The 56,021-nt window shown below is 62.1% G+C and carries 57 protein-coding genes and 2 pseudogenes (1 of these 59 only partly in view); 19 read left to right on the forward strand and 40 right to left on the reverse strand.

The window, feature by feature from the left end:
• Positions 1–146: 146 nt before the first annotated feature.
• Together xdhC and guaD are read left to right on the forward strand one after the other, a co-directional pair.
• The gene (gene xdhC, locus ACIPOO_RS21445) at positions 147–998 is read left to right on the forward strand and encodes a xanthine dehydrogenase accessory protein XdhC (protein ID WP_400609673.1); all 852 of its coding nucleotides are present in this window, start codon (positions 147–149) and stop codon (positions 996–998) included.
• 24 nt (positions 999–1,022) lie between these two features.
• Entirely contained in the window at positions 1,023–2,327 is a 1,305-nt protein-coding gene (guaD, locus tag ACIPOO_RS21450; protein WP_400609675.1) for a guanine deaminase, read from the forward strand.
• A 153-nt stretch (positions 2,328–2,480) separates the two neighbouring features.
• Here the strand turns inward: guaD and ACIPOO_RS21455 are convergent, their stop codons facing one another.
• Positions 2,481–3,245, reverse strand: coding sequence for a GntR family transcriptional regulator (locus ACIPOO_RS21455; RefSeq protein WP_274132441.1), 765 nt, complete (start codon positions 3,243–3,245; stop codon positions 2,481–2,483).
• A 356-nt stretch (positions 3,246–3,601) separates the two neighbouring features.
• Here ACIPOO_RS21455 and ACIPOO_RS21460 point away from each other — a divergent pair, with 356 nt between their 5' ends.
• Positions 3,602–4,963: an NCS2 family permease gene (locus ACIPOO_RS21460; protein WP_400609678.1), complete on the forward strand. Its 1,362-nt coding sequence runs from the start codon at positions 3,602–3,604 to the stop codon at positions 4,961–4,963.
• A gap of 169 nt (positions 4,964–5,132) precedes the next feature.
• Positions 5,133–5,759 carry a LysE family translocator gene (locus ACIPOO_RS21465; protein WP_400609680.1) on the forward strand — a complete coding sequence of 209 codons (627 nt, stop codon included), beginning with the start codon at positions 5,133–5,135 and terminating at the stop codon, positions 5,757–5,759.
• A gap of 223 nt (positions 5,760–5,982) precedes the next feature.
• On the opposite strand, the gene uraH is transcribed toward ACIPOO_RS21465, so the two are convergent.
• The gene (uraH, locus tag ACIPOO_RS21470; protein WP_274132435.1) at positions 5,983–6,336 is read right to left on the reverse strand and encodes a hydroxyisourate hydrolase; all 354 of its coding nucleotides are present in this window, start codon (positions 6,334–6,336) and stop codon (positions 5,983–5,985) included.
• A gap of 386 nt (positions 6,337–6,722) precedes the next feature.
• Here uraH and puuE point away from each other — a divergent pair, with 386 nt between their 5' ends.
• The 7 genes from puuE (at position 6,723) to ACIPOO_RS21505 (ending at position 13,904) form a co-directional block, all read left to right on the forward strand.
• Positions 6,723–7,649 carry an allantoinase PuuE gene (gene puuE / locus ACIPOO_RS21475; RefSeq protein ID WP_400609682.1) on the forward strand — a complete coding sequence of 309 codons (927 nt, stop codon included), beginning with the start codon at positions 6,723–6,725 and terminating at the stop codon, positions 7,647–7,649.
• Positions 7,646–8,161: a 2-oxo-4-hydroxy-4-carboxy-5-ureidoimidazoline decarboxylase gene (gene uraD, locus ACIPOO_RS21480; RefSeq protein ID WP_400609684.1), complete on the forward strand. Its 516-nt coding sequence runs from the start codon at positions 7,646–7,648 to the stop codon at positions 8,159–8,161. The genes puuE and uraD overlap by 4 nt, the downstream gene beginning before the upstream one ends.
• A 49-nt stretch (positions 8,162–8,210) precedes the next feature.
• Positions 8,211–9,206: an allantoicase gene (alc, locus tag ACIPOO_RS21485; protein ID WP_274132428.1), complete on the forward strand. Its 996-nt coding sequence runs from the start codon at positions 8,211–8,213 to the stop codon at positions 9,204–9,206.
• Positions 9,207–9,366: 160 nt separating this feature from the next.
• Positions 9,367–9,870 carry an ureidoglycolate lyase gene (locus ACIPOO_RS21490; protein ID WP_400609686.1) on the forward strand — a complete coding sequence of 168 codons (504 nt, stop codon included), beginning with the start codon at positions 9,367–9,369 and terminating at the stop codon, positions 9,868–9,870.
• 49 nt (positions 9,871–9,919) lie between these two features.
• Complete coding sequence (locus ACIPOO_RS21495) at positions 9,920–11,218, forward strand: urate hydroxylase PuuD (RefSeq protein WP_274132425.1); 1,299 nt, start codon at positions 9,920–9,922, stop codon at positions 11,216–11,218.
• Between the two features lie 184 nt (positions 11,219–11,402).
• Positions 11,403–12,758: a nucleobase:cation symporter-2 family protein gene (locus ACIPOO_RS21500; RefSeq protein ID WP_274132424.1), complete on the forward strand. Its 1,356-nt coding sequence runs from the start codon at positions 11,403–11,405 to the stop codon at positions 12,756–12,758.
• Positions 12,759–13,115: 357 nt separating this feature from the next.
• Positions 13,116–13,904: an outer membrane protein OmpK gene (locus ACIPOO_RS21505; RefSeq protein WP_400609689.1), complete on the forward strand. Its 789-nt coding sequence runs from the start codon at positions 13,116–13,118 to the stop codon at positions 13,902–13,904.
• A 49-nt stretch (positions 13,905–13,953) separates the two neighbouring features.
• Here the strand turns inward: ACIPOO_RS21505 and ACIPOO_RS21510 are convergent, their stop codons facing one another.
• A complete protein-coding gene (locus ACIPOO_RS21510) occupies positions 13,954–14,259 on the reverse strand; it encodes a hypothetical protein (protein WP_400609691.1) in 306 nt (101 codons plus the stop codon).
• A 276-nt stretch (positions 14,260–14,535) separates the two neighbouring features.
• Between ACIPOO_RS21510 and ACIPOO_RS21515 the strand changes: the two genes are divergently transcribed.
• Complete coding sequence (locus tag ACIPOO_RS21515) at positions 14,536–15,294, forward strand: hypothetical protein (protein WP_400609693.1); 759 nt, start codon at positions 14,536–14,538, stop codon at positions 15,292–15,294.
• Between the two features lie 227 nt (positions 15,295–15,521).
• Here ACIPOO_RS21515 and ACIPOO_RS21520 read toward each other — a convergent pair whose 3' ends face one another.
• Positions 15,522–15,749, reverse strand: a complete 228-nt coding sequence (locus ACIPOO_RS21520; RefSeq protein WP_274132419.1) for a hypothetical protein — start codon at positions 15,747–15,749, stop codon at positions 15,522–15,524.
• A gap of 174 nt (positions 15,750–15,923) precedes the next feature.
• Here ACIPOO_RS21520 and ACIPOO_RS21525 point away from each other — a divergent pair, with 174 nt between their 5' ends.
• Entirely contained in the window at positions 15,924–16,532 is a 609-nt protein-coding gene (locus tag ACIPOO_RS21525) for a TetR/AcrR family transcriptional regulator (RefSeq protein WP_274132418.1), read from the forward strand.
• A gap of 3 nt (positions 16,533–16,535) precedes the next feature.
• Here the strand turns inward: ACIPOO_RS21525 and ACIPOO_RS21530 are convergent, their stop codons facing one another.
• Positions 16,536–16,928, reverse strand: coding sequence for a response regulator (locus tag ACIPOO_RS21530; protein ID WP_274132417.1), 393 nt, complete (start codon positions 16,926–16,928; stop codon positions 16,536–16,538).
• Between the two features lie 636 nt (positions 16,929–17,564).
• On the opposite strand from ACIPOO_RS21530, the pseudogene ACIPOO_RS21535 reads away from it, so the two are divergent.
• From ACIPOO_RS21535 to ACIPOO_RS21550, 4 genes and pseudogenes are all read left to right on the forward strand, one after another.
• Positions 17,565–18,251, forward strand: a pseudogene (locus ACIPOO_RS21535) (cache domain-containing protein); the annotation flags it as partial.
• Between the two features lie 123 nt (positions 18,252–18,374).
• Positions 18,375–19,109 carry a methyl-accepting chemotaxis protein gene (locus ACIPOO_RS21540; protein ID WP_400609812.1) on the forward strand — a complete coding sequence of 245 codons (735 nt, stop codon included), beginning with the start codon at positions 18,375–18,377 and terminating at the stop codon, positions 19,107–19,109.
• A gap of 167 nt (positions 19,110–19,276) precedes the next feature.
• Positions 19,277–20,161: an urea transporter gene (locus ACIPOO_RS21545; RefSeq protein ID WP_274132415.1), complete on the forward strand. Its 885-nt coding sequence runs from the start codon at positions 19,277–19,279 to the stop codon at positions 20,159–20,161.
• A gap of 118 nt (positions 20,162–20,279) precedes the next feature.
• Positions 20,280–21,278 carry a sulfate ABC transporter substrate-binding protein gene (locus ACIPOO_RS21550; protein WP_274132414.1) on the forward strand — a complete coding sequence of 333 codons (999 nt, stop codon included), beginning with the start codon at positions 20,280–20,282 and terminating at the stop codon, positions 21,276–21,278.
• 190 nt (positions 21,279–21,468) lie between these two features.
• Here ACIPOO_RS21550 and ACIPOO_RS21555 read toward each other — a convergent pair whose 3' ends face one another.
• The 10 genes from ACIPOO_RS21555 to ccmA all read right to left on the reverse strand — a co-directional run bounded on the left by ACIPOO_RS21555 (position 21,469) and on the right by ccmA (position 29,008).
• Positions 21,469–21,882, reverse strand: a complete 414-nt coding sequence (locus tag ACIPOO_RS21555) for a hypothetical protein (protein WP_400609696.1) — start codon at positions 21,880–21,882, stop codon at positions 21,469–21,471.
• Positions 21,883–21,920: 38 nt separating this feature from the next.
• A complete protein-coding gene (gene ccmI, locus ACIPOO_RS21560) occupies positions 21,921–23,126 on the reverse strand; it encodes a c-type cytochrome biogenesis protein CcmI (RefSeq protein WP_400609698.1) in 1,206 nt (401 codons plus the stop codon).
• Positions 23,123–23,596 (reverse strand): cytochrome c-type biogenesis protein, encoded by a 474-nt coding sequence (locus ACIPOO_RS21565; protein WP_274132410.1) that lies wholly within the window; start codon positions 23,594–23,596, stop codon positions 23,123–23,125. Before ACIPOO_RS21565 ends, ccmI begins: the two co-directional genes overlap by 4 nt.
• Positions 23,593–24,129: a DsbE family thiol:disulfide interchange protein gene (locus ACIPOO_RS21570; RefSeq protein ID WP_400609701.1), complete on the reverse strand. Its 537-nt coding sequence runs from the start codon at positions 24,127–24,129 to the stop codon at positions 23,593–23,595. The genes ACIPOO_RS21565 and ACIPOO_RS21570 overlap by 4 nt, the downstream gene beginning before the upstream one ends.
• Positions 24,126–26,099: a heme lyase CcmF/NrfE family subunit gene (locus tag ACIPOO_RS21575; RefSeq protein WP_274132408.1), complete on the reverse strand. Its 1,974-nt coding sequence runs from the start codon at positions 26,097–26,099 to the stop codon at positions 24,126–24,128. Before ACIPOO_RS21575 ends, ACIPOO_RS21570 begins: the two co-directional genes overlap by 4 nt.
• Before the next feature lie 3 nt (positions 26,100–26,102).
• A complete protein-coding gene (gene ccmE / locus ACIPOO_RS21580) occupies positions 26,103–26,582 on the reverse strand; it encodes a cytochrome c maturation protein CcmE (RefSeq protein WP_400609703.1) in 480 nt (159 codons plus the stop codon).
• Entirely contained in the window at positions 26,579–26,755 is a 177-nt protein-coding gene (gene ccmD / locus ACIPOO_RS21585; protein ID WP_400609705.1) for a heme exporter protein CcmD, read from the reverse strand. The genes ccmE and ccmD overlap by 4 nt, the downstream gene beginning before the upstream one ends.
• Positions 26,752–27,555 carry a heme ABC transporter permease gene (locus ACIPOO_RS21590; protein ID WP_400609814.1) on the reverse strand — a complete coding sequence of 268 codons (804 nt, stop codon included), beginning with the start codon at positions 27,553–27,555 and terminating at the stop codon, positions 26,752–26,754. The genes ccmD and ACIPOO_RS21590 overlap by 4 nt, the downstream gene beginning before the upstream one ends.
• 149 nt (positions 27,556–27,704) lie before the next feature.
• Entirely contained in the window at positions 27,705–28,376 is a 672-nt protein-coding gene (ccmB, locus tag ACIPOO_RS21595) for a heme exporter protein CcmB (protein WP_400609707.1), read from the reverse strand.
• Positions 28,373–29,008: a cytochrome c biogenesis heme-transporting ATPase CcmA gene (gene ccmA / locus ACIPOO_RS21600; RefSeq protein WP_400609709.1), complete on the reverse strand. Its 636-nt coding sequence runs from the start codon at positions 29,006–29,008 to the stop codon at positions 28,373–28,375. Before ccmA ends, ccmB begins: the two co-directional genes overlap by 4 nt.
• A 167-nt stretch (positions 29,009–29,175) precedes the next feature.
• Here ccmA and ACIPOO_RS21605 point away from each other — a divergent pair, with 167 nt between their 5' ends.
• Together ACIPOO_RS21605 and ACIPOO_RS21610 are read left to right on the forward strand one after the other, a co-directional pair.
• Positions 29,176–30,804: a flagellar hook-length control protein FliK gene (locus tag ACIPOO_RS21605; protein WP_400609711.1), complete on the forward strand. Its 1,629-nt coding sequence runs from the start codon at positions 29,176–29,178 to the stop codon at positions 30,802–30,804.
• Positions 30,804–31,124, forward strand: a complete 321-nt coding sequence (locus tag ACIPOO_RS21610) for an EscU/YscU/HrcU family type III secretion system export apparatus switch protein (RefSeq protein ID WP_400609713.1) — start codon at positions 30,804–30,806, stop codon at positions 31,122–31,124. The genes ACIPOO_RS21605 and ACIPOO_RS21610 overlap by 1 nt, the downstream gene beginning before the upstream one ends.
• 270 nt (positions 31,125–31,394) lie before the next feature.
• Here ACIPOO_RS21610 and ACIPOO_RS21615 read toward each other — a convergent pair whose 3' ends face one another.
• The 25 genes and pseudogenes from ACIPOO_RS21615 to ACIPOO_RS21735 all read right to left on the reverse strand — a co-directional run.
• A complete protein-coding gene (locus ACIPOO_RS21615) occupies positions 31,395–31,790 on the reverse strand; it encodes a DUF2802 domain-containing protein (RefSeq protein WP_274132401.1) in 396 nt (131 codons plus the stop codon).
• Positions 31,791–32,270 (reverse strand): chemotaxis protein CheW, encoded by a 480-nt coding sequence (locus ACIPOO_RS21620; protein WP_274132400.1) that lies wholly within the window; start codon positions 32,268–32,270, stop codon positions 31,791–31,793.
• A 71-nt stretch (positions 32,271–32,341) separates the two neighbouring features.
• Positions 32,342–33,325, reverse strand: coding sequence for a chemotaxis protein CheW (locus tag ACIPOO_RS21625; RefSeq protein ID WP_400609715.1), 984 nt, complete (start codon positions 33,323–33,325; stop codon positions 32,342–32,344).
• A gap of 114 nt (positions 33,326–33,439) precedes the next feature.
• On the reverse strand, positions 33,440–34,234 hold the full coding sequence (locus ACIPOO_RS21630; protein ID WP_274132398.1) for a ParA family protein: 795 nt from the start codon (positions 34,232–34,234) through the stop codon (positions 33,440–33,442).
• 39 nt (positions 34,235–34,273) lie between these two features.
• Positions 34,274–35,158, reverse strand: a complete 885-nt coding sequence (motD, locus tag ACIPOO_RS21635; protein WP_400609717.1) for a flagellar motor protein MotD — start codon at positions 35,156–35,158, stop codon at positions 34,274–34,276.
• Between the two features lie 7 nt (positions 35,159–35,165).
• The gene (locus tag ACIPOO_RS21640) at positions 35,166–35,906 is read right to left on the reverse strand and encodes a flagellar motor protein (RefSeq protein ID WP_400609719.1); all 741 of its coding nucleotides are present in this window, start codon (positions 35,904–35,906) and stop codon (positions 35,166–35,168) included.
• A complete protein-coding gene (locus ACIPOO_RS21645) occupies positions 35,906–37,063 on the reverse strand; it encodes a chemotaxis response regulator protein-glutamate methylesterase (RefSeq protein ID WP_400609721.1) in 1,158 nt (385 codons plus the stop codon). Before ACIPOO_RS21645 ends, ACIPOO_RS21640 begins: the two co-directional genes overlap by 1 nt.
• Before the next feature lie 190 nt (positions 37,064–37,253).
• Positions 37,254–39,539 (reverse strand): chemotaxis protein CheA, encoded by a 2,286-nt coding sequence (locus ACIPOO_RS21650; RefSeq protein WP_400609723.1) that lies wholly within the window; start codon positions 39,537–39,539, stop codon positions 37,254–37,256.
• A 130-nt stretch (positions 39,540–39,669) separates the two neighbouring features.
• The gene (locus ACIPOO_RS21655) at positions 39,670–40,458 is read right to left on the reverse strand and encodes a protein phosphatase CheZ (protein WP_274132393.1); all 789 of its coding nucleotides are present in this window, start codon (positions 40,456–40,458) and stop codon (positions 39,670–39,672) included.
• A 19-nt stretch (positions 40,459–40,477) separates the two neighbouring features.
• Entirely contained in the window at positions 40,478–40,852 is a 375-nt protein-coding gene (locus ACIPOO_RS21660; RefSeq protein ID WP_274132392.1) for a chemotaxis response regulator CheY, read from the reverse strand.
• 254 nt (positions 40,853–41,106) lie between these two features.
• Entirely contained in the window at positions 41,107–41,847 is a 741-nt protein-coding gene (gene fliA / locus ACIPOO_RS21665) for an RNA polymerase sigma factor FliA (protein WP_268800319.1), read from the reverse strand.
• On the reverse strand, positions 41,844–42,677 hold the full coding sequence (gene fleN, locus ACIPOO_RS21670; RefSeq protein ID WP_274132391.1) for a flagellar synthesis regulator FleN: 834 nt from the start codon (positions 42,675–42,677) through the stop codon (positions 41,844–41,846). The genes fliA and fleN overlap by 4 nt, the downstream gene beginning before the upstream one ends.
• A gap of 119 nt (positions 42,678–42,796) precedes the next feature.
• The gene (gene flhF, locus ACIPOO_RS21675; protein WP_274132390.1) at positions 42,797–44,155 is read right to left on the reverse strand and encodes a flagellar biosynthesis protein FlhF; all 1,359 of its coding nucleotides are present in this window, start codon (positions 44,153–44,155) and stop codon (positions 42,797–42,799) included.
• Positions 44,156–44,166: 11 nt separating this feature from the next.
• Positions 44,167–46,296, reverse strand: coding sequence for a flagellar biosynthesis protein FlhA (flhA, locus tag ACIPOO_RS21680; protein ID WP_274132389.1), 2,130 nt, complete (start codon positions 46,294–46,296; stop codon positions 44,167–44,169).
• A gap of 388 nt (positions 46,297–46,684) precedes the next feature.
• Positions 46,685–47,824, reverse strand: coding sequence for a flagellar biosynthesis protein FlhB (flhB, locus tag ACIPOO_RS21685; RefSeq protein ID WP_400609727.1), 1,140 nt, complete (start codon positions 47,822–47,824; stop codon positions 46,685–46,687).
• A 1-nt stretch (position 47,825) separates the two neighbouring features.
• Entirely contained in the window at positions 47,826–48,611 is a 786-nt protein-coding gene (gene fliR / locus ACIPOO_RS21690) for a flagellar biosynthetic protein FliR (RefSeq protein ID WP_274132387.1), read from the reverse strand.
• A 7-nt stretch (positions 48,612–48,618) separates the two neighbouring features.
• Positions 48,619–48,888 (reverse strand): flagellar biosynthesis protein FliQ, encoded by a 270-nt coding sequence (gene fliQ, locus ACIPOO_RS21695; RefSeq protein WP_274132386.1) that lies wholly within the window; start codon positions 48,886–48,888, stop codon positions 48,619–48,621.
• Between the two features lie 25 nt (positions 48,889–48,913).
• Entirely contained in the window at positions 48,914–49,657 is a 744-nt protein-coding gene (gene fliP, locus ACIPOO_RS21700) for a flagellar type III secretion system pore protein FliP (protein WP_274132385.1), read from the reverse strand.
• A gap of 86 nt (positions 49,658–49,743) precedes the next feature.
• A pseudogene (gene fliO, locus ACIPOO_RS21705) lies at positions 49,744–50,166 on the reverse strand (flagellar biosynthetic protein FliO); the annotation flags it as partial.
• A 60-nt stretch (positions 50,167–50,226) separates the two neighbouring features.
• Positions 50,227–50,691, reverse strand: coding sequence for a flagellar motor switch protein FliN (fliN, locus tag ACIPOO_RS21710; RefSeq protein ID WP_274132384.1), 465 nt, complete (start codon positions 50,689–50,691; stop codon positions 50,227–50,229).
• Positions 50,692–50,785: 94 nt separating this feature from the next.
• On the reverse strand, positions 50,786–51,754 hold the full coding sequence (gene fliM / locus ACIPOO_RS21715; protein WP_274132383.1) for a flagellar motor switch protein FliM: 969 nt from the start codon (positions 51,752–51,754) through the stop codon (positions 50,786–50,788).
• A 9-nt stretch (positions 51,755–51,763) separates the two neighbouring features.
• Entirely contained in the window at positions 51,764–52,270 is a 507-nt protein-coding gene (fliL, locus tag ACIPOO_RS21720; RefSeq protein ID WP_274132382.1) for a flagellar basal body-associated protein FliL, read from the reverse strand.
• 253 nt (positions 52,271–52,523) lie between these two features.
• Complete coding sequence (locus ACIPOO_RS21725; RefSeq protein ID WP_400609731.1) at positions 52,524–53,957, reverse strand: flagellar hook-length control protein FliK; 1,434 nt, start codon at positions 53,955–53,957, stop codon at positions 52,524–52,526.
• Between the two features lie 79 nt (positions 53,958–54,036).
• Positions 54,037–54,414, reverse strand: a complete 378-nt coding sequence (locus tag ACIPOO_RS21730) for an Hpt domain-containing protein (protein WP_274132380.1) — start codon at positions 54,412–54,414, stop codon at positions 54,037–54,039.
• Positions 54,415–54,460: 46 nt separating this feature from the next.
• Positions 54,461–56,021, reverse strand: the 3' portion of a protein-coding gene (locus ACIPOO_RS21735) for a fused response regulator/phosphatase (protein ID WP_274132379.1). It continues 152 nt past the right edge of the window; only the last 1,561 of its 1,713 coding nucleotides appear in the window; its start codon lies beyond the right edge, outside the window; its stop codon occupies positions 54,461–54,463.

Here is a 56,021-nt window from a genome sequence, read left to right on the forward strand (position 1 = left end):
CGCGCCCCGCCCCCCCCCGGCGGCCCCCCCCCCCCCCCCCCGGCCCGCCCGCCCCCCCCCCCCCGCCCCCCCCCCCCCCCCCCCCCCCCAAGGCCGGAACAGCTAACCAGGATTTTTGATCTGCCACAGGCGATCAGGAGAAACACATGAACAACTGGATCAGCGCCCTCGCCGAGCTGCAAACCGCAGGGGAAGCCTGCGTGCTGGTGACCATCATCGAGGAGCGCGGCTCGACACCGCGCAACGCAGGCTCGAAAATGGTGGTCAGCGCCGAGCGGATCTACGACACCATTGGCGGTGGCCATCTGGAATACAAGGCCATGGACATCGCCCGCCAGATGCTCGAAAGCGGCACCCAGCAGACGCGTCTCGAACGCTTCAGCCTCGGCGCGAGCCTGGGTCAGTGCTGTGGCGGCGTGAACGTACTGCTGTTCGAACCTATGGGCCAGCCCCAGGCGCAGATTGCCGTGTTTGGCGCAGGCCACGTCGGCCGCGCCCTGGTGCCGCTGCTGGCCAGCCTGCCTTGCCGGGTGCGCTGGATCGACTCGCGGGAAGCGGAATTCCCCGCGCAGTTGCCCGAAGGGGTGAGCAAGATCGTCAACGATGAAGTGGTCGACGAAGTGGACAACCTGCCCGCCGGCAGTTATTGCATCGTCATGACCCATAATCACCAACTGGACCTGGAACTGACCGCCGCCATCCTCAAGCGTGGCGACTTCACCTGGTTCGGACTGATCGGCTCGAAGACCAAGCGCGTCAAATTCGAACACCGCCTGCGCGATCGCGGCTTCGATCCGGCACTGGTGCAGCGCATGCGTTGCCCCATGGGCCTGTCCGAAGTGAAGGGCAAATTGCCGATGGAAATCGCCGTGTCGGTCGCAGCCGAAGTGATCGCCACCTATAACGCCTGCTTCGGGATGGAAAGCGGCGAGCAAGGCTCGACTTCCGAACCCGTCGCCAAGCTGATGCCGGTCTCCCGCCGCAGCCAGGCTCAATGAACATTTGAAGAACGAATCCTGAACATGACTACTGCAAAGAAAGCCTACCGCGCCGCCATCGTCCACAGCATCGCCGACCCGGCTGAAGTGGTGATCGAGGCGTCCTACGAGTATTTCGAAGACGGCCTGATGGTGGTCGAGAACGGCAAGATCATCGCCGTCGGCCACGCCAAGGATTTGCTGGGCACGCTTGCCAGCGACATCGAAGTGGTGACCTACAGCGATGCGCTGATCACCGCCGGTTTCATCGACACTCACATCCATTTGCCACAGACCGGCATGGTCGGGTCCTACGGCGAACAGTTGCTGGACTGGCTCAACACCTACGTGTTTCCTGTCGAGCGTCAGTTCGCCGATCCTGCGCACGCCGCTGAAGTGTCTGACATCTTCATTCAGGAATTGCTGCGCAATGGCACCACCACCGCGCTGGTGTTCGGCAGCCGTCACAAGGAGTCGGTAGATGCGTTCTTCACCGCTGCCGAGAAGCTGAATCTGCGGATGATCGCCGGCAAGGTGATGATGGACCGCAACGCCCCGGACTACCTGGTGGACACCGCCGAGTCCAGCTACGTCGACAGCAAGGCGCTGATCGAGCGCTGGCATGGCAAGGGCCGCCTGCACTACGCGGTCACGCCACGCTTTGCGCCCACCAGCACGCCACAGCAACTGGCCCTCGCCGGCCAGTTGCTGGGCGAATACCCCGACCTCTACATGCAGACCCACATCAGCGAAAACCTGAAGGAAGTCGAGTGGGTCAAGGAGCTGTTCCCGGAGCGCAAGAACTACCTGGACGTGTACGACCACTTCAAGCTTCTGGGCGAGCGCTCGGTGTTCGCCCACGGCGTGCATTTGTGCGATCAGGAGTGTGAGCGGTTGTCGGAAACCGGGTCAGCCATCGCCTTCTGCCCGACGTCCAACTTCTTCCTGGGCAGCGGGCTGTTCAACCTGCCGATGGCGGAAAAGCACAAGGTGAACGTGGGACTGGGCACCGATGTGGGTGGCGGCACCAGCTTCTCGATCCTGCAGACGCTGAACGAGGCCTACAAGGTGATGCAGCTGCAGGGCGCCAAGCTCAGCCCGTTCAAGTCGCTGTACCTGGCGACCCTGGGCGGCGCGCGGGCGCTGCGTCTGGAGGACAAGATCGGCAACCTGCATGAAGGCACCGAAGCGGACTTCGTGGTCCTGGACTACAACGCCACCCCGCTGCTGTCGTACCGCATGAAGCAGGCGACGAGCATCGAGGAGAAGCTGTTCGTGCTGATGACGCTGGGGGATGACCGGACGGTGAGCGAGACGTATTCGGCGGGGGCGTTGGTGCACAAGCGCTGAGGAAAGCGCCGATTTCGCGCGCATCCTCTACCCCCTGTGGGAGCGGGCTTGCCCGCGAAGCGTTGGGTCAGTCAATGTGATGTTGGCTGACCGGACGCCTTCGCGGGCAAGCCCGCTCCCACAGTTGCTTTAATCAATGCCCGAACTCCACGATCAAACCGCCGTACTGCGCCCCGGCTTTTTCTTCGGCAGCACCAGGTGCGAGAACACCGCGTGCAGGTCATCCGACGCGCTTTCTTCGTCCAGGTTGAGCTTGCTGTCGATGTGATCCATGTGGTGCATCATCAGGTCCACCGCCAGCGTTGCGTCGCGGGCCTGGATGGCGTCGATCAGCTGGGTGTGCTCATCGTAGGAACAGTGCGTGCGGTTGCCGCTTTCGTACTGGGCGATGATCAGCGAGGTCTGCGACACCAGGCTGCGCTGGAAGCTGATCAGCGGTGCGTTCCTGGCTGCCTCTGCCAGTTTCAGGTGGAACTCGCCAGACAGCCGGATTCCCGCCCCACGATCCCCTCTGGAGAAGCTGTCGCGCTCGTCGCTGACCATCTTACGCAGTTCATTGAGCTGCTCGACGGTGGCGTGCTGCACCGCCAGCTCCGTGATGGCCTTCTCGACCATGCGCCGGGCGAAAAACACCTGCCGCGCTTCTTCGACACTGGGGCTTGCCACCACGGCGCCACGGTTCGGGCGCAGCAGCACCACGCCTTCGTGGGCCAGGCGCGACAAGGCGCGACGGATGATCGTGCGGCTGACCCCGAAGATCTCCCCCAGGGCTTCTTCGGAAAGCTTGGTGCCGGGCGCCAGGCGCTGCTCGAGGATCGCCTCGAAGATGTGCGCGTAGACGATGTCGTCCTGGGTGCCGCTGCGGCCTGCCTTGGCGGCGCGCGGTTGTTTCTTGAGGGGTTGCAGCTGATCGTTCATGGACACTCACAAGACCTGAATCCGGCCCGGGGGCCGTGCCGTGACTGCAGGGAACAGCCACTGTTGGTAAAACCAATAGCAGATATCCGCGCAAAGTCACAGTAAAAGTAATGGCGCATTGTACACAGTGTGCAAAGTCTGCACATAGGCGTGTTCTATTGGGCCTTATGCACACAATCGGTAAAATCCTTGCGACAAAATCAAAAACATTATTTGCAATTTTTGTATACAAAAGCATAATTCGCTCGTGCACGTTTCTGACCTTTCAGTCAAGAAATCGGACTGAAGGTCGACTCGCTTCAAAGAGCAGTTACCGGCTCTGAAAAAAACAACAAAAACGTCCCGAGGATTTCACTGTGGAAAGTCGCAAAACCGAAGCCGCGCCGCTCGATACCACTCCAATAGAAGCAAGGCCGCCACGCACCGGCCTGCTCGAGCGCATCTTCAAGCTGAGCGTGCATGGCACCACCGTCAGGACCGAGCTGCTGGCGGGCCTGACGACCTTCATCACCATGGCCTACATCATCTTCGTCAACCCCAACATCATGGCTGACGCGGGTATCGATCACGGCGCCGCCTTCGTCGCGACCTGCATCGCCGCGGCCCTGGGTTGCCTGCTGATGGGCCTGTACGCCAACTGGCCGGTGGGCCTGGCGCCAGGCATGGGCCTGAACGCGTTCTTCACCTACACCGTGGTCGGCACCATGGGTTACAGCTGGCAGACGGCGCTGGGTGCGGTGTTCATCTCGGGCGTGATTTTCATGATTCTGACCCTGTCGCGCATTCGCGAATGGCTGCTGAACAGCATTCCGGTCAGCCTGCGTTATGCCATGGGTGCGGGGGTCGGGCTGTTCCTCGGCCTGATCGGCCTGAAGACGGCGGGCATTGTGGTCGACAGCCCGGCCACCCTGATCAAGTTGGGCTCCCTGCGTGAGCCTGGCCCGCTGCTGGCGGCGATCTGCTTTCTGATGATTGCGGTGCTCAGCTACCACCGGGTGTTCGGCGCGATCCTGATCAGCATCATCACCGTGACACTGGCCGGCTGGGGCCTGGGACTTGTGCACTACAACGGTATCTTCTCTACCCCGCCAAGCCTTGCGCCGACCTGGATGGCCATGGACATCGCGGGCGTGTTCAACGTCAGCATGATCAGCGTGGTGCTGGCCTTCCTCTTCGTTCATATGTTCGACACGGCGGGCACCCTGATGGGCGTCGCCCAGCGTGCAGGCCTGGTCAATGAAGACGGCCGCATCGAGAACCTGTCCCGCGCCCTCAAGGCCGACAGCGCATCGAGCGTGTTTGGTGCGATGGTCGGTGTGCCGCCGGTCACCAGCTACGTGGAAAGTGCTTCGGGTGTGGCGGCGGGCGGTCGTACAGGTCTCACCGCCGTGACCGTGGGTGTCCTGTTCGTGGCCGCGATGTTCTTCGCACCGCTGGCGGGCATGATTCCTGCCTACGCCACTGCAGGCGCACTGATTTATGTGGCGATGCTGATGATGGGCGGCATGGCGCACATCGATTGGGATGAAGCCACCGACGCGATTCCGGCCATCGTCACGGCGATCATGATGCCACTGACCTTTTCGGTCGCCGACGGCATCGCCCTGGGCTTTATCACCTACGTGGTGCTGAAGGCGGGTACCGGGCGGCATAAGGAAATTTCCGTGAGCCTTTGGGCGCTGTGCGCGATCTTCATTGCCAAGTTTGTGTTCCTGTAAACCCACGCAAAACCCGTGTAGGAGCGCGCTTGCCCGCGATGGCGTCATGTCTGTGCCACATTGATTGACTGACCCACCGCCATCGCGGGCAAGCGCGCTCCTACAGGCGTCAACGACAACGTCATCCATGGGATGGCGTTTTGTCATTTCAAAAAAGGAGAAATAAAGCATGACTCTGGAAACCTGGCTGCTGTTCAGCGGCGCTGCGCTGGTGGTGATTCTGATCCCAGGCCCGCTGTCGCTCTTGATGATCGGCAACAGCCTCAATTACGGCCTGTTGCGTTCGTACCCGGCGTTCCTCGGCGGGGTCTGCGCCTCGATCTGCCTGCTCAGCGCGTCGGCATTGGGCCTGGGCGCGCTGTTGATGGCATCCGAGCAATTGTTCAGCGTGCTGAAGATCGCAGGTGGCCTGTACCTGTTTTATCTGGCCTGGCAGAGCTGGAAGCAATCCCGCCAACCAGCGACCGCTCAGGAAGTACCCCAGGCGCTGGTCCATCCGGGTTTCGCTTCACTGTTCTGGCGTGCCTTTGTGCTGGGCGGCAGCAACCCGAAAGACATCCTGTTCTTCGCCGCCTTCCTGCCGCAGTTTCTCAAGGCCGATCAGCCGTTTCTTGGCCAGTTGCTGACCATGATCGTGACCTGGACCCTGCTGGACCTGGCCTGCAAGCTGTTCTACGGCCTCAGCGCCCAGGGCGCGGCGCGGTACCTGCGCACCGGGCGCGGCCAGAGCTGGTTCAACCGCATCAGCGCGGGGTTGTTTGGCGGGGCGGGCACGGCGGCGTTGCTTAGTCATTGAGCCCGCGACATCCCTTGTAGGAGCGCGCTTGCCCGCGATGCGTCATGTCTGTGCCGCATTAATTGGCTGACACACCGCCATCGTCCGGATGCGGCCCAGGCCAAGCGCGCTCCTACAGGTGTAAGGCGTTGACGCCGGGAAACGCCAGGCAAAAAAAAGCCCGCAGTGTGGGGCGGGCAATGAGGAACAGGGTCAGTGCGATGAAGCGGGTCAAGCGGTTGAATCAGCTACCGCGATAGGTCGAGTAGCTGTACGGCGAAATCAGCAGGGGCACGTGGTAGTGGTCCTGGCCGGCATCGATGCCGAAACGCAGCACCACTTCGTCCAGAAACGGCTGCTCGCCCAGTTTCACGCCCTTGGCGCGGTAGTAGTCGCCGGCGCTGAATTGCAGTTGATAGACACCGGAACGGTAATCCTCACCTTGCAGCAACGGCGCATCGCAGCGGCCGTCGGCGTTGGTGCGGGTCTCGGCGATCTTTTCCAGGCGCTCGCCCTCGATGCGGTACAGGGCAACGCGGATGTCACTGCCGGGGCAGCCATGCGCGGCGTCCAGCACGTGTGTGGTCAATCGTCCCATGGCGTGTCAGTGCCTCTTTGTGGATGGTTGGGGTAAGGGCGCGCACTCATTCAGGGCCTGAAAGATGCGGGCGATGAGCGATTAAGACACTTTCTGCGAAAATTGTACACAATTAAAATGGCTTTTTTGACCCTATCCGCCCGGCCATCCTGTTGGAGCCTGATTTCTCGGGCATCGCGGATATTGCTGCGTTTTTTCAGCTTAACCTGACCACTCAGGCAAGTTTCTTGCTACGTACAGTGGGGTGATGTACGGCAGCAGAAAGGCGAAAAAACAGGGTTACAAATAGTAAATAAAGTTGTATACAATCTATCCATCGCCGCAGTGGTCCTGCCAGGTTCGACCCGACCACTGCCACAGACAAAACGTAGATAAGGAAGATTGCAGTGAGCGCCGACTATCCACGCGACCTGATCGGTTACGGCAGTAACCCGCCCCACCCACACTGGCCAGGCAATGCCCGGATCGCGCTGTCGTTCGTACTCAATTACGAGGAAGGCGGCGAGCGCAACATCCTGCACGGTGACAAGGAATCCGAAGCCTTCCTGTCCGAGATGGTCGCCGCGCAGCCGCTGCAAGGCCAGCGCAACATGAGCATGGAGTCGCTGTACGAATACGGCAGCCGTGCCGGCGTGTGGCGCATCCTCAAGCTGTTCAAGCAGTTCGACATCCCGCTGACCATCTTCGCCGTGGCCATGGCCGCCCAGCGTCACCCGGACGTGATCCGCGCGATGGTCGAAGCCGGCCACGAGATCTGCAGCCACGGCTACCGCTGGATCGACTACCAGAACATGGACGAGGCCCAGGAACGCGAGCACATGCTCGAAGCGATCCGCATCCTCACCGAGCTCACCGGCGAGCGCCCGCTGGGCTGGTACACCGGGCGTACCGGCCCGAATACCCGTCGCCTGGTGATGGAAGAAGGCGGTTTTCTCTACGACTGCGACACCTACGACGACGACCTGCCCTACTGGGAACCGAACAACAGCACCGGCAAGCCGCACCTGGTGATTCCCTACACCCTGGACACCAACGACATGCGCTTCACCCAGGTGCAGGGTTTCAACAAGGGCGACGACTTTTTCGATTACTTGAAGGACGCCTTCGACGTGCTCTACGCCGAAGGGGCCGAGGCGCCGAAGATGCTTTCCATCGGCCTGCACTGCCGCCTGATCGGCCGCCCTGCCCGCCTGGCCTCGCTGCAGCGTTTCCTTGAATACGTCAAAGGCCATGAGCAGGTGTGGTTCGCCCGCCGCGTCGAGATCGCCCGCCACTGGCATGACGTGCACCCTTTTGAAGGAGCCGCCAAGTGAGCCGTTTCCAGACCCTGACGCCTTCATCCCTTACCCGCGAAGACTTCGTCAAAGCCTTCGCCGACATCTACGAGCATTCGCCCTGGGTCGCTCAGAAAGCATTCGACCTGGGCCATGGCAGCGACATCGACGACGTCGACGTCCTGCATGCCCGTATGAGCGACATCCTGTTGAGCGCCGATCACGCCACGCAACTGGCGCTGATCAACGCTCACCCGGATCTTGCCGGCAAAGCCGCCGTGCAAGGCCAACTGACCGAAGCCAGCACCAACGAACAGGCTGGCGCCGGTATCCACCAATGCACGGCTGAAGAGTTTGCACGCTTCACCGAGCTGAACGACGCCTACAAGGCCAAGTTCGCGTTCCCCTTCATCATGGCGGTCAAGGGCAGCAACCGGCATCAGATTCTTGCGGCATTCGAGACGCGCATTCACAACTCGGCCCAAACCGAGTTCGCCTGCGCCCTGGCCGAAATCAACAAGATCGCGCTGTTCCGATTGCAGACACTTTGAGCCCCAACCGACCTTCTCCCACGCCATCAATAAAAGGCAGACAAAAAGAATGAAAGCTTACGCCGTACCCTTCGAGAAATTCGTCAACCTGGCCGATGCACGTCTGGGCACCAAGATCATCTCCGTCACCGACGACTGGTTCGCCGATGCCAACCGCCTGTTCCAGCCGACCCCGGCTGTGTGGAAAGAAGGCGTGTTCGACGACAACGGCAAGTGGATGGACGGCTGGGAATCGCGCCGCAAGCGTTTCGAAGGTTATGACAGCGCGGTGATCCGCCTGGGTGTGGCAGGTTCGATCAAGGGCGTGGACATCGACACCTCGTTCTTCACCGGCAACTACCCGCCATCGGCGTCCCTGGAAGGCTGCTTCCTGGCCTCGGGCGAACCGGACGAGAACACCGTGTGGACTGAAGTGCTGGCAGCGGTAGAACTCAAGGGCGACAGCCACCACTACCACGAAATCAGCGACGCCAAGGCCTACAGCCACCTGCGTTTCAACATCTACCCGGACGGCGGCGTGGCGCGCCTGCGCGTGTACGGCGTGCCGCACCGCGACTGGTCGGCCGTTGGCGACAACGAGCAAGTGGACCTGGCCGCAGCCCTGAATGGCGGCCGCGCGCTGGCCTGCTCCGACGAGCACTTCGGCCGCATGAGCAACATCCTCAACCCGGGCCGTGGCATCAACATGGGCGACGGCTGGGAAACTGCGCGTCGTCGCACGCCAGGCAATGACTGGGTGATCGTGGCGCTGGGGCATGCCGGTGAAGTCGAGCAGATCGTCGTCGACACCCTGCACTTCAAGGGCAACTACCCGGACAGCTGCTCGATCCAGGGCGCATTCGTCAAAGGCGGCACCGACAGCCAGATCGAAACCCAAAGCCTGTTCTGGCGCGAACTGCTGCCGAGCCAGAAGCTGCAGATGCACGCCGAGCACAGCTTCGTCGAGCAGATCAACAAGCTGGGCCCGATCACCCACATCCGCCTGAACGTGTTCCCGGATGGTGGTGTGAGCCGCTTGCGTGTCCTCGGCAAAGTAGCCAAGTAACGAGCAGCTGACCGACCCTGTGGGAGCGGGCTTGCCCGCGAAGGCGATATGTCTGCAAACCATGTGTTGACCGGCACAACGCTTTCGCGGGCGAGCCCGCTCCCACAGAAGACAGCAGGATCGCAGATCCATCACTGAACTTGAGAACAGAAGAATCCGCATGCGCAAACTGATTATCGAGCCGTTGACCAAAGAAGCCTTCGCCCCTTTCGGTGATGTCATCGAAACCGATGGCAGCGATCATTTCATGATCAACAACGGCTCGACCATGCGCTTTCACAAGCTGGCGACCGTTGAAACGGCAACGCCGGACGATAACGCGATCATCAGCATCTTCCGCGCCGACGCGCAGGACATGCCGCTGACCGTGAGCATGCTGGAGCGCCATCCGCTGGGCAGCCAGGCTTTCATTCCGCTGCTCGGCAACCCTTTTCTGGTCGTGGTCGCGCCATTTGGCGATGTTCCTGAACCAGAGTTGACCCGCGCCTTCATCACCAATGGCAGGCAGGGTGTTAATTACCATCGCGGCGTCTGGCACCACCCGGTGCTGACGATCGAAAAGCGGGATGACTTCCTGGTGGTTGATCGCAGTGGCAGTGGCAATAACTGCGATGAGCATTTCTTCGAAGAGAGTCAGAAAATGATTCTCGATCCCCAACAATAAAAGAGGGTCTGACTGCTCGCTAAGTGGCAGAAGACTAACGGTAAAGACTGTGGCTGCACATCTGATGGAATGGCTGAATCTGGGCGTGCGCTGGATTCACATGATCGTCGGGATCGCCTGGATCGGCGCATCCTTCTACTTCGTCTGGCTGGAGAACAACCTCAACCGCGCCAAGCCGCGCGACGGGCTGTCGGGTGACCTGTGGGCGATCCACGGCGGCGGTATCTACCACCTGGAAAAATACAAGCTGGCCCCGCCGACCATGCCGGACAACCTGCACTGGTTCAAATGGGAAGCCTACTGGACCTGGATGTCGGGCATCGTGCTGCTGTGCATCGTGTTCTACTCCAACCCCACGCTTTACCTGCTCGCGCCCGGCAGCACACTGACCGGCGGCGAAGGCATCGCCATCGGCGTCGGCGCCCTGGTCGCCAGTTGGTTCATCTACGATTTGCTCTGCGACTCGCCACTGGGCAAGCGCCCTGGCCTGCTGGGCCTGGTGCTGTTCGTGCTGGTCATCGGGGCCTGCTACGGCTTCACCCAGGTGTTCAGCGGCCGTGGTGCGTACCTGCACACCGGCGCGATCATGGGCACCATCATGGTCGGCAACGTGTTCCGCATCATCATGCCGGCGCAGCGCGCACTGGTCGCGGCTATCGCCGAGAACCGCACGCCGGACCCGACGCTGCCAGCCAAGGGCCTGCTGCGTTCGCGTCACAACAACTACTTCACGCTGCCTGTGCTGTTCATCATGATCAGCAACCACTTCCCGAGCACCTACGGCAGCCAGTACAACTGGCTGATCCTGGCGGCGATCGCGGTATGTGCGGTGTTGGTGCGTCACTACTTCAACACCCGTCACGACAGCAACAAGTTCGCCTGGGCACTGCCGGTCGGCGCACTGGGGATGATCTGCCTGGCCTATGTCACAGGCCCTGCGCAGATGGCCAAGGCGCCTGACGTGGCGAAGATCGAGTACCAGCCGCTGCCTGCTACCGCCATCGGTGGTCATCGCGCCGACGAACCGCAACCTGCAAAAGCCCCCGCCCCAGCTGAGCAACCGGCACAGGCGAGCAATGCCGGCGGCGTGGATTTCAACAAGGTGCACAGCGTGATTCAGGAACGCTGCGCGGTCTGTCATTCGGCCAAACCGACCAGCCCGCTGTTCAGCAGTGCGCCGGCCGGGATCATGTTCGACACCCCGCAGCAGATCCAGCAACTGGCCCCGCGCATCCAGGCCCAGGCCGTGACTGCGCAGATCATGCCACTGGGCAACATCACCCAGATGACCCAGCAGGAACGTGACCTGCTGGGGCAGTGGATCGACAAGGGGGCCCAGACGAACTGATGTAGCGGCGCCTTCCCTTGTAGGAGCGCGCTCGCCCGCGACGGCGGTGTGCCAGGCAACATCGATGGCACAGACCGATCGCAATCGCGGGCAAGCGCGCTCCTACATAGGATCGCGTTGACGTGAAGTTCCACCGCCCAGCCGCAACGGGCGTACTCAAAAATAAGAACAAATGAGGTGTTGCATGTCCGAGTCAACTCACGCGCGCATCCCTGCTGCGCCACCACGACAGCCCCTGCCACTGATGCAACTGATTCTGGTGGGCCTGCAACACGTCCTGCTGATGTATGGCGGTGCCGTCGCGGTGCCGCTGATCATCGGTCAGGCCGCTGGCCTGTCTCGCGAAGAAATCGCCTTTCTCATCAACGCAGACCTCCTGGTCGCCGGTATCGCCACGGTCGTGCAATCCTTCGGGATCGGCCCGCTGGGGATTCGCATGCCGGTGATGATGGGGGCAAGCTTTGCCGCTGTCGGCAGCATGGTCGCGATGGCCGGCATGCCCGGCGTCGGCTTGCCGGGGATTTTCGGCGCGACCATCGCTGCCGGTTTCTTCGGCATGCTGATCGCCCCGTTCATGTCGAAAATCGTGCGCTTCTTTCCGCCACTGGTGACCGGTACCGTCATCACCTCCATTGGCCTTTCGCTGTTTCCGGTTGCGGTCAACTGGGCGGGCGGCGGCAACAAGGCCGTAAGCTTCGGTGACCCGGTGTATCTGGGCGTGGCGGCGCTGGTGCTGGGCAGCATCCTGCTGATCAACCGCTTCATGCGCGGTTTCTGGGTAAACATCTCGGTGCTGATCGGCATGGGCCTGGGCTACATCCTGTCGGGCTTCATCGGCATGGTCGACTTGAGCGGCCTGGCCCAGGCCGAGTGGGTCAAGGTGGTCACGCCAATGCACTTCGGCATGCCGACCTTCAGCCTGGCGCCGATCCTGTCGATGTGCCTGGTGGTGGTGATCATCTTCGTCGAGTCCACCGGGATGTTCCTGGCACTGGGCAAGATCACCGACCGCGAAGTCACCCCCGGCATGTTGCGTCGCGGCCTGCTGTGCGATGCGGCAGCGTCGTTCCTGGCGGGTTTCCTCAACACCTTCACCCACTCCTCGTTCGCCCAGAACATCGGCCTGGTGCAGATGACCGGTGTGCGTTGCCGCTCGGTGACCATGGTTGCCGGTGGCTTCCTGATCCTGCTCAGCCTGCTGCCCAAGGCTGCGTACCTGGTGGCGTCGATTCCGCCAGCAGTGCTCGGCGGCGCGGCCATTGCCATGTTCGGCATGGTGGCGGCCACCGGTATCAAGATCCTCCAGGAAGCCGACATCTCCGACCGTCGCAACCAGTTGCTGGTTGCGGTAAGCATCGGCATGGGCCTGATCCCGGTCGTGCGGCCGGAATTCTTCAGCCAGTTGCCACACTGGATGGGGCCTATCACCCACAGCGGCATTGCCATGGCGACCTTGAGCGCCGTGCTGCTCAACCTGCTGTTCAACGTGCTCGGCGGTGCCGAACGCGCGGCCATGGCAGGGCCTGTGCACTCGCACTGACAAACGTTTACCTGGTGTCGATTCAGGTGCTCCGTCGCGGAGCACTTGAGCCTGGTGGCGCGAGTCAGTATCCTCCGCCGCCGCTCGAAATCAGGGTCGAACGACCACCAACAAGATTCTGACTGCAAAGTTAGTTAACCGATCACCCGCTGCACCCTCGAAAAGGCATTGAAAACACTCTTCCCTCGACTGTTGCGAAAACAGCCGACGAGTCTTTTTGGCCTTTTTTCCGGCTGCGGGCGCGGTTTCGTTGCACCCTTCAAGTTGACCAAATGGACAACTTATTCAGAAGAAATAGCGCCACATCAGAGCGTTACAACCGAGCGACAACGACTTTAAACCTTAGGGAGTAAATGCATGAACCGTACACTTTCCAGCCTGATGGCCGCAGGCAGCCTGCTCGCCGCCGCCCCTGCCATGTCGGGCGATCTGTTGCAGTGGCAGAGCAACAGCCTGACCTATCTCTACGGCAAGGACTTTGCCGTGAACCCGGAGATCCAGCAGACGTTCACCTTCGAGCACGCGGATGGCTGGAAATACGGCGACAACTTCCTGTTCGTCGACAACATCTTCTACAACGGCAAGAAAGATCCGGGCGTGGGCAACAACACCCTGTACGGCGAGTTCTCCCCTCGCCTGTCGATGGGCAAGATCTTTGGTCAGAAATTCGAGCTGGGCCCGATCAAGGACGTATTGCTGGCGGGTACTTACGAGTTCGGCGAAGGCGACGTCGAGTCGTACCTGATCGGTCCGGGCTTCGACCTGAACATCCCGGGCTTCGACTACTTCCAGCTCAACTTCTACAAGCGCTACAACGACGGCCACCGTGCCGGTTACGGCGCCTGGCAGATTACGCCGGTGTGGTCCTACACCATTCCGGTGGGCAAGTCGGACATTCTGATCGACGGGTTCATGGACTGGGTCGTGGACAACAAACAGTCCAACACCAAGGGCGACTACCACTCCAACCTGCACTTCAACCCGCAGATCAAATATGACCTGGGCAAGGCGATGAACCTGGCGGAGCGCCAGCTGTACGTGGGTATCGAGTATGACTACTGGACGAACAAATACGGGATCAATGACACCCGTTACTTCGATACCGATCAGAACACTGCCAGCCTGTTGGTAAAAGTGTTCTTCTAATCAGTGCAGGCGTGGGCTTTGTTTGATCGAAGCCCACGCCAAGCGGCACTCAACGCCGCGCCTGGGCCGAGCCGTCCTTTTGCCGGTCGCGATTGACCAGTTGAACCCCCGCCAGCGGCATTCCCACGCCGACGACCATCAGGCTCCACAGCACGTACTCCAGACCGAACAGCACAACCGCGCCGCCCACCATGAAAGTCGCAAGACTTGGCACGCCCAGCGCGCAGATCAACAAAGCGTGAGTGCCAAGGCGTTTCCTGAACGGCACGCTGCCAAACACGCACACCAGCCACAAATAGAGCCAGGCGACGATGGTCAGCAGATAAAGGCTCAGGTGCAGCAGGTCTCCGGACATCCCGTATCCATGCATGGTCTATCTCCTTCTAGCAAATACGTCGTCGAAACGGCAATTCGATCCATTTAAATGCCGCGGCGGATTTTACACCCGTTGCCAGCGCCAGGGCTGCCCGCCGGTAAAAAACTGAAAGCGGATATGTCGCCAACTGTAACTTTCATGGGATTTTCATTTCCATTCGACCAGCTTTTAACGCCCGCCAATGGACTATGCCCCCCGTCGGCCCTCGCCAGACGCCACTTCCAATAATGTGTCTGACCCACTTCGGTATAGCCCATGAATAAACTTCCACAGATTACCCTCGCGTTCTGGATCATGAAGATCTGCGCTACAACGCTGGGTGAAACCGCTGGCGACCTGCTCTCAATGACCCTGGATGTCGGCTATCTGATGAGTTCGCTGATTCTGATCAGCGTGTTTGTCGTCACCCTGCTTACCCAACTTTCGTCCAAACGCTACAACCCTGCGCTGTACTGGATCGTGATTCTTTCGACCAGCACGGCGGGCACCACGATGTCCGATTTCATGGATCGCACGCTCGGGCTGGGGTACGCGGCGGGCTCGGCGATTCTGGTGGCGATCCTGCTGGCGATTTTCTCGGTCTGGTACATGAGTGAGAAATCGCTGTCGGTCAGCCGGGTGACGACGTTGAAGGCGGAATTGTTCTACTGGTTCGCGATCCTGTTTTCCAACACCCTGGGCACGGCGCTGGGTGATTTCCTGGCCGATGATTCGGGCCTGGGCTTTGCCGGCGGCGCGCTGTTGATCGGTTCGGGTATCGCGGTGGTGGCGGTGCTGCACTACACCACGCGCCTGTCGTCGGTGGCGCTGTTCTGGATCGCGTTCGTGCTGACCCGGCCGTTCGGCGCGACCCTGGGCGATGTGCTCACCAAGCCCCATGAAAAAGGCGGGCTGGATTTTGGCACCGTCGGCTCGTCGATGGTGTTGTTGAGCATCCTGGTGGTGCTGGTGGGCGTGGCGATGTTCTACCACCGCAAACCGGCCAAGGCCTATGCGCAGGTCGCCGATAATTGACGGGTATGGGGGCAGTCTTGAGATCGCTCCCGCGGGCAAGCCCGGCTGCTACGGGGCAGAGTGTTCATTAAATCTGGGGAGTTATTGATTGACCTGTGGGAGCGGGCTTGCCCGCGAATGCGTCAGCCTTGACGCTTCGAAGGTGCTGGATCCACCGCCTTCGCGGGCAAGCCCGCTCCCACAGTTCAGGGCCAAGTAGTGATCGCCGACGCCGGCAAGCCGGACTGCTACGGCGTGCGCTTTTCCCATGGCATCGGTTTGCCTGCCCTGACCTTGGCGTTGAGCGCGCGCAGCAGCTCCAGCGGGTCGCGGTCTTCCAGGGCGTGGCTTTGCTCGTCCACCCAGGTCATGACTTGTTGCCGGTCGAGCGTCGGCCGGCGATGAAGGATTTCCACCAGTTGTCGTTCGCAATGTTGGGCATAGGCAACGACGCTGGAAAACAAAGGGCTGTTCATGCTGCTGTCACCTCGCCGTTCAGATCCGGTTCATTCCCCGCTCCCATGCCCGCCAGAAACCCGGACACGGTCACTCCACTGACCGGATCATAGCGCGTTCGCCGCAATCTTGAGCCTGCCGCGAGGCCGGTGCTACCATTCGCCACCGCCGAGCCGGCAAGGACATTCCGCTTTATGAGCAGCATCCGCGAGCGCAACAAAGAACTGATCCTGCGCGCAGCCAGTGAAGAATTCGCCGACAAGGGCTTCGCCGCCACCAAGACCAGCGACATCGCCGCCAAGGCTGGCGTGCCCAAGCCCAACGTCTATTACTACTTCAAATCCAAGGACAACCTCTACCGCGAGGTGCTCGAAAGCATCATCGAGCCGATCATGCAGGCCTCGACGCCCTTCAATCGCCAGGGGGTTCCGGCTGAAGTACTGAGCGGCTACATCCGCTCCAAGATCCGCATTTCACGCGACCTGCCCTTCGCCTCCAAGGTGTTCGCCAGCGAGATCATGCACGGTGCGCCGCACCTGACCGCCGAGCAGGCCGAGCAGCTCAACGCCCAGGCCCGGCACAACATCGAGTGCATCCAGGGCTGGATCGACGACGGCCTGATCGCCCCGCTCGACCCGCACCACCTGATGTTCAGCATCTGGGCCGCGACCCAGACGTACGCGGACTTCGACTGGCAGATTTCCTCGGTCACCGGCAAGGCCAAGCTGGACGACGCCGACTACGAAGCCGCCGCCCAGACCATCGTGCGCCTGGTGCTCAAGGGGTGTGAGCCGGATCGTTGAGGCTTATGGCGCCTTGCCCGATTGCAGGGCCTTGTCGACGCCATCGAGCAGTTGCCCGAAGCTCCACGGCTTGCGGATAAAGGTCACCTGATGCTGCACGCCGGAGCTTTCCGGCGTTTCGTGGCCGGACATAATCAGGATGGGAATCTGCGGCCACTTGTTACCCGACAGGTTGGCTAGATCGGCTCCATTCAACGTGCCCGGCATGAGAATGTCGGTCAGCAGCAGCGACACGCGGTCGGCGTGCTCATCGAGAAACCTCACCGCGTCGTCGGCGTTCTCCAGGGCATGGGTCGAGAAACCCTCGTCGCCCAGAATCTCGCACACGAAATCACGGATGATCGACTCATCTTCAACCACCAGGATGAGGCGTTTTTCCTGCTCGTTTGCTGCCATTTGCGCTGCACCCACCATAATTCTTCCCGTCACCTGTCCGGCTGGTCCTGTCCTGGACTCCGGCTGCTGTCGGTACTGTGAACGGCGCGCGCGCTGGAAATTCCATTCAGTGACGAGATTTGATTGAAACGGTTGTAAGGGCAGCCTTTCAGGCATAAAAAAACCCGCCGAAGCGGGTTTGTGCAAGACCGTCCAAAATCCATGTCGGCAGCCATTCCTGGCGAACGGTCGATCGTCCCTGATCCCGCAGCGTTCCTTCGTTGCGGTTGATGGGATCCAATTTACTGTGATAACTGGATCCCATCCAGAGCCAAAATCTCCATTTCGTGTAAGCCTTTGGCTATATCGATGGCATTCTGACGCCATTGTTTTGTTGGACTAATGGCCAATTGGCCATATTCGATGACTGGCTGTACAAATCCGCATGCCGCTCTCAGGTTTGTCCGGCCCGGGCCGAGATGCTTGAAGACGAGCCCGCTGTCTGCCATTCGCCATGGTGCCTGACGAGGCTTGGCGCAATAACAAGAACAATGAAACGGAGTGACGATCATGAATATGCGTAACCTGTCGATCAGCCGGCGCCTGTGGCTGATTCTAATCGTCGCCGTGCTGATGCTGTTCACCCTGGCCGTGGCCATGCTCAAGCAGATCCACGACGATCTGTACGACGCCAAGGCGCAGAAAACCATGCACGTGGTGCAGACTGCCAGCGGTCTTCTGGAGTACTACCAGGGCCTTGAAAACAGCGGCAAGCTGACCCGCGAACAGGCCCAGCAGCAGGCGATGGACGCCATTCGCGGCCTGCGCTACAACCAGACAGACTACTTCTGGATCAATGATCTGCGGCCTGTGATGATCATGCACCCGGCCAACCCCAAGCTAGTGGGACAGGATCTGTCCGGGGTGAAGGATCCGGACGGCTTCCAGGTCTTCAACGAAATGGTCACCCTGGCCAAGGCCAAGGGCGCCGGCATGGTCAACTATCGCTGGCCCAAGCCGGGCGCCAGCGAGCCGGTGCAGAAGACATCCTATATCTCGCTGTTCACCCCGTGGGGCTGGATCATCGGCTCTGGCGTGTATGTCGATGACGTGCAGGCCGAGTTCCAGCAGCAGGTCATCAAGGCCCTGTCGATCAGCGCCGGGATCATTCTGGTAATGGCGCTGCTGTTGACCCTCATCGCACGCAGCATTGCCGGGCCGTTGAACGCCACCGTCGAGGCCATGGCCAGCATCGCCAGTGGCGAAAGCGACCTGACCCGCAGCCTTGAAACCCAGGGCAAGGACGAGATCACCCAACTGGCCGGGCATTTCAATGCATTCACCGCCAAACTGCGCGGGGTGGTCAGCCAATTGCAACTGTCGGCAGTGGGCCTGGGCCAGGCGTCGAGCGAACTGGGCAACAACGCGGTGCAGGCCCAGGAACGCAGCCAGCAGCAATCGCTGCAGATGGAACAGGTCGCGACCGCCATCAACGAAGTGACCTATGGCGTGCAGGATGTCGCCAAGAACGCGGAGCATGCCGCCAGCGAGATGCGCAGTGCCCAGTCCCAGGCGCAGCAGGGCCAGGCGAACATCGACAGCAGCCTCAAGCAGATCGATCACCTGTCCGGCACCATCAGCCAGGCGGTGGACGTGATCCGCACCCTGGCCAGTGAAAGCACGCAGATTGGCGGGGTGCTGGAAGTCATCAGCTCCATCGCCGAACAGACCAACCTGCTGGCCCTGAACGCTGCCATCGAAGCGGCGCGCGCAGGCGATCAGGGTCGCGGCTTTGCGGTGGTGGCCGACGAAGTGCGCCTGCTGGCGCAACGCACGCAGAAATCCACGGCGGAAATCCAGGCGATGATCGAACGCCTGCAAAGCCATTCCGATGCCGCCGTGAAAGTTATCAGCGACAGCAGCCGCTCCTCGCAACTGACCATCGAACAGGCGCACTTGGCCGGCCAGAGCCTGACCTCCATCAGCCGGGCCCTGCAAAACCTCAACGGCCTGAACGCCTCGATTGCCAGCGCGACGTTGCAGCAATCCCACGTAGTCGAAGACATCAACCAGAACGTGACCCAGGCCGCGCAGCTGTCCCAGGGCACCGCGATTGCCGCCGAGCAGTCCAGCGCCGCCAGTGCGCAGCTCAAGGGCTTGAGTGAGCAGTTGAACGGGTTGTTGCGGCAGTTCAGGGTGTAGATCTGGCGCAAATAGCCTTTGTAGGAGCGCGCTTGCCCGCGATTGGGATTTTCCGTTGCTCATGCGTCATTTGATACGGCGCAATCGCGGGCAAGCGCGCTCCTACTTGATAGAGGTTTGCCCTTCAGCCATTATGTATACAATAAAAAATAATATTGAATACATACATGCAAACCCTTCGATCTGCCCCCGCCTCCCACTGTCCCGACTGGGCCGAAGCGCTGCTCAATGGCTTCAGCCAGGTGCTTCTGCAACGCAGTCCCCTGTGTGGCTTGATGTGCCTGCTGGCGATTCTCATCAGTGCGCCTTCCTCCCTTGGCGGCGCGCTGCTCGGTGCCGTGTCGGGCCTGCTGACCGCGCAGCGTCGCGGTTACCCCAAGGCCGAGCGGCAGTCCGGGGTGTACAGCTATAACGGCGTGCTGCTGGGCTTGCTGATCTGCTATCGGTTCGAATGGTCGCCGATGCTGCCACTGCTGGTCATCGCCTGTGGCGGGCTGAGCGCGATGCTGATGCACGCCTGGCTGCAACGCACGCCCAGGGCGTCTTGCCTGAAGGCCTACACCGCGCCGTTCGTGCTTTTCAGCTGGGTGCTGCTGACCTTTGCCGAGCCGATGCCCGCCGCCCCTATGGTCGATACCGGTCTGCTCCAGGCGCTTCCGGTGGGCCTGGGCCAGGTGTTTCTGCTGGACCATCCGCTGGCAGGCGTGCTGATCGGCATCGGCTTGCTGTTGTCCAGCCGGAACGCTGCATTGTGGGCGGCCTTCGGCTGCGTCAGCGGAGTGGCCTTCGCCCTCTGGCAGCAGGAAACCAATCTGGCGTTGCTGGGGCTTGCCGGTTACAACCCGGCGCTGGCGGCTCTGGCGTTCAGCCATATACGCCACAAGCCGTGGCTGCCAGCCATCGCCGTCGCACTGGCGATCCTGCTCCAACCGGGTTTTTCCAGTCTGGGCCTGGCGACGTTGACCGCGCCGTTCATCCTCTCCTGCTGGCTGGTGCAGGCAGGTGGCCGTCTGTTTCGACAGTCTGTGCAGGATCGCCCGCTGCGTTTCTAAACGGTCATAAGTACAGAAGTTTTTAATCTATAAGACGCTAACCGTTTTCGTTATAGTCGCGGCCATTAGCCATCCCTTTTTTCATAAGAATAATCGCGACACGACAAAGGAATTCGCAGTGAAAAAAATCTTCGCCGCCTCGATGCTGACCTGCGCCATGGCCTTCGCCAGCGCCGCCCACGCCGCCCCAGAGCTGCTCAACGTCTCCTACGACGTGATGCGCGACTTCTACAAGGACTACAACGCTGCCTTCCAGAAGCACTGGCAGGACGAGCACAAGGAAGACGTCACCCTGAAGATGTCATTCGGTGGTTCGAGCAAGCAGGCCCGCGCCGTGATCGACGGGCTGCAGGCGGACGTCATCACCATGAACATGGCAACCGACATCAACGCCCTGGCCGACAATGGCGAACTGGTCCCGAAAAACTGGGTCGAGCGCCTGCCCAACCACAGTGCGCCGTTCACTTCCGCCACTGTGTTCATCGTGCGCAAGGGCAACCCCAAGCATTTGAAAGACTGGCCGGACCTGGTCAAGGATGGCGTCGAAGTCGTGGTGCCGAACCCGAAAACCTCGGGCAACGGCCGCTACACCTACCTGTCGGCGTGGGGCTACACCCTGAAGAATGGCGGCGATGAAGCGGCGGCGAAGAAATTCGTCGGCGAGTTGTTCAGCCATGTACCAGTCCTGGACACGGGCGGTCGCGGTGCTACCACCACCTTCATGACCAACCAGATCGGCGACGTGCTGGTGACCTTCGAAAACGAAGCCGAAATGATCGCCCGCGAGTTTGGCCGCGACCAGTTCGAAGTGGTCTACCCAAGCGTCTCTGCCGAGGCCGAGCCGCCGGTGAGCGTGGTCGACAAGGTGGTGGACAAGAAAGGCACCCGCGCCGCTGCCGAGGAATACCTGAAGTACCTGTGGTCGGCGCAGGGCCAGGAAATCGCCGCCGCCAACTACCTGCGTCCACGTGACCCGGCGGTACTGGCCAAGTACACCGACCGCTTCCCGAAAGTCGATTTCCTGTCAGTGGAGAAGACCTTCGGCGACTGGCGCACCGTGCAGAAGACGCACTTCGTCGATGGCGGAGTGTTTGACCAGATCTACCCCGCCAAGTAAGGGGTTGGGATGAAATGAAAACGGCGACCCATCGAGGTCGCCGTTTTTTTATCCCCGCCTATCTCATGTAGGAGCGCGCTTGGTCTGGGCCGCATTCGGACGACTGCGATGTGTCAGGACCAGACATGTCGGCTGACCCACCGCGGTCGCGGGCAAGCGCGCTCCTACAGGGGGCGCGTGGCTGTAAAAATCAATTCCCGAACTGGCGGCTCAGCCCGGCCGGTACGCCGCTCGAATCGGTTTCCTGCCACGGCCCGGCTGGCGAGGTGGCCCAGGCCCAGCCGTTGTTCCAGCGGTAGTAGGTGCGCTGGCGGTAGAAGGTGTTGGGGACGTTATCCAGCACGTGCACGCCCAGTTTTGCGTCCCAGTGGCTGTGGCCACCGGGCGGCGGGGCGAAGTTGGCGCTGGTTTTCGGGCCCGACGGGATCGGCATCGTGGGCGGGGTCTGCGGCGTGGTGCGCGGCGTTCCCGGCTGCGGGGTGGGCGATGGCCCGGGAATCGTGGGAATCGGTTCCGAACTCTGCGGACCTGGGCGCTGGACCGCACAGGCGGCGCTCAGCGCCACCACCACACTCAACAAGGCAAATCGTGCGACGCGATACATAAAGGCATCTCTTTTGTGTCAGGGCCGCACGACCAGAATCATTGATCGGGGCTGTCGATGGTCAGGGCCTGGCGGGCCGTCACGTTGCTGGGCAGCGGTTGACTGCGGCCGATCCACTCACCGGAGGTCGGCTGGCCAGCACGGGATACCCGGGCCACCAATTGGACTTCCGGAAAGTTCGACAGTTTCAGCTGCGGCATCATCGCATCGGCATCTGTCAGCTCGACTTCCACCGGCAGATCCGCCACGGTCACCCGCTTGACCGCCAAAGGTGCCGGCGGACCGGACACAGCGCGGGCAAAGACAAACACCGTGTCGCCCGGTTGCACCTGGGCCTTGAGCTCGTCGGCGAGGGTCACCCTCACCTTCAGATGCGCGCCGGCAGCCGCCACCAGCGGTGCGTCTTTCAGCGTGCCGCCGCTCTGCACCAGGCGATCGCTGGCCTTGGCAATGCCACCTTCGAGGGCAGTGCGCGAAGGATCGTCAGGCGGCAGTACGGCCAACAGGCGACGCCAGTAATCCACTGCCTCCTGGAAATGCTGGCTCTCGAACGCATTGATCCCTTTCAACCCCAGGCTGGTAGGCTCTCTGGGATCGGCCTTCAGCGCCTCATCGGCCAGGCCCTGGATCTGCGGGGTCCAGGCCTTGTTGCCAGCGAAGTACAACGACTGCGCCCACTGCCCCAGCAGCTCTGGCTGACGCCCCGCCAGCGCAACGGCGGCTTCGAACATCTTCGCCGCATCGGCCGGGCGATCCTGGGCCATATAGGTGCGGGCCAGGAAATAGATGCTTTCGGCAGAATCGGGCTGGGCCTTGACCGCCCGCTCCAGGCGATCGGTCATCTGCGCCAACGAAGCTGGCGGCTTGGCGAATTCGCGAGTCAGTTCGACCTTGTCGCTGGCACCGTAGTGCAGATAGAGCCCCAGACCCAGCACCGGAACCAGCACGGCCGCCAGCAACGGCAGCGGCTTGCCCAAACGAGCGACCCGGTCTGGCGAGACGCCTTCGGTGTCGGCCAGCAACTCGCGGGCGGCCTCGGCACGGCCGCTGTCCATCTGTTCAGCCGAGAGCACGCCTTCTGCCTGCTGCGCTTGCAGTTCGGCCAGGCGCTCCTGGTACAGGGCGACGTTCAGGGCGGTGCGATCCTCCTCGCTTTGCGCACGACGACCGCGCAACACCGGGATCAGCAGGAAACTCAGGGCCACCAGCAACAGCAGGCCGGCCGCTAGCCAGAAATCGATCATTCGTTTTTGTTATCCAGCAGGTGGGCGAGGCGCTGACGCTCCTCGTCGGAAAGCACATCAGTCTGTGGCGTATGCTGCTTGCGCCGGCGGGCGACTATCACCCCGATCAGCACCACGCCACCCAGCAGCAGGCCGCCTGGGCCGAACCAGAGCAGCCAGGTGTGGGCGTTCAGTTCCGGTTTGTAGCGCACGAACTCGCCGTAGCGGTCGACCATGAAGTCGATGATCTGCTGGTTGCTCTGGCCTTCGCCGAGCATGCGGTAGATCTCCTTGCGCAGATCAGCGGCAATCGGCGCGTTGGAGTCGGCGATGTCCTGGTTCTGGCATTTGGGGCAGCGCAGCTCGCGGGTCAGCTCGGTGTAACGGGCACGCTCGGCGTCGTCCTTGAAGGTGTACGCGTCGATGGCGGCGTGGGCGGCGCCGGCGAAGGCCAGCATCAGCAGCGCAGCGGCTTGCAACAGGCGCCTCATTGCTTGCCCTCGTCAACCAACCCCTGATACAGCCCAGCGAGTTTTTCACGCCAGACCGTCTCGTCGATCACCCCCACGTGTTTGTAGCGAATGATGCCCTTGCCGTCGATCAGGAAGGTCTCCGGCGCGCCATACACGCCAAGGTTCAAGCCCAGGCTGCCGGCCTCGTCGTTGATGTTGAGCTGGTAGGGGTCATGAAAATCCTTGAGCCACTTGAGGGCGTCGGCGTTGACGTCCTTGTAGTTGACGCCGTAGATCACCACACCCCGCTGCGCCAGTTGGGTCAGCACCGGGTGCTCGACGCGGCAGGCGATGCACCAGGTGCCCCAGACGTTGACCAGCGCCGGTTTGCCCACGAGATTGGCGCGGGTCAGCGGTTTGCCGTCCTGCACCGAAGGCAGGGAAAACTCGGGGAACGGCTTGTCGATCAGCGCCGACGGCAGTTCCGAAGGATCCAGGTACAGGCCGCGGTAAAGAAACGCCGCCATACCCAGGAACAGCACCAGAGGAATCAACAACACCCAACGCTTCATACCGCAGCTCCCGACAGCCCCAACGCATCCCGCACTTTTGCCCTGACCTTGACCCGATAACGCTTGTCCAGCGCAGCCAGCAGGCCGCCCAGTGCGGTGATGAGCCCACCGAACCAGATCCAGCGCACGAACGGCTTGACGTGCACCCGCACCGCCCAGGCGCCGTTATCCAGCGGCTCGCCCAGGGCAACGTAGAGGTCACGGGTGAAGCCGGCGTCAATGCCGGCTTCGGTCATCATCGAGCGCTGCACGGTGTACAGACGTTTTTCAGGATGCAGCACGGTCACTTCCTTGCCGCCTTCGAGCACGCGAATCGTGCCTTTGTCGGAGGTGAAGTTGGGGCCTTGAACGTGTTTGGCCCCTTCGAAGACGAACATGTAGCCGCCCAACTCGACCGACTCCCCTGGCGCCAGGCGCAGGTCGCGCTCGGCGCTGTTCTGGCTCGACAACACCACGCCCAGCGCCACCACTGCGATGCCCAGGTGCGCCACCTGCATGCCCCAATAGCTGCGCGTCAGGGCGCGCATGCCCTTGAGCAGGCCCTTGTGGCGGGTCTTGTCCAGCACGTCGCGTACACCGGCCAGCAACACCCAGGCCGCCAGCAGGCAGGTGGCGAGCACCGCCCAGTGGAAATCCGCCATGGCGAAACCGGCGATCACCGCCAGCACCGCGCTGCCGACCAGCACCGGCGCCAGCATGCTCATCAGCCACTTGACCGGGGTGTCTTTCCAGCGCACCAGCACACCTACGGCCATCACGGCCATGAGCACGCCCATCAAGGGCACGAACATCGCGTTGAAATATGGTGGGCCGACCGACATCTTCGCCCCGCTCAAGGCATCGAGCACCAATGGGTACAGGGTGCCGAGCAGAATCATCGAGGCCGCCACCACCAGCACCAGGTTGTTACCCAGCAGCAGGGTTTCCCGCGACCACAGGCCGAAACCGACATGGCTTTTGACCACCGGCGCGCGGATCGCGAACAGCGTCAACGAACCGCCCACCACCAGCAACAGGAACGCCAGGATGAACACGCCGCGAGCAGGGTCCGAGGCGAAGGCGTGAACCGACGTCAGCACGCCGGAGCGCACCAGGAAGGTCCCCAGCAGGCTCAGGGAGAACGCCGCGATGGCGAGCAGCACAGTCCAGCTCTTGAACACGCCGCGTTTCTCGGTGACGGCCAGCGAGTGGATCAGCGCCGTGCCCACCAGCCAAGGCATGAAGGATGCGTTTTCCACCGGGTCCCAGAACCACCAGCCGCCCCAGCCCAGCTCGTAATAGGCCCACCACGAGCCCAGGGTGATGCCGATGCCCAGAAAGCCCCAGGCGACGATGGTCCATGGCCGAGACCAGCGGGCCCAGGCAGCGTCCAGTCGCCCGCCGAGCAAGGCAGCGATGGCAAAGGCGAAGGCCACGGAGAAACCGACGTAGCCCATGTACAGCATCGGTGGGTGAATGATCAGCCCCGGATCCTGCAGCAGCGGGTTCAGATCGCGGCCGTCCTGGGGCACCTGCGGCAGGATGCGGCTGAACGGGTTGGACGTCAGGATCAGGAACAGCAGAAAGCCCACGCTGATCATGCCCATGACCGCGAGCACCCGCGCCAGCATCACTTGCGGCAACTGGCGTGAGAACACCGACACGGCGAAGGTCCAGCCGCCGAGGATCAACGCCCAGAGCAGCAGCGAGCCCTCGTGGGCGCCCCACACGGCGCTGAATTTGTAGTACCAGGGCAAGGCGCTGTTGGAGTTTTCGGCGATATAGGCCACCGAAAAGTCGTCGACCATGAATGAGTACGTCAGGCAGCCAAAGGCGAACAGCAGGAAGGCGAACTGCCCCCAGGCGGCTGGCTGGGCCAGGCCCATCCAGGCGCGATCCCCACGCCAGGCGCCAAACAGCGGAACGATGGCCTGCACGATGGCAAAGCACAGGGCCAGAATCATGGCCAGGTGGCCGAGTTCGGGAATCATGGCTTACCCCTGTTTGGCCGGCGCATAGGACGCGCCCGCCGGTTGGTTCGGTGCGGTTTGACCGCTGTCTTTCAACGCTTTGGTCACTTCCGGCGGCATGTACTTTTCATCGTGCTTGGCCAGCACCTCATCGGCGACCACCACGCCATCGGCGTTGAGCTTGCCCAGCGCGACGATGCCCTGCCCTTCGCGGAACAGGTCCGGGAGGATGCCGCGATAGGCGATGGTCACCGACTTGTTGAAATCGGTGACCACGAAGGTCACGTCCAGCGAATCGGACGAACGCTGCAGCGAGCCCTTCTCGACCATGCCGCCGGCACGGATACGCGTGTCGTGGGGCGCTTCACCACTGGCGATCTGGGTCGGGGTGTAGAACAGGTTGATGTTTTCCTGCAGGGCGCTGAGGGCCAGGGTGACAGCGACGCCGACCCCGGCAAGGATCGCGACGATAATCAACAGGCGCTTCTTTCGCAGCGGATTCACGAATGCTTCTCCCGGCGCAGACGACGCGCCTCTTGTTGCAGGTAACGCCGACGCGCCAGCAAAGGTGACGCGACGTTGATGGCCAGCACCGTCAGGCAGATGCCGTAGGCGGTCCAGACGAACAGCCCGTGCTTGCCCATGGCGAGAAAGTCGCCGAATGTCTCGAAACTCATGGCTGTGTCTCCTTGCCGGCAGCACGGCCCAGGCTTTTCATCACTTCATCCTTGACCCAGCCGGCCCGTGCCTCGCGCTTGAGCACTTCAAGGCGCATGCGCATCAGCAACACCGCGCCGAAGAAACAATAGAAGCCCAGCGCCGTGAACAGCAGCGGCAGCCACATTTCAGCGGGCATGGCCGGTTTTTCGGTGAGGCTGAAGGTCGCGCCCTGATGCAGGGTGTTCCACCACTGCACCGAGTATTTGATGATCGGGATATTCACCACGCCGACGATGGCCAGCACCGCACAGGCCTTGGCCGCGCTATCACGATTACTGATCGCGTTACCCAGCGCAATGAGACCGAAGTACAGGAACAGCAGAATCAGCATGGACGTCAGGCGTGCATCCCAGACCCACCATGAACCCCAGGTCGGCTTGCCCCAGATCGCCCCGGTAACCAGCGCCACGGCGGTCATCCAGGCGCCGATGGGCGCGGCGCACTGCAGCGCGACGTCGGCCATTTTCATCTTCCACACCAGCCCCACCACGCCGCAGATCGCCAGCATCACGTAGCAGGACTGCGCCAGCATGGCAGAAGGCACGTGGATGTAGATGATGCGAAAGCTGTTGCCCTGCTGGTAATCCGGTGGGGCGAAGGCCAGGCCCCAGACCACGCCAATGCCGATCAGCAAGGCAGCAGCGATACTCAGCCAGGGCAGCAGGCGGCCGCTGATGCCGTAAAACCATTTCGGCGAACCCAGTTTGTGGAACCAGGCCCAACTGATGCCGCTCTTCGCCTTGGCGCTAGTGTTCATCATGTTGCCTTCATCAAGGTACTTGTCATCACGGTGTTTCAAGCCTGCTTGCAGAACCCAGGCACTTCTTTTAGCTGAAGTGTCCTGCTGCCGATCGTATGAAGTCCAGCGAAGGATCTCAAAAAACTGTCTGATCGGTCAGAAATTCATTATTCGCCAACACTGATCTTCAAGCCAGCGGCAATTGCAAAGGGCGTCAGAGTTATCGCCAGAGCGGTCAGGCTGCCAAGCCAAAGCAGATAGCCGGTCGCAGGCATACCCTCAAGTGCAGCCTGCAGGGCGCCGCTGCCCAGAATCAGCACCGGGATGTACAGCGGCAGGATCAACAACGCCAGCAACAGGCCGCCGCGCTTGAGCCCCACCGTCAGCGCCGCGCCCACTGCGCCCAGCAGGCTCAACACCGGCGTTCCCAGCAGCAATGACAGCAGCAGAACCGGCAGGCAGGCGCTCGGCAACCCCAGCATCAGGGCCAATAGAGGCGCGAGCAAAACCAGTGCCAGCCCGGAAAAGGCCCAGTGTGCCGCCACCTTGGCCAGCACCAGTAATGCCAGGGGGTGTGACGAGAGCACCCATTGCTCAAGGGAGCCATCTTCGAAGTCGCTGCGGAACAGGCCGTCCAGCGACAGCAGCACTGACAACAACGCCGCCACCCACACCAAACCTGGGGACAACGTCTGCAGCAATCGGGCCTCTGGCCCCACTGCCAGCGGAAACAGGGCGATGACGATGGCGAAGAATACCAACGGGTTCAGCAGCTCGGCGGGACGACGAAACAGCAGCCGCGCTTCGCGGGCGATCAACAGGGTAAACACATGACTCATACGGCCCACTGCCCCAGGTCCAGGTCGCGATAACCGGCCGGCGTGCGGCTCAGCGTGTGGTGGGTGGTCAGCACCACGGTGCCGCCGTTCTCGCAATGGCTGGCCAGGTGCTCTTCGAGTTGCGCCACGCCTTGCTTGTCCAGCGCGGTGAACGGCTCGTCGAGCATCCACAACGCAGGTCCCGGCAGATACAGGCGGGCCAGCGCCACCCGACGCTTCTGCCCGGCCGACAGAGTGTGACAGGGCACATCTTCGAAGCCGCGCAGGCCGACGGCTTCAAGGGCCTGCCAGAGCTCACTGGATTGAACGCTGTGGTGCAGCGCGCACAGCCAGGTGAGGTTCTCCACGGGGGTGAGCAAATCCTTGATGCCCGCCGCGTGGCCGATCCACAGCAGGTTATGGGCCAGTGCGCTGCGTTGGTCGGCCAGGGGCTTGCCGTCCAGCAACACCTCCCCTGCCGTGGGCTGCATCAGGCCGCTGAGCAGGCGCAGCAGGCTGGTCTTGCCACTGCCGTTGGGGCCGCTGATCTGTACCATATCCCCGGGCGCCAGCTTCACGTCCAGGTGCTCGAACAAAAGGCGCCAGTCGCGTTCGCAGGCAAGCCCTACAGCTTCAAGAACAGGGATCTGCATGTGGACCTTCTTTTCGGATGGCAGGTGTCAAGTCGGCGACGGCACGGCCGTTATACTGATGCAATCTTAGCGTCTGGGTGGCTATGCCGGTGCGCGATTATACATACCAGGGTCCCATGTCCCTAAGACAGGCTTTCCAGAGCGCCATTTGACCGAGTCGGGATCTGATGACAGGCGATATACCCAATCTTTCTCCAGTCGCGGCGGCCACTGCCCTCTTGCGCGCAGGCGTGCCACCGGGCGAAGTGCTCAAGCTGATGGAGCCGCGCGCCGGCCTGCTCAACGCGGGGCAGGTCGCCAATGCCGAAGTGGTGAGCCTCAAACAGCTGGGCAACGACTTTCAGTTGCTGCTCAAGCTCACCATGGACAACGGCCGGCAGACCACCCTGCCCGTCTCCAGCACCCTGCCCCTGACGCCCGGCACCACAGTGAACGTGGCCCAGGGTTCAGCCGACACCCTGACCATCAGCGTTCAGGACTTGCAGAAGGCCATTACCAACAGCCTGACCAGCATCGACACCCGCCAGCTTCCCGCCGGGACCCTGCTGCAGGGCAAGGTACTGACCACCCAGGTGGCGGCGCAGAATGTGGCGCAACTGGCCGGCACACCTGCCAGCAGCGCGACCACCCAGCCAGCGGTGTATCGCTCGATTGTGATGCTGCTGAATACAGCGCTGGCGGGCAGCAGCCTGACCATCGACAGTCCGCAGCCGCTGCGGGTGGGCAGCCTGCTCAGCGCCCAGGTGCAGAACAGCCAGGCGCTGAACTTCGTCGCCATGCCCAATCGGCTTGATGAGCTGGCTCTGGCGCAGCAGCTTTCGACCCAGCAAAGCCGCCAGGGCTCGCTGCAAAGCCTCCTGACCGCCCTGCAGAACCTGCCGCCACCCAGCGCAGACACCCCGGACACCTTGCCGGCGAACCTGCGCGCCAGCGTCGAACAACTGCTCGCCGACCTGCCCGATCTTGCGCAGATGAGCACCGCCAAGGGTGTGGCCCAGGCGCTCAACGCCAGCGGGCTGTTCATGGAATCGCGCCTGCTGGCCGGGCAGAACCCGACGTTGGTGCCGGACATGAAAGCCAATCTGCTGCGGGTCATTGCGCAGATTCTTCCGGGCCTGCCGGATAACACCAGTTACAACGCCGCAGCCGCGGCCAATACCCTGGCGCGAGCGATGCCCAGCGTGATCCGCAACGCCCTCGGCACCCTGGGCCTGGTAGCCGCGCCCGGGCCGCAGAGCAGCTTTCCGTTGCCCGCCCGCACCTTGGGCAGTGCCGAAGGCAAGGATGACCTTGAGACGCTGTTGAAGCTTGCGGCGGGGGCCATTTCCCGCCTGCAAAGCCATCAACTCGGCGGCCTGGAGCAGACCCGCACCAACGCCGACGGTACCCAGGTCACCACCTGGCAGCTTGAGATCCCGATGCGCAACGCCCATGACATCGTGCCGTTGCAGGTCAAGGTTCAGCGCGAAGACACGCCTGAACGCGAGCAGGCGCCGGACAGTGCCACTCAGGAGGTCAAGGAGAAGGAAAAGCTCTGGCGCGTGGAGCTGGCGTTCGATCTGGAGCCACTGGGGCCGTTGCAGGTTCAGGCGCAGCTCATCGCTGGCAGTCTTTCGAGCCAGATGTGGGCCCAACGCGAAGGCGCAGCCGAACTGATCTCGGGCGAGCTGGACAACCTGCGCGCCCGCCTGGTGGCCTGCGGCCTGAACGTGAAGGAACTGGCGTGCAACCGCGGCGTGCCCAGCCAAGGCCCGCGTACCGTGCTGGAACAACGCTGGATCGACGAGAACGCCTGATGAGACAGCCCGAACACACTCCACGCCAGGCCATCGCATTGAGCTACGACGGCCAGCAAGCCCCCACCCTCACAGCCAAGGGCGACGATGCCCTGGCCGAGGCGATCCTGGCGATTGCCCGGGAATACAAAGTCCCGATCTACGAAAACGCCGAACTGGTGAAAATGCTCGCGCGTATGGAACTGGGCGACAGCATTCCCCAGGAACTGTACCTGACCATTGCCGAAATCATCGCGTTTGCCTGGCATTTGAAGGGCAAGTTTCCGGTGGGGTTCGATCCGGATCCTGAGCCGGTGGAGCGGGATATCACCCCGCGCTAACGCGCCCACAGGTTTGGCGTGCGACGTGATTGCAAGAACGATCTTGTGGACGCTGACGCCGGCAAGCCGGACTGCTACGGGACATACACAACGCTGTAGGAGCGCGCTTGCCCGCGATGCGGTCTGTCTGTGCCATGGATGGCGGCTGACACCACGCGGTCGCGGGCAAGCGCGCTCCTACGGTGGGGGATTTTTGGTGCATCAATGCGGACGGAGGCGATCTTGACGCCGCCCCCGCCGGCAAGCCGGACTGCTACCGGCAACAGGAACTCAGTTATTGCCGTGCAGCTTGGTCATCAACTGCGCTTCGGCCTGGGTCAGGCCGCAGGACTGGGTGAGTTCGTCGACGCTGGCGCCCATGCCGACCAGGCGGGCGGCCTGGGCGAAGGACAGAGTGGAAGGGTCGCGCTGTTCGAGCGCGGTGATCTTGTCCGGCAGAGGCGCGACGATGGACCGCAGTTCATGCAGCTCTTCGCCCATTTTTACCGTACCGCCCTGGTAGTTCTCCAGACGCCGGGCAAGATCGCGGATGCGCTGGTCACGCAGCGAGTCGGCTTCGACCTGCTGCATGGCCAGTGTGCGTTGGCGTTTGGTGTGGGCCATGAACATCGCGACGCTCGCGACCCACAACACCGCCAGAAAAATGACCGCAACCTCGAAGATCAATCAGATGCTCTCCAGCTCGGACCACTCTTCCTCGGACATCATCTTGTCCAACTCCACGAGGATCAGCAGCTCACCGTTCTTGTTGCACACGCCCTGGATGAACTTGGCGGATTCGTCATTGCCCACGTTCGGCGCCGTCTCGACTTCCGACTGACGCAGGTAGACCACTTCGGCCACGCTGTCGACCAGGATCCCGACCACTTGCTTGTCAGCCTCGATGATCACGATACGCGTGTTGTCGCTGACTTCAACCGGTGGCAGACCAAAGCGCTGACGCGTGTCGATCACGGTCACCACGTTGCCGCGCAGGTTGATGATGCCCAGCACGTAGCTTGGCGCACCCGGCACCGGCGCAATCTCGGTGTAGCGCAGCACTTCCTGAACCTGCATCACGTTGATGCCATACGTTTCGTTGTCCAGGCGGAAGGTGACCCATTGCAGGATCGGATCTTCGGAACCCTGTGCTGACGACTTCTTCATACCCCTAACCCCTTGCGTGTTGTGCTCTGCGAACGACGCGTCAGCGCCGCCCGGTGTTTATCTGAGAGTGTTTATTTAAGTGCTTGCATCTGCTTGACCGCGCCGCTGGCAATCAGCTCGGCCAATTCGGAAACGTCCAGCAGCGCACACATGTGCTCGATCACCGTCCCGGCAAGCCAGGGACGCTGGCCGCGATGGGTGCGCCATTTGATTTCACTGGGGTCCAGGCGCAACGAGCGGCTGACCTGATGCACCGCCAGCCCCCACTCATAGCCCTGAACCGAGATCACGTATTGCAGGCCCTGGCGAAAATCGTCGCGGTAGCGGTCCGGCATGATCCAGCGCGCGGTGTCCAGCACCTTCAGGTTACCGGCCTGGCTGGGCAGGATGCCGAGGAACCAGTCCGGCTGACCGAACAGCGGCGTCAGTTCATGGCCGGCCAGTGGATAGATCGAGCCCAGGCACACCAGCGGCACCGCCAGAGTCAGCCCGGCGACGTCGAACAGCAGGCATTCGAAAGGCTCCTCGGCCCACTGCGGACGCTCGTCCGAGGTCGGCGGCACCGGCGGGCGCTGGGCCGGCAGGTGCACATCGGCCACCGGCTCGACCAGGCCTTTGACAGGCTCAGCCTGGTTGGGGGCTTCGATGGGCGTTTCGATCACCGGAGCCTTGAGCACCGGCGCGTCAATGACCGGAGCCTTGAGCACCGGCGTCGCGATGACAGGGGGTACCAGCACCTGCGGCAGGATCACCGGGGCTTCGAGCACCCGCGCCGCCACAGGCTCGGCGACCGGCCGGGCAGGCTTGGCCTCGGGCACGAACGCCAGGGAAACCGGCTCGGGCCGGCTGACCGGTACAGGCACTGCTGCCGCAACGGCTTCGGCGACGGCCGAGCGCATGCGTGCGTCGTGGGCCTGCTCTTCGAGCACGGCCGCCTGGAAATCATCGATGCTGTCGTCCGCTTCCAGTTCCTCGGTGGCGTCCTGAAGCAACGCGTCGAGGTAATTCTGCAGCGCCAGTTGTGGCCGTGAAGCGGTGTCCAGAGGGCGGTTCATACAAGGGCCCGAATATAAGTGATGCGATTGCCGCCTGCCCCGAATATCGGCTGCGGGACCTTTGGACTTGAGCGCAGAGCGCCCTGTGCTGCAAATAAACGATCAATGGACATGTCAGGCCACCTGCCCCTGCCCGGCCAACTGCTCGGTGAGCATGTGCTTGAGCAGCGCGCGATAGGCCAGCACGCCGCGGCTCTTGCCGTCGAACTGCGACGGCGTGACACCGGCCCGGCTGGCATCGCGCAAGCGAGTGTCCACCGGGATATACGCCTTCCAGACATGCTCCGGAAAACTGTCACGCAACAGCTTGAGCGTGCCCATCGAGGCCTGGGTGCGGCGGTCGAACAGCGTGGGCACGATGGTGTACGGCAGCGGCACCTTGCGCGAGCGGTTGATCATCGCCAGCGTGTTGACCATGCGCTCCAGGCCCTTGACCGCCAGAAACTCGGTCTGCACCGGAATGGCCAGTTGCTGGCTCGCCGCCAGGGCATTGACCATCAACACGCCCAGCAACGGCGGGCTGTCGATGATCGCGTAATCGAAGTCCTGCCACAGTTGCGCCAGGCTCTTGGCGATCACCAGGCCCAGGCCGCTCTGCCCCGGGGTCTGACGCTCAAGGGTGGCCAGGGCGGTGCTCGAAGGCAGCAGGGAAATGCGCTGATCGCTGGTGGGCAGCAGCAACTGGCCCGGCAGGCCGTCAGGCACCGCGCCCTTGTGCAGGAACAGGTCGAAGCAGCTGTGCTCCAGCGCGTCGGGGTTGTGACCGAAATAACTGGTCATCGAGCCATGAGGGTCCAGATCGACCACGACCACGCGCTTGCCCGCCTCCGCCAGCAAGCCGGCTAAAGCGATTGAGGTGGTGGTCTTTCCGACCCCGCCTTTCTGATTGGCTACCGCCCAGACTCTCATGTGTTCGCGTTCCCGCCGATCAAAGCGCTGCGCCCGCAATCACGGGGCAGATGACGAAGATTTGACGCCTTGCGGCGGTTTAGCCGGGACTGGTGCAGTTTGTGTGCCAGCACGCCGCAATGCTGCATCGGGTTTTGCATTGGCGGCGGTACCTGAGCCGGTCAGGCTGCGACGCACGTCCAGGTTGCGGGAAATCACCAGCACCACGCGACGGTTGCGCGCGCGGCCATCGGCGGTGGCATTGGAGGTCAGCGGCTGGAATTCGCCATAGCCGACCGAGGCCATGCGCGCCGGGTTGATCCCGTCCATGGCCAGCATGCGCACGATGCTCGATGCCCGCGCCGACGACAGCTCCCAGTTGCTGGGGTACTGCGCCGAGCTGATGGGCTGGTCATCGGTGAAGCCTTCGACGTGAATCGGGTTGTCGAACGGCTTGACGATTTTGGCCACCTTGTCGATCAGGTCGAACGCCAGGTTGCTGGGCATGGCGTCGCCGCTGCCGAACAGCAGGCTGGAGTTGAGTTCGATCTCGATCCACAACTCGTTGCCACGCACCGTCATCTGTTTCGAGGCGATCAGGTCGCCGAACGCCGCGTTGACGTCATCGGCGATGGATTTGAGCGGATCCTGGGCGGCCTGCCCCAGGGCTGCGTCGGTCTGGTCGCTGTCTTTGACCAGAGGGTCTGCCGGGCGCACGGTCTGCGGCTTCTGCTCGCCGATGGGGATCGGCCGCACGCTGCGCTCGGCTTCGTTGAACACGCCGACCAGCGCCTCGGAAAGCACCTTGTACTTGCCTTCGTTGAGCGAGGAGATGGAGTACATGACCACGAAAAAGGCGAACAGCAAGGTGATGAAGTCCGCGTAGGACACCAGCCAGCGTTCGTGATTTTCGTGCTCTTCGTGGTGGCGACGTCGACGGGCCATCAGTCCATCACTCCATGAAGCCTTGCAGCTTCAGTTCGATCGAGCGCGGGTTTTCGCCCTCGGCAATGGACAGCAGGCCTTCGAGCAGCATCTCGCGATAGCGCGACTGACGCAGCGCCACGGCCTTGAGCTTGTTGGCCACCGGCAGCAGGATCAGGTTGGCCGACGCCACGCCATAGATGGTCGCGACGAATGCCACGGCGATGCCGCTGCCCAACTGGTTCGGGTCGGCCAGGTTGCCCATGACATGGATCAGGCCCATGACCGCACCGATGATGCCGATGGTCGGCGCGTAGCCGCCCATGCTTTCGAAGACTTTGGCGGCCTGGATGTCGCGGCTTTCCTGGGTCAGGAAATCCACTTCCAGAATGCTGCGAATGGTTTCCGGCTCGACGCCATCGACCAGCAACTGCAGGCCCTTGCGCGAGTAGGCGTCAGGCTCAGTGTCGGCGACGGTTTCCAGACCCAGCAGCCCTTCCTTGCGGGCGGTCAGGCTCCAGTTGACGACGCGGTCGATACCGCCTTGCAGGTCGATGCGCGGCGGAAACAGAATCCACACGAAGATCTGGATCGCCCGCTTGAACGCGCTCATCGGCGTCTGCAACAGGCAGGCCGCGAGCGTACCGCCGAGCACGATCAGCGCCGCCGGCCCGTTGAGCAAGGCGCCCAGGTGGCCGCCTTCCAGGAAGTTGCCGCCGATGATGGCGATGAACGCCAGAATGATCCCTATGAGAGTCAGAACATCCATCAGATACACGCCTCGACCAGATGTCGCCCGATATCGTCCAGGCTGTAAACGGCATCCGCCAGATCGGCTTTGACGATGGCCATCGGCATGCCGTAGATCACGCAGCTGGCTTCGTCCTGAGCCCAGATATGACTGCCGCCCTGCTTGAGCAGACGCGCGCCTTCGCGACCGTCCGCGCCCATGCCGGTCAGGACCACGGCCAGCACTTTGTCGGCGTAGGCCTTGGCAGCGGAACCGAAGGTGATGTCCACGCAGGGCTTGTAGTTGAGGCGCTCATCGCCGGGCAGGATTTTCACCGCACCACGGCCATCGACCATCATCTGCTTGCCGCCGGGGGCCAGCAGCGCCAGGCCCGGACGCAGGATGTCGCCATCCTCGGCTTCCTTGACGCTGATGCGGCACAGCTTGTCCAGGCGCTCGGCAAAGGCCTTGGTGAAGGCAGCCGGCATGTGCTGGATCAGCACGATGGGCGCCGGGAAATTGGCAGGCAGTTGGGTCAGCACCCGTTGCAGCGCCACCGGGCCACCTGTGGATGTACCGATGGCCACCAGCTTGTATGCCTTGCGCTTGGGCGCAGGCGAGGCAGGTCCATGGTGTGCCGCGCCGTGGGCCGCAGGCGCCGGACGTGCAGGGGCTGGCGCCGGGCGCGTGGTGGCGCTCGGGGTTGCGCTGCTGCGCAGCGAGCTGGCAGGCGATGCAGAGGCCGGGCTCGATACCGGCGCAGGCGCTGCAGGGCTGCTGTACCCGCCAAAGCGCCGGTTGCTGCGCGAAATGCTGTGCACTTTCTCGCACAGCATCTGCTTGACCTTCTCGGGGTTGCGCGAGATGTCTTCGAAATTCTTCGGCAGGAAGTCCACCGCACCGGCGTCCAGCGCATCCAGGGTCACCCGGGCGCCTTCATGGGTCAGCGAGGAGAACATCAGGACCGGTGTCGGGCAGCGCTGCATGATGTGCCGGACTGCGGTAATGCCATCCATCATCGGCATTTCGTAGTCCATGGTAATCACGTCAGGCTTGAGGGCCAGCGCCTGCTCGATCGCTTCCTTGCCATTGGTGGCGGTGCCGACCACTTGAATCGTTGTGTCAGAGGAAAGAATTTCCGAGACGCGCCGGCGAAAAAAACCGGAGTCGTCTACCACCAGAACCTTGACTGCCATAAACACTCCATAGGACGGAACAGGCCGCTGTCGCAGCCCGCCTCATCAACATGACTCACCGGCATTTGAATTCGGTGATGTCCCGTAGCAGTCCGGCTTGCCGGCGACGACGCCCGCAAGATCGCTGTCGCCGGCAAGCCGGACTGCTACGGACAGCGTCACGCCGTGACGGCGGACGCGCTCGCTTGAATCAGATACGCCGTGCGGCGTAACGCTTGAGCATGCTCGGTACATCGAGGATCAGCGCGATGCGGCCGTCACCGGTGATGGTGGCGCCGGACATGCCTGGGGTACCTTGCAGCATCTTGCCCAGCGGCTTGATGACCACTTCTTCCTGGCCCACCAGTTGATCCACCACGAAACCGATGCGCTGCGTGCCCACCGAGAGGATCACCACGTGGCCCTCGCGCTGCTCTTCGTGAGCGGCCGAGCTGACCAGCCAGCGCTTGAGGTAGAACAGCGGCAGGGCCTTGTCCCGTACGATCACCACTTCCTGACCATCGACGACATTGGTGGTCGACAGGTCCAGGTGGAAGATCTCGTTGACGTTGACCAGCGGGAAGGCGAAGGCCTGGTTGCCCAGCATCACCATCAGGGTCGGCATGATCGCCAGGGTCAGCGGGACCTTGATGACGATCTTCGAGCCCTGGCCCTTGGTCGAGTAGATGTTGATCGAGCCGTTGAGCTGGGAAATCTTGGTTTTCACCACGTCCATGCCCACGCCACGGCCGGACACGTCGGAAATCTCGGTCTTGGTCGAGAAGCCCGGGGCGAAGATCAGGTTGTAGCAATCGGTGTCGGACAGGCGATCGGCCGCGTCCTTGTCCATCACGCCACGCTTGACCGCGATGGCGCGCAGCACCGCCGGGTCCATGCCCTTGCCGTCATCGGAGATCGACAGCAGGATGTGGTCGCCTTCCTGTTCCGCCGACAGCACTACGCGACCGCCACGGGCCTTGCCCGACGCTTCGCGCTCTTCCGGCGATTCGATGCCGTGGTCCACCGCGTTGCGCACCAAGTGCACCAGCGGGTCGGCCAGGGCCTCGACCAGGTTCTTGTCCAGGTCGGTTTCTTCACCCACCAGTTCAAGGTTGATTTCTTTCTTGAGCTGGCGCGCCAGGTCACGAACCAGACGCGGGAAGCGGCCGAAGACCTTCTTGATCGGCTGCATGCGCGTCTTCATGACGGCGGTCTGCAGGTCGGCGGTCACCACGTCCAGGTTGGACACGGCCTTGGACATGGCTTCGTCGCCGCTGTTCAGGCCCAGGCGCACCAGGCGGTTACGCACCAGTACCAGTTCGCCGACCATGTTCATGATTTCGTCCAGCCGCGCGGTGTCGACGCGCACGGTGGTTTCCGCTTCGGTCGGCGCCTTGTCGGCGGCGGTCGGCGCAGGTGCACGGGCCGGCGCCGGTGCAGGCGCAGCTTTTGCTGGCGCCGGCGCAGGTGCCACTTCAGCCTTCGGTGCCTCGGCTTTCGGTGCTGGCGGCTTGGCAGGTTCAGCCTTGGCAGGCTCGGCTTTCTTCACCGGTGCGGCAGCAGTGGCGGTCGCGCCGGCTACGGCCGGTTCGAACTTGCCCTTGCCATGCAGTTGATCGAGCAGCGCTTCGAATTCGTGGTCGGTGATTTCGTCGGATGCAGGCTCGCTGGCAGCAGCGGCCACAGGCGCGGCGGCAACCGGTGCGCTGGCGTCGGGGGAGAAGCTGCCCTTGCCATGCAACTGGTCCAGCAGGGCTTCGAATTCGTCGTCGGTGATTTCATCGCTGGCAGGTGTCGCTGCCGCTGCAGATGGCGCGTTGGCGGCAGGCGCCACGGCATCGGCGGCGAACTGACCCTTGCCATGCAGTTGATCGAGCAGCGATTCGAACTCGGCGTCGGTGATTTCATCGCTGGCCGGCTGATCAGCCTGCACGGGGGCAGCAGCCACCGGTGCCGGCGCCGAGACGGCAGCACCCGCCGCCTGGGCCTTGACCGCGTTGAGCGAGTCGAGCAGTTGTTCGAATTCAAGATCGGTGATGTCTTCGGACGCAGCCTCTGGCACTTCCTCGACCACAGGTGCAGGCGCAGCGGCGATTTCATCGGCCGACGCAGGCTCGGCCAGGCGCGACAGCGCGGCGAGCAGCCCTGGGGTGGCGGGGGTAATGTCAGAGCGTTCGCGCACCTGGCCGAACATGCTGTTCACGGTGTCCAGCGCTTCGAGCACGACGTCCATGAGTTCGGCATCGACCCGACGCTCACCTTTGCGCAGGATGTCGAACACGTTTTCAGCGATGTGGCAGCATTCAACCAGCTCGTTGAGCTGGAGGAAGCCGGCGCCCCCTTTTACAGTGTGAAAACCGCGAAAAATTGCATTGAGCAGATCCGCATCATCCGGTCGGCTTTCCAGCTCGACCAACTGCTCGGACAACTGCTCGAGAATCTCGCCGGCCTCTACCAGAAAATCCTGAAGGATTTCTTCATCGGCGCCGAAGCTCATTGGGGGTGCTCCTAAAATTAACCGTCAAACCGATCCAGAGGCTGCGTTGATGGCCTGCGCGCATTGCCTTCGTCGAAGCATTCGCGCGCAGACCTTGCGCCACTTTCACATAGAACCCGGGAACTGGAAGTTAGAAACCCAGGCTGGATAGCAGATCGTCTACATCATCCTGACCGGATACGACGTCTTCACGTTTATCGGCATGAATCTGCGGACCTTCACCCTTGGAATGAAGTTTTTCCTGTTCTTTTTGCTTACGGAACACTTCCTGATCGTGCTCGATCCCGGCAAAGCGATCCACCTGGCTTGCCATCAGCACCAGCTTGAGCAGATTGCTCTCGACCTCGGTCACAAGCGTGGTGACACGCTTGATCACCTGGCCGGTCAGGTCCTGATAGTCCTGGGCCAGCAGAATGTCGTTCAGGTGGCTGGCGACCTGGTGGGTCTCCTTCTCGCTGCGCGACAGAAAACCATCGACGCGGCGGGCCAGATCACGAAACTCTTCGGCGCCGATCTCGCGACGCATGAAGCGCCCCCAATCGGCACTCAGTGCCTTGGCGTCCTCGCTCAGGCCGTTCATCAACGGCGTGCTCTGCTCCACCAGGTCCATGGTGCGGTTGGCCGCACCTTCCGTGAGCCTGACCACATAGGACAGGCGCTCGGTGGCGTCAGTGATCTGGGACACTTCCTCGGCTTGCGGCATGTGCGGGTCGATCTGGAAGTTGACGATCGCGCTGTGCAACTCGCGCGTCAGCTTGCCCACTTCCTGATACAGCCCGCGATCGCGAGTCTGGTTAAGCTCATGGATAAGTTGCACGGCGTCGCCGAACTTGCCTTTTTCAAGGCTGGTGACGAGCTCTTGTGCGTGTTTCTTCAGGGTCGACTCGAAGTCACCCATTGTCGAATCTTTAGGATCCATAGCGCCCTCGCAGCGGACATCAGCTATTGACGCGCTCGAATATCTTTTCGATCTTCTCTTTGAGCACTTGGGCTGTGAATGGCTTCACGACGTAACCGTTAACACCGGCCTGGGCAGCCTCGATGATCTGCTCGCGCTTGGCTTCGGCAGTGACCATCAGCACCGGCATGTGGCGCAGGCGTTCATCGGCACGCACCTGGCGCAGCAGGTCGATGCCCGACATGCCCGGCATGTTCCAGTCCGTGACCAGGAAATCGAAACCGCCAGCCTGCAACATCGGCAATGCGGTGGTACCGTCATCTGCTTCGGCCGTGTTGGTGAACCCAAGGTCACGCAACAGGTTTTTTATGATCCGCCGCATCGTTGAGAAGTCATCAACGATGAGGATTTTCATGTTCTTGTCCAATTCGACCTCCAAGCAGTCTTTAACGCGCCCAGCACCTGGACGCGCGTTCAATCAATACCGGCGAGCGGCTTCTACGAATAACAGTGACGGGTCTGACGAATCGGCAGGTCACGCGCGCAGCAGAGCGGATCTTCAAAGACCCGATCCGACCGGCTCCTGCCTTGTCTCATGATGCCCACACAACATCTTGCACAGCCGGTTTTACATACCATCCGCAGCCCCGAAAGCCTGCGTTCAATCAATCAACGTGCGCGCCACTCACCCAGCCGGCCCCGCAGACGTGCGGCGCACTGGCTGTGCAGCTGGCTGACACGGGATTCGCTGACACCCAGGACCTCACCGATTTCCTTGAGGTTCAGCTCTTCGTCGTAGTACAGCGCCAGCACCAGGCGTTCACGCTCGGGCAGGTTGGCGATGGCATCGGCCAGCGCGCTCTGGAAGCGCTCGTCTTCGAGATCGCGCGAGGGTTCCAGCGACTGGCTCGCGCCGTCCTCGTGCAGCCCTTCATGCTCGCCGTCCTGCAAAAGGTCGTCGAAGCTGAACAGGCGGCTGCCCAAGGTATCGTTCAGAATCCCGTAGTAATCGTCCAGGCTCAATTGAAGTTCGGCAGCAACCTCGTGATCTTTAGCGTCACGGCCGGTTTTTGCTTCAATGGCACGAATCGCGTCGCTGACCATGCGCGTGTTGCGGTGAACCGAGCGTGGCGCCCAGTCACCCTTGCGCACTTCGTCGAGCATCGCGCCGCGAATGCGGATGCCGGCGTAGGTCTCGAAGCTCGCACCCTTGGTGGAGTCGTATTTGGTCGACACTTCGAGCAGGCCGATCATCCCCGCCTGGATCAAGTCCTCGACCTGCACGCTGGCCGGCAGACGCGCCAGCAAGTGGTAGGCGATACGCTTGACCAACGGGGCATAGCGCTCGATGAGCTCGTACTGGGAATCTCTGGATGATTTGCTGTACATGCGATAGCCACTTGCAGTCATGACACTGGCCCTGCACTGGTCTGATGAACCAGGCGCTCAACGAAAAATTCCAGGTGGCCACGCGGGTTCGCCGGCAGCGGCCAGGTATCGACTTTCTGCGCGATGGCCTTGAACGCCAGCGCACATTTGGAACGGGGAAACGCTTCGTACACCGCGCGCTGCTTCTGCACCGCCTTGCGCACGCACTCGTCGTACGGCACGGCGCCCACATATTGCAGCGCGACGTCCAGGAAGCGGTCGGTGACCTTGGTCAGCTTGGCGAACAGGTTGCGCCCTTCCTGCGGGCTCTGGGCCATGTTGGCCAGCACGCGGAAGCGGTTCATGCCGTAGTCGCGGTTGAGCAGCTTGATCAGCGCGTAGGCGTCAGTGATCGAAGTCGGCTCGTCGCAGACCACCAGCAACACTTCCTGCGCCGCGCGCACGAAGCTGACGACCGATTCGCCAATCCCGGCGGCGGTGTCGATCACCAGCACGTCCAGGTTGTCGCCGATGTCGCTGAATGCCTGAATCAGGCCGGCATGCTGGGCCGGGGTCAACTGGACCATGCTCTGAGTGCCGGACGCCGCCGGCACGATGCGCACACCGCCAGGCCCCTGCAACAGGACATCGCGCAGTTCGCAGCGGCCTTCGATGACGTCGGCCAGGGTGCGTTTAGGGGTCAAGCCCAACAATACGTCGACGTTGGCCAGACCCAGATCGGCGTCCAGCAACATCACGCGACGCCCTAGCTCGGCCAGTGCCAGCGAAAGGTTCACTGACACGTTGGTCTTGCCTACGCCACCTTTGCCACCAGTCACCGCAATAACCTGAACGGGATGCATGCTGCCCATGTTAATTTTTTACCTTGTCTTGCTTAGACCTAAGCCACATTTCGGGCTGCACGTTCAGTGACTGAACAATGCCTGGCAGACCATCGATGCAGGTATTTTCCAATGTCATTTTCCTTAACCTAGCCCGCGCGTTTGCCGGGGCTGTGATAAAGATCCGCAAACATATCCGCCATCGCTTCCTCGCTAGGCTCCTCCTGCATCTGAACACTCACCGCCCGGCTTACAAGCTGATGGCGACGTGGCAGATGCAGATCATCCGGTATCCGTGGGCCATCGGTGAGATAGGCCACGGGCAACTCGTGTGTCACGGCAAGGCTGAGCACTTCGCCCAGGCTTGCGGTTTCGTCCAGCTTGGTCAGGATGCACCCGGCCAGGCCGCAACGTTTGTAACTGTGGTACGCGGCGGTCAACACCTGCTTCTGGCTGGTTGTGGCCAGGACCAGGTAGTTGCGCGCCTTGATGCCGCGGCCCGCTAGGCTTTCCAGTTGCAGACGCAGTGCAGGATCGCTGGCTTGCAGGCCTGCGGTGTCGATCAACACCACGCGCTTGCGCAGCAGCGGCTCCAGCGCCTGAGCCAGGGACTGGCCCGGATCGACGTGGGTCACCGGCACATTGAGAATCCGGCCCAGCGTCTTGAGTTGCTCCTGGGCACCGATACGGAAGCTGTCCATGCTCACCAGCGCGATATTTTGCGCGCCGTATTTCAACACATATCGCGCCGCAAGTTTTGCCAGTGTGGTGGTCTTGCCCATTCCGGCAGGTCCGACCATGGCAATTACCCCGCCCTCTTCGAGCGGCTCGACGTCGGGCGTGACGATCATGCGCGCCAGGTGCGCCAGCAACATGCGCCAGGCATGGGGCTGGTCGTCGACGTCCGGGACCATGTTCAGCAGGTCGCGGGACAGCGGGCCGGACAGGCCGACACGTTGCAGGCGACGCCACAGGTTGGCCTGTTGCGGGCGGCTGCCTTGCAGTTGATTCCAGGCCAGCGAACCGAGCTGGACTTCCAGCAGTTCACGCAGGCCGTTCAATTCCGAACGCATCGACTCGTAGGCGCGCTGGCTGATGCCAGGCTCGGCCGCCGCACGCTCGGCACGCTCTGCACGATCAGCCGCGATCGCGGCATGGATCGATGGGCGGAACGGCTCGTCCAGGGTCGGCTCGATCTGCTTGTTGCTGTCGTCCATGGCGATGCCTGCGAACAGCTGGCGATTGGCGACGGTGTCCAGTTCGCTGCGGCTGGTCAGCTCCGCCTGTGCGGTCACAATGCGCGACTGAGTCTTGCGCAGCTCGTCCTCGAGCTCGACGTTGGGCACACGCGGGGCCAGCGCAGACAGTTTGTAGTCCAGCGCGGCTGTCAGCTCGACGCCACCGGCAATCCGCCGGTTGCCGATGATGGCGGCTTCAGCGCCCAGCTCATCACGAACCAGTTTCATGGCTTGACGCATATCGGCGGCGAAAAAACGCTTAACTTGCATGACTCACTACCTCAGCCGTTCGGCCCGACAGTCGCTACGATGGTGACTTGCTTATTGTCAGGAATTTCCTGATAAGCCAAAACATGCATGTTCGGAACCGCCAAACGTCCAAAGCGGGACAACATGGCGCGAACCGGACCTGCGACCAACAAAATTACCGGCTGACCCTGCATCTCCTGACGCTGCGCCGCTTCGATCAACGAGCGCTGAAGTTTCTCAGCCATACTCGGTTCGAGCAGAACGCCTTCTTCCTGACCCTGACCTGCCTTCTGCAGACTATTGAGCAATATCTGTTCCAACCTTGGCTCCAGGGTGATAACAGGCAGCTCCGGCTCAATGCCGACAATGCTTTGCACGATTGCGCGGGACAATCCGACCCGTACGGCGGCCACCAGCGCGGCGGTATCTTGACTCCGGGCGGCATTGTTGGCGATGGCTTCGGCAATGCTGCGGATGTCGCGCACCGGAACCTGCTCGGCCAGCAGCGCCTGCAGCACCTTGAGCAAAGCCGACAGCGACAGCACGCCAGGGACCAGCTCCTCGGCCAGTTTGGGCGAGCTTTTGGCCAGCAACGTCATCAATTGCTGGACTTCTTCGTGACCGATCAATTCATGTGAGTGTTTGTAGAGAATCTGGTTCAGGTGAGTGGCCACTACCGTACTGGCGTCCACCACCGTATAACCCAGCGATTGCGCCTGGGCGCGCTGGCTGATTTCGATCCAGACGGCTTCGAGGCCAAACGCCGGGTCTTTGGCATTGATGCCGTTGAGGCTGCCAAATACCTGACCCGGGTTGATCGCCAGCTCGCGATCCGGATAAATCTCGGCTTCGGCCAGGGTCACGCCCATCAGCGTCAGACGATACGCGCTCGGCGCCAGGTCCAGGTTGTCGCGAATGTGTACGGTTGGCATCAGAAAGCCCAACTCCTGCGACAACTTCTTGCGCACGCCCTTGATCCGCGCCAGCAACTGACCACCCTGGTTGCGGTCCACCAGCGGAATCAGGCGGTAGCCCACTTCCAGGCCGATCATGTCGATCGGGGTCACGTCGTCCCAGCCCAGCTCCTTGGATTCCTGCGCGCGGGTTGGCGAAGGCAGCAGATCCTGCTGACGCTTGACCTCCTGGATCGCCGCGAGCTTGACCATGTTCTGTTTCTTCCACAGCAGGTACGCACCGCCCGCTGCCACCAGGCCCAGGCTGATGAACGAGAAGTGCGGCATGCCCGGGACCAGGCCCATGACGATCATGATGCCTGCCGAGACGGCCAGCGCCTTGTGCGAGGTGAACATCTGGCGGCCGACCAGCTTGCCCATTTCTTCGGAGCCCGAGGCGCGGGTCACCATGATCGCGGCAGCGGTGGAGAGCAGCAGCGATGGCAGTTGCGCCACCAAACCGTCACCAATGGTTAACAGTGCGTAGACTTTGCCGGCGTCGGCGAAGGTCATGTTGTGTTGCAGGATACCCACCAGCATGCCGCCGATGAGGTTGATGAACAGGATCAGGAGGCCGGCGATGGCGTCACCGCGCACGAACTTGCTGGCACCGTCCATGGAGCCGTAGAACTCGGCTTCCTGGGCGACTTCCAGACGGCGACGCTTGGCTTCGGGCTGGTCGATCAGGCCGGCGTTGAGGTCGGCGTCGATGGCCATCTGTTTGCCGGGCATCGCATCGAGGGTGAAGCGCGCGCTCACCTCGGAGATACGACCGGCACCCTTGGTCACGACCACGAAGTTGATGATCATCAGGATCGCGAACACTACGATACCGACCACGTAGTTACCGCCGATCACCACCTCACCGAAGGCCTGGATCACCTTACCGGCGGCGGCGTGGCCGTCCTGGCCGTGGAGCATGACCACACGGGTGGACGCCACGTTGAGCGCCAGGCGCAGCAAGGTCGCGATCAGCAGGATGGTGGGGAACACCGAAAAATCCAGCGGCCGCAGGGCGTAGACGCAGACCAGCAGCACGACGATCGACAAGGCGATGTTGAACGTGAAGAACACGTCCAGCAGGAACGGCGGCATCGGCAACATCATCATTGCCAGCATGACCAGCAACAACAACGGCACACCCAACTGACCACGACCCAGGCCGATCAGTCCGGAGCGTGCGTTTGTGAGTATTTGAGAGCGATCCACCGATTATCTACCTGCGCGTTAAATCAAACTTTTGACGCCAGAGGCGCTGTAACGCAGGTATTGCAAAATTCTGTCCAACTCTGGGAAAGCGTGAAAAATGTCAGAGTGCCACTATACAGAATTGTGTTGGGGTCGACATATTTGTCTGGCGGCACATTGATACATGGATGCCCTTCGGGCCTATCGCGGGCAAGCGCGCTCCTACATTTGTTGCAACGTGCCATGGCCTGGATCGTGTTGGTAGCCTTGGTGCTTGGCTTGGGATCCTGCGGGTTGTTTGAAAGGCTGCGCACTCGGTCCATCAGAATGCGGTACGTTGCAACAAATGTAGGAGCGCGCTTGCCCGCGATCGCGCCCGAAGGGCATCCATGTAGCGATCTCACGCCCGCTACGAATCCCGCCGCAAATCCGGCGGAATCGGCAGATCCTCGTTCAACGGCGGTGGACGCTTGCCGCGGCCTGCGTGGAACTGGCGGATCTGGTACACGTAAGCCAGCACCTGCGCCACCGCCAGGTACAGCCCCGCCGGAATTTCCTGCTCAAGCTCGGTGCTGTAGTAGATCGAACGCGCCAGCGCCGGCGATTCGAGCAGCAGGATCTGATGCTGCGCGCCGATCTCGCGGATCTTCAGGGCGATGAAGTCGCTGCCCTTGGCCAGCAGCACCGGCGCGCCGCCCTTCTCGGAGTCGTACTTGAGCGCTACGGCATAGTGAGTCGGGTTGGTGATGATGACGTCGGCTTCGGGGATCGCCGCCATCATCCGTCGCTGCGACATTTCGCGCTGCAACTGGCGAATCCGCTGCTTGACCTCTGGCCGCCCTTCGCTGTCCTTGTGCTCGTCGCGCACTTCCTGCTTGGTCATCAGCAGCTTCTTGTGGGCTTCCCACAGCTGCACCGGCACGTCCACCGCAGCGATGATCAACAGCCCGAAGGCCATCCACAAGGTGCTCCAGCCGACCAGTTGCAGACTGTGCGCCACCGCCAGTTCAAGGGGTTCATGGGCAATGGCCAGCAGGTCGTTCTTGTCCCTGGACAGGACCATGATGGCCACGATCAACACGATGAAAAACTTGGCCAGAGACTTGAGCAGTTCGATCAGCGCCTTGGGCGAGACCATGCGCTTGAGCCCCGCCAGAGGATTGAGCCGGCTGAACTTGGGCGCCAGCGAGCCTGCCGCGAACAGCCAGCCACCCAGGGAAATCGGCCCGATCAACGCCGCCAGGGTCAGGGCCACCAACAACGGAGTGACCGACTGCAGCGCTGCCTTGCCTGAAACCATCAACATCAGGCTCATGCTGCGCTCGTCCATCAGCGCATCCCGGGAGATGGTGAAGTTGTCGCGCATCAGCTGCATCATCATTTCTGCCATCGAGCCGCCGAACGCCAGCAAACCGGCGGCGCCGACAATCATGATGATGACGGTGTTGAGCTCCTTGGACCGGGCGATCTCGCCCTTCTCTCGCGCGTCTTTCTTGCGCTTGTCCGTGGGGTCTTCTGTCTTGTCCTGACCGCTCTCGCTCTCTGCCATCTCAGCGCGCCCTGACCATTTCCTTGAGCAACTGCAAGGCGTCGACCGCCAGCGGTTGGTACTGATTGAGAATGTCGCCCAGGGAGATCCACAGAATCCCCATGCCCAGCACCAGGGTCAGCGGGAAGCCGATAGAGAAGATGTTCAGCTGCGGCGCCGCCCGGGTCATTACGCCCATGGCAATGTTGATCACCAGCAGCGCAGTGATCGCCGGCAACACCAGGATCAGCGCAGCCCCCAGCACCCAGCCCAGGCGCAGCACCAGCCCCCAGAAATTGGCGACCATCAGCCCCTCGCCCACCGGCAGCGTGGTGAAGCTTTCGATCAGGACTTCGAACACCACCAGATGACCGTTCATGGCCAGGAACAGCAGCGTCACCAGCATGGTGAAGAACTGCCCGATCACCGCCACCGACACACCGTTGACCGGGTCGACCATGGACGCGAAACCCATGCCCATCTGAATCGCGACGATCTGGCCGGCGATCACGAATGCCTGGAAAAACAGTTGCAGGGACAGACCCAGCGCCGCGCCGATGATGATCTGCTGGGCGATGAGCAGCAGCGCACTCAGGTCCAGCGCATGCACTTCGGGCATCGGCGGAAGGCTCGGCGCCACCACCACGGTGATCGCCAGCGCCAGGTACAGGCGCACGCGGGTCGGCACCAGGGTCGTGCCGAAGATCGGCATGGTCATCAGCACCGCCGCGATGCGAAACAGCGGCAGCATGAAGGCGGCCACCCACGTGCTGATCTGCGTATCGGTCAGCGCCAGCACAGGTTCCATGCAGACGTCAGCCGATCACTTGGGGAATGCTGGTGTACAGCGAAATGATGTATTCCATGAAGGTACGCACCAGCCACGGGCCGACCACGATCAGGGTGATGAGCATCACCAGCAGACGCGGCAAGAAGCTCAGGGTCTGTTCGTTGATCTGGGTGGCGGCCTGGAACATCGAGACCAGCAGGCCGACGATCAGGCTGGGCACCACCAGGATGGCGACCATGGTGGTGGTCAGCCACAGCGCTTCACGGAAAAGGTCGACGGCCACTTCTGGGGTCATGCTGCGCACTCCTCGTCAAACAGGTTCATACGCCACCGAAACTGCCGGCCAGCGTACCGATGATCAGCGCCCAGCCATCCACCAGCACGAACAGCATGATCTTGAACGGCAGCGAAATGATCAGCGGCGAAAGCATCATCATACCCATGGCCATCAGCACGCTCGCGACCACCAGGTCGATGATCAGGAACGGGATGAAGATCATGAAGCCGATCTGGAACGCCGTCTTGAGCTCCGAGGTCACGAAGGCCGGGACGATGATGGTCAAAGGCGCAGCGTCGGGGGTCGGGATGTCGGTGCGCTTGGACAGGCGCATGAACAGCTCCAGGTCGCTTGAGCGAGTCTGGGCGAGCATGAAGTCCTTGATCGGCACTTCAGCCTTGGCGACGGCGTCCTGGGCGGTGAGTTTTTCCGCCAGGTACGGCTGCAGCGCATCGTTGTTCACCCGGTCGAACACGGGCGCCATGATGAACAGCGTCAGGAACAGCGCCATGCCGGTGAGGATCTGGTTCGACGGCGTCTGCTGCAGGCCCAGGGCCTGGCGCAGGATCGAGAACACGATGATGATCCGGGTGAAGCTGGTCATCAGCATGACGAACGCCGGGATGAAACTCAGCGCGGTCATGATCAGCAGGATCTGCAGGCTGACCGAGTATTCCTGCTGGCCGTTGGCACCGGTGCCCAGCGAGATCGCCGGGATCGACAACGGGTCGGCGCCGAACGCCAGCGGCGCTGCCAGCAACAACAGCAGCGTCAAGACAATGCGCATCAGTTCTTATCCTTCTGACCCGGATTTTCGAGGCTGTCCTTGCCGCCGAACGGCCGGGCCGCGCCTTTGTTGATCACACCCTTGTTGCCCAGCGCTTCCATCAGGCGGCGGGCGAATTCGGGCGTGGCGTTCTGGGTTTCAGGCACCTGCACCGGCTCGTTCATCACATGCAGCGCGGTGATGCTGCCGGGGGAAACGCCCAGCAGCACCTGCTCGTTGCCAACCTGCACCAGCACCAGCCGGTCACGCGGGCCGAGGGCACGGGAACCCACCAGTTCGATGACCTGGTTGCCGCCGGGCCCTGCGCGCTGAACCCTGCGCATCAGCCAGGCCAGCACGAAGATCAAACCGACCACCAGCAGCAAACCGAACACCAGTTGCGCCAGTTGACCACCGATACCGCTGGTCAACGCGCCCACCGGGGGCACGGTAACGGCCCCGGCAGCCGGCGCTGTCACGGCAGGCGTGGCAGCGGCTGGCGCTGGCGTGGTTGCAGGATCCGCCGCCATCACCAGCCACGACGTCATCAACACGGGCGCGACCAACAGGCCCTTTAGCAAGCGACCCACTTAGCGCAGCTTCTTGATGCGTTCGCTTGGGCTGATCACGTCGGTCAGACGGATGCCGAACTTCTCGTTCACCACCACCACCTCACCGTGGGCGATCAGTGTGCCGTTGACCAGCACGTCCAGCGGCTCGCCGGCCAGACGGTCGAGCTCGATCACCGAGCCCTGGTTGAGTTGCAGCAGGTTACGGATATTGATATCGGTGCTGCCCACTTCCATGGAAATCGACACCGGGATGTCCAGGATCACGTCCAGGTTCGGGCCTTCCAGCGAAACAGGGCCATTGTGCTTTGGCACGCTGCCGAACTCTTCCATCGCCAGACGGTTGCCGGCGGCGTTGCCCGCATCGGCGGCCAGCAGCGCGTCGATATCAGCCTGACCGCCCTCGCCCGCTTCGCCCAGCGCTGCAGCCCATTCGTCAGCCAGTGCCTGGTCGTCTGCGGAGTTCATTTCGTTTTCATCAGCCATGGTTGTCCTCGACAGGGCTTTGTCATTCGCCCGTAAAATTGTGTTAGCAGAGCAATTCGTTTACAGCACACATTCAGATGCAGACGGCCAGGCGTCAGCGACGTTCTATCGGCTCGATCACCTGCAGCGCCAGATTGCCCTTGTGCGAGCCCAGCTTGACCTTGAACGACGGCACGCCATTGGCGCGCATCACCAGGTGTTCACCCAGCTCCACCGGAATCACGTCACCGGGCTGCATGTGCAGGATGTCCCGCAACTTGAGCTGACGACGGGCAACCGTGGCGCTCAGCGGCACCGCCACATCCATGACGTCCTGCTTGAGGGCGTTGACCCAGCGCTCGTCCTGGTCGTCCAGATCGGACTGGAAGCCGGCGTCGAGCATTTCGCGCACCGGCTCGATCATCGAATACGGCATGGTCACGTGCAGGTCGCCGCCACCGCCATCGAGTTCGATGTGGAAGGTCGACACCACGATCGCTTCGCTCGGGCCCACGATGTTGGCCATGGCCGGGTTCACTTCCGAGTTGATGTACTCGAAATTGACTTCCATGATCGCCTGCCAGGCTTCCTTCAGGTCGATGAAGGCCTGGTCCAGCACCATGCGCACCACGCGCAGCTCGGTCGGCGTGAATTCACGGCCTTCGATCTTGGCGTGACGGCCGTCGCCACCGAAGAAGTTGTCCACCAGCTTGAACACCAGCTTGGCATCCAGGATGAACAACGCGGTGCCGCGCAGCGGTTTGATCTTGACCAGGTTCAGGCTGGTCGGCACGTACAGCGAGTGGATGTACTCGCCGAACTTCATCACCTGCACACCGCCCACCGCCACGTCGGCAGAGCGACGCAACAGGTTGAACATGCTGATGCGGGTGTAACGGGCGAAACGCTCGTTGATCATTTCCAGGGTCGGCATGCGTCCACGGACGATGCGGTCCTGACTGGTCAGGTCATAACTCTTGACACTGCCAGGTTCGATGACGCTTTCGGTCTGTACCAGACCATCGTCCACGCCATGCAGCAGCGCGTCGATTTCATCCTGGGACAGCAGGTCTTGCACGGCCATGTCGTGGTCCTACTGCAATACGTAGTTAGTGAAAAGAACCTGCTCGATGACGCTCTTGTTCAGCTCTTTCTGGCCGACTTCCTGCACCACCGCAGCGGCTTTCTGGCGCAGCATTTCCATGCCCACCGGCGTTGCGATGGTGTCGAACGCCTGGCCTGAGAACATCATCACAAGATTGTTACGGATGACCGGCATGTGCACTTTCAACGCTTCCAGATCGGCGTGATCACGGGCCAGCAGGGTAATGCTGACCTGCATGTAGCGCTGGCGGCCATTGACGTTGTAGTTGACGACGAAGGGCGGCGTGAGCGGCTCGAAGATCGCCTCTTTCTTGACGTTGGCAGCTTCGGCCGCCACCGCAGGATCCGGCTTGCTCTCGGCCTTGTGCATGATGAACCAGGTAGCGCCGACCGACAGCCCGATGGCCAGCAAGAGGCCCACCACCACGAGAATGATGATCTTCAACTTGCCTTTCTTCGCGGGGTCTTTAGGTGCTGCGTCGTCGGTCTTCGCCATGCCAATAATCCGTCACTATCCAATGGGTTCGGTGTTGCGTGACAGAGGGAGAGCAAGGGTTGTGCCAGAACGGCAAGACGCGTGGCGCTTTTGATGCTGCCTGGAAGGTGTAGGAGCGCGCTTGCCCGCGACCTGCCGCAAGGCGGCAGTAAAACCGGCGAACTCGGACTACCAGTCAATCCGAGGTGTCAGGTTTTACTGCTGCGGTGCAGCAGCTCGCGGGCAAGCGCGCTCCTACTTGGCTGGCGTGGGGTCAGGCGTAATAATCGACCGCGCTTGAGCCCACCACCTGCAACGGGGCGCTGGCGGCGGCCGTTGCGGCATCCACCGGGGCGCCGTCGGCGATCAGGTCGCTGCCGCTGCCATTGCCTGAACCACTGGTGCCATTGCCGCGCTGTGCGTCACCACCCGACTGCTGCTGGGCCTGCTGTTGCCACCCACGGCCCTGGTCGGCCACGTTGACATCGACCTGCCCCATGCCCTGCTGGGCGAAGGAATCACGCAGGCGCGACATCTGGTTTTCCAGCGCTTCACGCACACCGACATGGGCGCTCATGAAGGTGACCTGGGTCTGCTGGTCTGCCGCCATATTGACGCGAATGTCCAGGCGTCCCAGTTCGGCCGGTTCCAGCTGGATGTCGGCCTGCTTGAGATTCTGGCTGGACAGGTACATGACGCGGTTGATCACGCCCTCGGTCCAGCCGCTCTGGTTCATGGCCAGCGGCTGATTGAGCGGAGTCGCTGGCGTCGCGGAGCCGGTTTTCACCTGGGCGGCCTGGGACAATGCCGCCAGACGCTCGGCGAAATTGTCCACCCGGGTGTCGCCGGTGGCGCCCTTCACATCCTTGAGGCCATCGGCCAACAGCCCGGCAAAGGCCTTGTCGCCGCCACCCTCGGTGGTGCTCTTGTCCACAGGCTGATCGCCCAGCGCCGCCAGGTTACCGGCAAGCTGCTGCGCCGCATCGGCGTTGGGGTCCTGCTTGCCGGCGTCATGGCCTGCGCCCTTCACGGCCGCATTCGCCTGGGCGCTTTGCTGGGCCTTGTTTTCCAGAGCAACCTGAACCGCCGTCAAGCCTTCCAGAGGATCGGCCGACGGGTCGAAGGTGTCATCGGTGGCGTCGGTCGGCGCCTGCACCACCGGTGGCGGCACAACCGGGGCGGTGCCGGCCAGCAACGCCGGATCGATTACCGGCTGCGCGGCGACGTCGGGCTGGACCGGCGCAGGCTCGACCACGGGGGTGGCAACGATCAGCGACGGATCGACGACCGGGTCAGTGACAGTGCCGTCAGCTACCGTCGGATCGGTGGCCGAGGTCGCGGTATCGGAGGTGTCGTCGGTATCGTCGTCCTTGTCGTTATCCTTACCGGAGGCGTTGTCCGGCTTGGCATTGACCGCCTTGTTGCCAGGCAAGCCATTGCCGTTATCGGCAACCGTCTTGTCAGAGGCGGCAGACGATTGGCTGGCGCCATGCTTGTCGGTCGCTGCCGGACTCTTGGCGCTGGCGGGCTTGGGCGGGCTGTCATCGACGCTGGAAGACTTGGGCGCGGCCTGCTTGGCAAATACCGTCGAGAAGCTGGAAGCGTTGTCCTTGACGGGGTCTGGCGCCTTTACCGAATTGGCGGCGCTGGCTTTCTGGGCTTTGGCAGCCGTCAGGGCCGTAAGTAAAGGGTTGTTGGCAAGGGCCATGTTGATCTCCGCAAAAGCACGATTGCGCGGAGATCAAGCAAATGACGGGCCAGCTTTCGGGATGGGACAGATTGCCGGCTCAGAATCCCTTGAGCGCAGACTCCAGTTGTACGTCGAATAGATCGCGCACCACGGCAAATTCGCTGGTGATCGCCGCGACGCTCTGGCGGATTTCAGCAGCACCGGGGGGCGCCGGGCTGCGCGCCTGGTCTTCCAGCTCGCGGCACAGGTCGGCCAGGTGTGCGGCGCCCATGTTGCTGCAACTGCCCTTGAAGCTGTGGACCTTGTCGGCCAGTTGCTTGAGCTGGAGCGGGCCGGGGGAGGAAAAATCGGCTGATTGAATGAGCTCATTGAGCTCGATGACACGTCGTTCGGAATCCTTGATGAATACCTCCAGCAGCGCCGGGTATTCCCCTTCCATGACGTCACGCAGCGTCCCGAGGACGTTTAGATCCATATGATTTTTCACTGCTTGCTCGCTCCTTGATCAAGAAAGCGCCGGATTATGCCAGACCCTCCCAAGCGAACTCTACACGGGCGGTGCGCCCGTCCGGGGACCAATGGCACTCATTACTCAATTGCCGGACCAGGTTGAGCCCGCGCCCGGACAACTGGTTGACCGCAGGAGGCAACGCCAGCACCCGCTCGACGTCGAAACCATTGCCGCTGTCGTGAACTTCGACGATCAGCCGCCCACCCTGCCCGACCGGAATTATCTGGAAACTAAATCGTATGAACCCGCCTTCCATGTTCTCCAGACGCTCAGCGCGCAACTGGTAGTAAAGGGCAAAACCCTCGGCATCGCGCTTGAGTGCCGAATCCAGCCCCAGCACCCCGTGCTCCAGGGCGTTGCTGTACAGCTCGGACATCACGGTATAGAGCTCGCTGCTCTGCAGGCGCAGGCCATGCACTTCCTGGAGCAGTTGCAGCAGGTAGGGCAGCGGGTTGAAGCGCTTGAGGGTCGAGGCACGGAATTCGAAGCTGGCGGCCCAGTCCAGCGGGCTCGAATCGCCGCTGTCGGTGTAGATCACCGACGGCGTGCCCAGAAGCTCGGGCTCGTTGAAGCCCACTTCCAGCATGCTCACATCGTCACGGACCTGACCGCGAAACCGCGCGAGCGCCCATTGCACTTCTTCCATCAGCGAGGCCGGGTTGCGGTTGGTGACGAACACGTTCTGCAACCGCCGCGAGCCAAACATCTCGCCATTTTCGTCGGTGCTGTCCACCACGCCGTCAGACAGCAGGAACACCCGGTCGCCGGGGGCAAAGGGGTAGACCTGGGTATTGTCATCGAAGCTGCCGGCACCCAGCACGCCCAGCGGCAGGTGCGCCGACACCAGCGGCGTGTGGGGTCGCCCGTCGGCATGCAGCAGGTAGCCATCAGGCAGGCCGCCGTTCCAGACTTCCACCAGTTGCTGCTTGAAGTTGACGCACACCAGCGCCGCGCAGCAGAACATGTCCACCGGCAGGATGCGCTTGAGCTTGGCGTTCATCTCGCGCAGGGTTTCTGGGAGGCCGTAGCCCTTGGCCGTCATGCCGTAGAACACTTCGGCCAGCGGCATTGCCCCGACGGCGGCCGGCAGGCCGTGCCCTGTGAAGTCCCCAAGCAGCACATGCATGTTGCCCGACGGCGCCCACGCCGCCAGCAGCAGGTCGCCGTTGAACAGCGCGTAAGGCGACTGCAGATAACGAATGTTGGGGGCGTTGAGGCAGCCCGAGTGAGCGATCTGGTCGAACACCGCCTTGGCCACGCGCTGCTCGTTGAGCAGGTATTTATGGTGGCGGGCGATCATGTCGCGCTGCTGCAGGACGGTTTCCTGCAACAGGCGCAGGCGGTTCATCGCGTTGATCTTGGCGGCCAGCACGATGGGGTTGTAGGGCTTGGTGATGAAGTCATCGCCGCCGGCATCCAGGCAGCGCGCCAGGCCCTCGCCTTCGCTCATGGAGGTGAGGAAGATGATCGGCACCAGCGCTTCGCCGGCCAGTTCCTTGATCCGGCGGGCCGCCTCGAAGCCGTCCATGACCGGCATCAGGGCGTCCATCAGGACCAACTGCGGGCGCCTG

The sequence above is a fragment of the Pseudomonas sp. NPDC090201 genome (assembly GCF_044746825.1).
Lineage (GTDB): Bacteria > Pseudomonadota > Gammaproteobacteria > Pseudomonadales > Pseudomonadaceae > Aquipseudomonas > Aquipseudomonas putida_AD.

Coding starts and splice junctions, on each gene's coding strand:
- xdhC (WP_400609673.1), top strand. CDS start 147: ATGAACAACTGGATCAGCGCCCTCGCCGAGCTGCAAACCGCAGGGGAA.
- guaD (WP_400609675.1), top strand. CDS start 1,023: ATGACTACTGCAAAGAAAGCCTACCGCGCCGCCATCGTCCACAGCATC.
- ACIPOO_RS21455 (WP_274132441.1), bottom strand. CDS start 3,245: ATGAACGATCAGCTGCAACCCCTCAAGAAACAACCGCGCGCCGCCAAG.
- ACIPOO_RS21465 (WP_400609680.1), top strand. CDS start 5,133: ATGACTCTGGAAACCTGGCTGCTGTTCAGCGGCGCTGCGCTGGTGGTG.
- uraH (WP_274132435.1), bottom strand. CDS start 6,336: ATGGGACGATTGACCACACACGTGCTGGACGCCGCGCATGGCTGCCCC.
- alc (WP_274132428.1), top strand. CDS start 8,211: ATGAAAGCTTACGCCGTACCCTTCGAGAAATTCGTCAACCTGGCCGAT.
- ACIPOO_RS21490 (WP_400609686.1), top strand. CDS start 9,367: ATGCGCAAACTGATTATCGAGCCGTTGACCAAAGAAGCCTTCGCCCCT.
- ACIPOO_RS21500 (WP_274132424.1), top strand. CDS start 11,403: ATGTCCGAGTCAACTCACGCGCGCATCCCTGCTGCGCCACCACGACAG.
- ACIPOO_RS21505 (WP_400609689.1), top strand. CDS start 13,116: ATGAACCGTACACTTTCCAGCCTGATGGCCGCAGGCAGCCTGCTCGCC.
- ACIPOO_RS21510 (WP_400609691.1), bottom strand. CDS start 14,259: ATGTCCGGAGACCTGCTGCACCTGAGCCTTTATCTGCTGACCATCGTC.
- ACIPOO_RS21515 (WP_400609693.1), top strand. CDS start 14,536: ATGAATAAACTTCCACAGATTACCCTCGCGTTCTGGATCATGAAGATC.
- ACIPOO_RS21520 (WP_274132419.1), bottom strand. CDS start 15,749: ATGAACAGCCCTTTGTTTTCCAGCGTCGTTGCCTATGCCCAACATTGC.
- ACIPOO_RS21525 (WP_274132418.1), top strand. CDS start 15,924: ATGAGCAGCATCCGCGAGCGCAACAAAGAACTGATCCTGCGCGCAGCC.
- ACIPOO_RS21530 (WP_274132417.1), bottom strand. CDS start 16,928: ATGGCAGCAAACGAGCAGGAAAAACGCCTCATCCTGGTGGTTGAAGAT.
- ACIPOO_RS21540 (WP_400609812.1), top strand. CDS start 18,375: ATGGAACAGGTCGCGACCGCCATCAACGAAGTGACCTATGGCGTGCAG.
- ACIPOO_RS21545 (WP_274132415.1), top strand. CDS start 19,277: ATGCAAACCCTTCGATCTGCCCCCGCCTCCCACTGTCCCGACTGGGCC.
- ACIPOO_RS21555 (WP_400609696.1), bottom strand. CDS start 21,882: ATGTATCGCGTCGCACGATTTGCCTTGTTGAGTGTGGTGGTGGCGCTG.
- ccmI (WP_400609698.1), bottom strand. CDS start 23,126: ATGATCGATTTCTGGCTAGCGGCCGGCCTGCTGTTGCTGGTGGCCCTG.
- ACIPOO_RS21565 (WP_274132410.1), bottom strand. CDS start 23,596: ATGAGGCGCCTGTTGCAAGCCGCTGCGCTGCTGATGCTGGCCTTCGCC.
- ACIPOO_RS21570 (WP_400609701.1), bottom strand. CDS start 24,129: ATGAAGCGTTGGGTGTTGTTGATTCCTCTGGTGCTGTTCCTGGGTATG.
- ACIPOO_RS21575 (WP_274132408.1), bottom strand. CDS start 26,099: ATGATTCCCGAACTCGGCCACCTGGCCATGATTCTGGCCCTGTGCTTT.
- ccmD (WP_400609705.1), bottom strand. CDS start 26,755: ATGAGTTTCGAGACATTCGGCGACTTTCTCGCCATGGGCAAGCACGGG.
- ACIPOO_RS21590 (WP_400609814.1), bottom strand. CDS start 27,555: ATGAACACTAGCGCCAAGGCGAAGAGCGGCATCAGTTGGGCCTGGTTC.
- ccmB (WP_400609707.1), bottom strand. CDS start 28,376: ATGAGTCATGTGTTTACCCTGTTGATCGCCCGCGAAGCGCGGCTGCTG.
- ccmA (WP_400609709.1), bottom strand. CDS start 29,008: ATGCAGATCCCTGTTCTTGAAGCTGTAGGGCTTGCCTGCGAACGCGAC.
- ACIPOO_RS21605 (WP_400609711.1), top strand. CDS start 29,176: ATGACAGGCGATATACCCAATCTTTCTCCAGTCGCGGCGGCCACTGCC.
- ACIPOO_RS21610 (WP_400609713.1), top strand. CDS start 30,804: ATGAGACAGCCCGAACACACTCCACGCCAGGCCATCGCATTGAGCTAC.
- ACIPOO_RS21620 (WP_274132400.1), bottom strand. CDS start 32,270: ATGAAGAAGTCGTCAGCACAGGGTTCCGAAGATCCGATCCTGCAATGG.
- ACIPOO_RS21625 (WP_400609715.1), bottom strand. CDS start 33,325: ATGAACCGCCCTCTGGACACCGCTTCACGGCCACAACTGGCGCTGCAG.
- ACIPOO_RS21630 (WP_274132398.1), bottom strand. CDS start 34,234: ATGAGAGTCTGGGCGGTAGCCAATCAGAAAGGCGGGGTCGGAAAGACC.
- motD (WP_400609717.1), bottom strand. CDS start 35,158: ATGGCCCGTCGACGTCGCCACCACGAAGAGCACGAAAATCACGAACGC.
- ACIPOO_RS21640 (WP_400609719.1), bottom strand. CDS start 35,906: ATGGATGTTCTGACTCTCATAGGGATCATTCTGGCGTTCATCGCCATC.
- ACIPOO_RS21645 (WP_400609721.1), bottom strand. CDS start 37,063: ATGGCAGTCAAGGTTCTGGTGGTAGACGACTCCGGTTTTTTTCGCCGG.
- ACIPOO_RS21650 (WP_400609723.1), bottom strand. CDS start 39,539: ATGAGCTTCGGCGCCGATGAAGAAATCCTTCAGGATTTTCTGGTAGAG.
- ACIPOO_RS21655 (WP_274132393.1), bottom strand. CDS start 40,458: ATGGATCCTAAAGATTCGACAATGGGTGACTTCGAGTCGACCCTGAAG.
- ACIPOO_RS21660 (WP_274132392.1), bottom strand. CDS start 40,852: ATGAAAATCCTCATCGTTGATGACTTCTCAACGATGCGGCGGATCATA.
- fliA (WP_268800319.1), bottom strand. CDS start 41,847: ATGACTGCAAGTGGCTATCGCATGTACAGCAAATCATCCAGAGATTCC.
- fleN (WP_274132391.1), bottom strand. CDS start 42,677: ATGGGCAGCATGCATCCCGTTCAGGTTATTGCGGTGACTGGTGGCAAA.
- flhF (WP_274132390.1), bottom strand. CDS start 44,155: ATGCAAGTTAAGCGTTTTTTCGCCGCCGATATGCGTCAAGCCATGAAA.
- flhB (WP_400609727.1), bottom strand. CDS start 47,824: ATGGCAGAGAGCGAGAGCGGTCAGGACAAGACAGAAGACCCCACGGAC.
- fliR (WP_274132387.1), bottom strand. CDS start 48,611: ATGGAACCTGTGCTGGCGCTGACCGATACGCAGATCAGCACGTGGGTG.
- fliQ (WP_274132386.1), bottom strand. CDS start 48,888: ATGACCCCAGAAGTGGCCGTCGACCTTTTCCGTGAAGCGCTGTGGCTG.
- fliP (WP_274132385.1), bottom strand. CDS start 49,657: ATGCGCATTGTCTTGACGCTGCTGTTGTTGCTGGCAGCGCCGCTGGCG.
- fliN (WP_274132384.1), bottom strand. CDS start 50,691: ATGGCTGATGAAAACGAAATGAACTCCGCAGACGACCAGGCACTGGCT.
- fliM (WP_274132383.1), bottom strand. CDS start 51,754: ATGGCCGTGCAAGACCTGCTGTCCCAGGATGAAATCGACGCGCTGCTG.
- fliL (WP_274132382.1), bottom strand. CDS start 52,270: ATGGCGAAGACCGACGACGCAGCACCTAAAGACCCCGCGAAGAAAGGC.
- ACIPOO_RS21725 (WP_400609731.1), bottom strand. CDS start 53,957: ATGGCCCTTGCCAACAACCCTTTACTTACGGCCCTGACGGCTGCCAAA.
- ACIPOO_RS21730 (WP_274132380.1), bottom strand. CDS start 54,414: ATGGATCTAAACGTCCTCGGGACGCTGCGTGACGTCATGGAAGGGGAA.